At 46.0% G+C, this 57,671-nt stretch carries 55 protein-coding genes and 1 riboswitch (1 of these 56 running past the window's edge); of the genes, 10 read left to right on the plus strand and 45 right to left on the minus strand.

Translation table 11 applies throughout. The annotated features are described in order from the left end of the window. On the plus strand, positions 1–527 hold a 527-nt coding region (locus FEFB_RS08495; protein WP_047975379.1), incomplete at its 5' end, for an IS30 family transposase. On the opposite strand, the gene FEFB_RS05590 is transcribed toward FEFB_RS08495, so the two are convergent. The 8 genes from FEFB_RS05590 to FEFB_RS05625 all read right to left on the minus strand — a co-directional run bounded on the left by FEFB_RS05590 (position 457) and on the right by FEFB_RS05625 (position 7,095). Continuing rightward, positions 457–1,008 (minus strand): hypothetical protein, encoded by a 552-nt coding sequence (locus tag FEFB_RS05590; RefSeq protein WP_047975257.1) that lies wholly within the window; start codon positions 1,006–1,008, stop codon positions 457–459. The genes FEFB_RS08495 and FEFB_RS05590 overlap by 71 nt on opposite strands. Then, positions 1,008–1,724, minus strand: a complete 717-nt coding sequence (locus FEFB_RS05595; protein ID WP_053068956.1) for a helix-hairpin-helix domain-containing protein — start codon at positions 1,722–1,724, stop codon at positions 1,008–1,010. The genes FEFB_RS05590 and FEFB_RS05595 overlap by 1 nt, the downstream gene beginning before the upstream one ends. Positions 1,725–1,832: 108 nt before the next feature. Then, positions 1,833–2,309, minus strand: a complete 477-nt coding sequence (gene coaD, locus FEFB_RS05600) for a pantetheine-phosphate adenylyltransferase (RefSeq protein WP_047975258.1) — start codon at positions 2,307–2,309, stop codon at positions 1,833–1,835. An 8-nt stretch (positions 2,310–2,317) separates the two neighbouring features. After that, positions 2,318–2,884 carry a 16S rRNA (guanine(966)-N(2))-methyltransferase RsmD gene (rsmD, locus tag FEFB_RS05605; protein WP_047975259.1) on the minus strand — a complete coding sequence of 189 codons (567 nt, stop codon included), beginning with the start codon at positions 2,882–2,884 and terminating at the stop codon, positions 2,318–2,320. Next, positions 2,884–3,366 (minus strand): YlbG family protein, encoded by a 483-nt coding sequence (locus FEFB_RS09205; RefSeq protein WP_082131923.1) that lies wholly within the window; start codon positions 3,364–3,366, stop codon positions 2,884–2,886. Before FEFB_RS09205 ends, rsmD begins: the two co-directional genes overlap by 1 nt. 1 nt (position 3,367) lies before the next feature. Beyond that, entirely contained in the window at positions 3,368–4,552 is a 1,185-nt protein-coding gene (locus FEFB_RS05615; RefSeq protein WP_047975260.1) for an FtsW/RodA/SpoVE family cell cycle protein, read from the minus strand. Further along, positions 4,552–5,625: a glutamyl aminopeptidase gene (gene pepA, locus FEFB_RS05620; protein WP_047975261.1), complete on the minus strand. Its 1,074-nt coding sequence runs from the start codon at positions 5,623–5,625 to the stop codon at positions 4,552–4,554. Before pepA ends, FEFB_RS05615 begins: the two co-directional genes overlap by 1 nt. A 177-nt stretch (positions 5,626–5,802) precedes the next feature. Continuing rightward, positions 5,803–7,095: a collagen binding domain-containing protein gene (locus FEFB_RS05625; RefSeq protein ID WP_047975262.1), complete on the minus strand. Its 1,293-nt coding sequence runs from the start codon at positions 7,093–7,095 to the stop codon at positions 5,803–5,805. Between the two features lie 274 nt (positions 7,096–7,369). Here FEFB_RS05625 and FEFB_RS05630 point away from each other — a divergent pair, with 274 nt between their 5' ends. Both FEFB_RS05630 and FEFB_RS05635 read left to right on the plus strand, forming a co-directional pair. Beyond that, positions 7,370–7,891, plus strand: coding sequence for an HdeD family acid-resistance protein (locus FEFB_RS05630; protein ID WP_047975263.1), 522 nt, complete (start codon positions 7,370–7,372; stop codon positions 7,889–7,891). A 262-nt stretch (positions 7,892–8,153) separates the two neighbouring features. Beyond that, positions 8,154–9,461, plus strand: a complete 1,308-nt coding sequence (locus FEFB_RS05635) for an NCS2 family permease (RefSeq protein WP_047975264.1) — start codon at positions 8,154–8,156, stop codon at positions 9,459–9,461. A gap of 67 nt (positions 9,462–9,528) precedes the next feature. Here the strand turns inward: FEFB_RS05635 and recN are convergent, their stop codons facing one another. From recN to xseA, 5 genes are read right to left on the minus strand one after another with little or no spacing between them, the layout of a single operon-like run. Then, complete coding sequence (recN, locus tag FEFB_RS05640) at positions 9,529–11,211, minus strand: DNA repair protein RecN (RefSeq protein WP_047975265.1); 1,683 nt, start codon at positions 11,209–11,211, stop codon at positions 9,529–9,531. Between the two features lie 25 nt (positions 11,212–11,236). Continuing rightward, positions 11,237–12,067: a TlyA family RNA methyltransferase gene (locus tag FEFB_RS05645; RefSeq protein ID WP_047975266.1), complete on the minus strand. Its 831-nt coding sequence runs from the start codon at positions 12,065–12,067 to the stop codon at positions 11,237–11,239. Then, positions 12,068–12,946 (minus strand): polyprenyl synthetase family protein, encoded by an 879-nt coding sequence (locus FEFB_RS05650; RefSeq protein WP_047975267.1) that lies wholly within the window; start codon positions 12,944–12,946, stop codon positions 12,068–12,070. It abuts the gene before it with no gap. Next, a complete protein-coding gene (locus FEFB_RS05655; RefSeq protein WP_047975268.1) occupies positions 12,939–13,166 on the minus strand; it encodes an exodeoxyribonuclease VII small subunit in 228 nt (75 codons plus the stop codon). Before FEFB_RS05655 ends, FEFB_RS05650 begins: the two co-directional genes overlap by 8 nt. A 1-nt stretch (position 13,167) precedes the next feature. Continuing rightward, positions 13,168–14,436, minus strand: a complete 1,269-nt coding sequence (gene xseA, locus FEFB_RS05660) for an exodeoxyribonuclease VII large subunit (protein WP_047975269.1) — start codon at positions 14,434–14,436, stop codon at positions 13,168–13,170. 375 nt (positions 14,437–14,811) lie between these two features. Between xseA and FEFB_RS05665 the strand changes: the two genes are divergently transcribed. After that, positions 14,812–15,063: a hypothetical protein gene (locus FEFB_RS05665; RefSeq protein ID WP_047975270.1), complete on the plus strand. Its 252-nt coding sequence runs from the start codon at positions 14,812–14,814 to the stop codon at positions 15,061–15,063. 26 nt (positions 15,064–15,089) lie between these two features. Here the strand turns inward: FEFB_RS05665 and FEFB_RS05670 are convergent, their stop codons facing one another. The 15 genes from FEFB_RS05670 to efp all read right to left on the minus strand — a co-directional run bounded on the left by FEFB_RS05670 (position 15,090) and on the right by efp (position 26,178). After that, on the minus strand, positions 15,090–15,278 hold the full coding sequence (locus tag FEFB_RS05670; RefSeq protein WP_047975271.1) for a hypothetical protein: 189 nt from the start codon (positions 15,276–15,278) through the stop codon (positions 15,090–15,092). After that, positions 15,275–15,793 carry a hypothetical protein gene (locus FEFB_RS05675; RefSeq protein ID WP_047975272.1) on the minus strand — a complete coding sequence of 173 codons (519 nt, stop codon included), beginning with the start codon at positions 15,791–15,793 and terminating at the stop codon, positions 15,275–15,277. Before FEFB_RS05675 ends, FEFB_RS05670 begins: the two co-directional genes overlap by 4 nt. Positions 15,794–15,869: 76 nt before the next feature. Then, positions 15,870–17,213 (minus strand): NAD(P)/FAD-dependent oxidoreductase, encoded by a 1,344-nt coding sequence (locus tag FEFB_RS05680; protein WP_053068957.1) that lies wholly within the window; start codon positions 17,211–17,213, stop codon positions 15,870–15,872. Between the two features lie 27 nt (positions 17,214–17,240). Beyond that, on the minus strand, positions 17,241–17,846 hold the full coding sequence (locus FEFB_RS05685) for a YdhK family protein (protein WP_053068958.1): 606 nt from the start codon (positions 17,844–17,846) through the stop codon (positions 17,241–17,243). A gap of 123 nt (positions 17,847–17,969) precedes the next feature. Further along, positions 17,970–19,346, minus strand: a complete 1,377-nt coding sequence (gene glmU / locus FEFB_RS05690) for a bifunctional UDP-N-acetylglucosamine diphosphorylase/glucosamine-1-phosphate N-acetyltransferase GlmU (RefSeq protein ID WP_082131925.1) — start codon at positions 19,344–19,346, stop codon at positions 17,970–17,972. Between the two features lie 6 nt (positions 19,347–19,352). After that, the gene (gene purR, locus FEFB_RS05695) at positions 19,353–20,186 is read right to left on the minus strand and encodes a pur operon repressor (RefSeq protein ID WP_047975274.1); all 834 of its coding nucleotides are present in this window, start codon (positions 20,184–20,186) and stop codon (positions 19,353–19,355) included. Between the two features lie 155 nt (positions 20,187–20,341). Next, positions 20,342–21,127, minus strand: coding sequence for a metal ABC transporter permease (locus tag FEFB_RS05700; protein WP_047975275.1), 786 nt, complete (start codon positions 21,125–21,127; stop codon positions 20,342–20,344). Further along, entirely contained in the window at positions 21,120–21,842 is a 723-nt protein-coding gene (locus FEFB_RS05705; RefSeq protein WP_047975276.1) for a metal ABC transporter ATP-binding protein, read from the minus strand. Before FEFB_RS05705 ends, FEFB_RS05700 begins: the two co-directional genes overlap by 8 nt. 69 nt (positions 21,843–21,911) lie before the next feature. Beyond that, on the minus strand, positions 21,912–22,142 hold the full coding sequence (locus FEFB_RS05710) for a Veg family protein (RefSeq protein WP_047975277.1): 231 nt from the start codon (positions 22,140–22,142) through the stop codon (positions 21,912–21,914). 94 nt (positions 22,143–22,236) lie between these two features. After that, on the minus strand, positions 22,237–23,127 hold the full coding sequence (gene rsmA / locus FEFB_RS05715; protein ID WP_047975278.1) for a 16S rRNA (adenine(1518)-N(6)/adenine(1519)-N(6))-dimethyltransferase RsmA: 891 nt from the start codon (positions 23,125–23,127) through the stop codon (positions 22,237–22,239). Further along, positions 23,111–23,668, minus strand: coding sequence for a ribonuclease M5 (rnmV, locus tag FEFB_RS05720; protein ID WP_369795912.1), 558 nt, complete (start codon positions 23,666–23,668; stop codon positions 23,111–23,113). Before rnmV ends, rsmA begins: the two co-directional genes overlap by 17 nt. A gap of 19 nt (positions 23,669–23,687) precedes the next feature. After that, positions 23,688–24,482, minus strand: a complete 795-nt coding sequence (locus tag FEFB_RS05725) for a TatD family hydrolase (protein WP_047975280.1) — start codon at positions 24,480–24,482, stop codon at positions 23,688–23,690. A gap of 193 nt (positions 24,483–24,675) precedes the next feature. Then, complete coding sequence (nusB, locus tag FEFB_RS05730) at positions 24,676–25,089, minus strand: transcription antitermination factor NusB (protein ID WP_047975281.1); 414 nt, start codon at positions 25,087–25,089, stop codon at positions 24,676–24,678. Continuing rightward, on the minus strand, positions 25,089–25,538 hold the full coding sequence (locus FEFB_RS05735; protein WP_047975282.1) for an Asp23/Gls24 family envelope stress response protein: 450 nt from the start codon (positions 25,536–25,538) through the stop codon (positions 25,089–25,091). Before FEFB_RS05735 ends, nusB begins: the two co-directional genes overlap by 1 nt. A gap of 79 nt (positions 25,539–25,617) precedes the next feature. After that, positions 25,618–26,178: an elongation factor P gene (efp, locus tag FEFB_RS05740; RefSeq protein ID WP_047975283.1), complete on the minus strand. Its 561-nt coding sequence runs from the start codon at positions 26,176–26,178 to the stop codon at positions 25,618–25,620. Between the two features lie 355 nt (positions 26,179–26,533). Here efp and FEFB_RS05745 point away from each other — a divergent pair, with 355 nt between their 5' ends. From FEFB_RS05745 to FEFB_RS05760, 4 genes are all read left to right on the plus strand, one after another. After that, complete coding sequence (locus tag FEFB_RS05745) at positions 26,534–26,749, plus strand: RNA polymerase epsilon subunit (RefSeq protein WP_047975284.1); 216 nt, start codon at positions 26,534–26,536, stop codon at positions 26,747–26,749. Continuing rightward, the gene (gene rnjA, locus FEFB_RS05750; protein WP_047975285.1) at positions 26,749–28,431 is read left to right on the plus strand and encodes a ribonuclease J1; all 1,683 of its coding nucleotides are present in this window, start codon (positions 26,749–26,751) and stop codon (positions 28,429–28,431) included. Before FEFB_RS05745 ends, rnjA begins: the two co-directional genes overlap by 1 nt. A gap of 153 nt (positions 28,432–28,584) precedes the next feature. Continuing rightward, positions 28,585–30,102 carry a phosphoenolpyruvate carboxylase gene (gene ppcA / locus FEFB_RS05755; RefSeq protein ID WP_047975286.1) on the plus strand — a complete coding sequence of 506 codons (1,518 nt, stop codon included), beginning with the start codon at positions 28,585–28,587 and terminating at the stop codon, positions 30,100–30,102. A gap of 239 nt (positions 30,103–30,341) precedes the next feature. Next, positions 30,342–31,235, plus strand: coding sequence for a hypothetical protein (locus FEFB_RS05760; RefSeq protein ID WP_047975287.1), 894 nt, complete (start codon positions 30,342–30,344; stop codon positions 31,233–31,235). Positions 31,236–31,332: 97 nt separating this feature from the next. On the opposite strand, the gene metK is transcribed toward FEFB_RS05760, so the two are convergent. Then, the gene (gene metK / locus FEFB_RS05765; RefSeq protein WP_047975288.1) at positions 31,333–32,490 is read right to left on the minus strand and encodes a methionine adenosyltransferase; all 1,158 of its coding nucleotides are present in this window, start codon (positions 32,488–32,490) and stop codon (positions 31,333–31,335) included. A gap of 80 nt (positions 32,491–32,570) precedes the next feature. Then, positions 32,571–32,655: riboswitch (SAM riboswitch) on the minus strand. A 64-nt stretch (positions 32,656–32,719) separates the two neighbouring features. Here metK and FEFB_RS05770 point away from each other — a divergent pair. Beyond that, positions 32,720–33,598, plus strand: coding sequence for a hypothetical protein (locus FEFB_RS05770; RefSeq protein ID WP_047975289.1), 879 nt, complete (start codon positions 32,720–32,722; stop codon positions 33,596–33,598). Positions 33,599–33,647: 49 nt separating this feature from the next. On the opposite strand, the gene FEFB_RS05775 is transcribed toward FEFB_RS05770, so the two are convergent. The 3 genes from FEFB_RS05775 to pcrA all read right to left on the minus strand — a co-directional run bounded on the left by FEFB_RS05775 (position 33,648) and on the right by pcrA (position 39,249). After that, positions 33,648–34,793 carry a CamS family sex pheromone protein gene (locus FEFB_RS05775; protein WP_047975290.1) on the minus strand — a complete coding sequence of 382 codons (1,146 nt, stop codon included), beginning with the start codon at positions 34,791–34,793 and terminating at the stop codon, positions 33,648–33,650. A gap of 78 nt (positions 34,794–34,871) precedes the next feature. After that, positions 34,872–36,911: an NAD-dependent DNA ligase LigA gene (gene ligA / locus FEFB_RS05780; protein WP_047975291.1), complete on the minus strand. Its 2,040-nt coding sequence runs from the start codon at positions 36,909–36,911 to the stop codon at positions 34,872–34,874. 88 nt (positions 36,912–36,999) lie between these two features. Next, positions 37,000–39,249 carry a DNA helicase PcrA gene (gene pcrA / locus FEFB_RS05785; RefSeq protein ID WP_047975292.1) on the minus strand — a complete coding sequence of 750 codons (2,250 nt, stop codon included), beginning with the start codon at positions 39,247–39,249 and terminating at the stop codon, positions 37,000–37,002. Between the two features lie 200 nt (positions 39,250–39,449). Between pcrA and FEFB_RS05790 the strand changes: the two genes are divergently transcribed. Then, positions 39,450–40,628 carry an ATP-binding protein gene (locus FEFB_RS05790; protein WP_047975293.1) on the plus strand — a complete coding sequence of 393 codons (1,179 nt, stop codon included), beginning with the start codon at positions 39,450–39,452 and terminating at the stop codon, positions 40,626–40,628. A 93-nt stretch (positions 40,629–40,721) separates the two neighbouring features. On the opposite strand, the gene FEFB_RS05795 is transcribed toward FEFB_RS05790, so the two are convergent. From FEFB_RS05795 to FEFB_RS05855, 13 genes are all read right to left on the minus strand, one after another. After that, complete coding sequence (locus FEFB_RS05795; protein ID WP_047975294.1) at positions 40,722–41,378, minus strand: glycoside hydrolase family 73 protein; 657 nt, start codon at positions 41,376–41,378, stop codon at positions 40,722–40,724. Between the two features lie 161 nt (positions 41,379–41,539). Then, positions 41,540–42,475 carry a dihydroorotate oxidase gene (locus tag FEFB_RS05800; protein WP_047975295.1) on the minus strand — a complete coding sequence of 312 codons (936 nt, stop codon included), beginning with the start codon at positions 42,473–42,475 and terminating at the stop codon, positions 41,540–41,542. A 3-nt stretch (positions 42,476–42,478) separates the two neighbouring features. Next, complete coding sequence (gene carB, locus FEFB_RS05805) at positions 42,479–45,649, minus strand: carbamoyl-phosphate synthase large subunit (RefSeq protein WP_047975296.1); 3,171 nt, start codon at positions 45,647–45,649, stop codon at positions 42,479–42,481. A 1-nt stretch (position 45,650) separates the two neighbouring features. Beyond that, a complete protein-coding gene (locus FEFB_RS05810; protein WP_047975297.1) occupies positions 45,651–46,736 on the minus strand; it encodes a carbamoyl phosphate synthase small subunit in 1,086 nt (361 codons plus the stop codon). Between the two features lie 4 nt (positions 46,737–46,740). Continuing rightward, entirely contained in the window at positions 46,741–48,009 is a 1,269-nt protein-coding gene (locus FEFB_RS05815; protein WP_047975298.1) for a dihydroorotase, read from the minus strand. Next, the gene (locus FEFB_RS05820; protein ID WP_047975299.1) at positions 48,006–48,938 is read right to left on the minus strand and encodes an aspartate carbamoyltransferase catalytic subunit; all 933 of its coding nucleotides are present in this window, start codon (positions 48,936–48,938) and stop codon (positions 48,006–48,008) included. Before FEFB_RS05820 ends, FEFB_RS05815 begins: the two co-directional genes overlap by 4 nt. A gap of 442 nt (positions 48,939–49,380) precedes the next feature. Beyond that, entirely contained in the window at positions 49,381–49,680 is a 300-nt protein-coding gene (locus FEFB_RS05825; protein ID WP_047975300.1) for a DUF1292 domain-containing protein, read from the minus strand. A 49-nt stretch (positions 49,681–49,729) separates the two neighbouring features. Continuing rightward, positions 49,730–50,161 (minus strand): Holliday junction resolvase RuvX, encoded by a 432-nt coding sequence (gene ruvX, locus FEFB_RS05830; RefSeq protein WP_047975301.1) that lies wholly within the window; start codon positions 50,159–50,161, stop codon positions 49,730–49,732. After that, positions 50,161–50,412 carry an IreB family regulatory phosphoprotein gene (locus tag FEFB_RS05835; RefSeq protein WP_047975302.1) on the minus strand — a complete coding sequence of 84 codons (252 nt, stop codon included), beginning with the start codon at positions 50,410–50,412 and terminating at the stop codon, positions 50,161–50,163. Before FEFB_RS05835 ends, ruvX begins: the two co-directional genes overlap by 1 nt. Positions 50,413–50,547: 135 nt before the next feature. Then, positions 50,548–53,229, minus strand: a complete 2,682-nt coding sequence (gene alaS / locus FEFB_RS05840) for an alanine--tRNA ligase (protein ID WP_047975303.1) — start codon at positions 53,227–53,229, stop codon at positions 50,548–50,550. Positions 53,230–53,506: 277 nt separating this feature from the next. Continuing rightward, complete coding sequence (locus FEFB_RS05845; RefSeq protein WP_047975304.1) at positions 53,507–54,841, minus strand: aspartate aminotransferase family protein; 1,335 nt, start codon at positions 54,839–54,841, stop codon at positions 53,507–53,509. Positions 54,842–54,940: 99 nt separating this feature from the next. Further along, positions 54,941–56,368: an APC family permease gene (locus tag FEFB_RS05850; protein ID WP_047975305.1), complete on the minus strand. Its 1,428-nt coding sequence runs from the start codon at positions 56,366–56,368 to the stop codon at positions 54,941–54,943. A gap of 191 nt (positions 56,369–56,559) precedes the next feature. Next, positions 56,560–57,671 carry the 3' portion of an APC family permease gene (locus FEFB_RS05855; RefSeq protein WP_047975306.1) on the minus strand. Its footprint extends 499 nt past the window's final position, so the window shows 1,112 of its 1,611 coding nt (coding positions 500–1,611); the start codon falls outside the window, past its right edge; its stop codon occupies positions 56,560–56,562.

The raw sequence follows: 57,671 nt of genomic DNA on the forward strand, positions 1-57,671 counted from the left end.
CACGTGGAACTTTCAAAGTAGAACAAACCATTGAAAAACGTCCTGAAAAAGTGAATGAACGGAAAGAATTTGGGCACTGGGAAGTTGATACTGTTCTCTCTAGTCGAGGTCAAGATCGAACATGTGTGGTTACCTTTTTAGAGCGCCAAAGTCGTGTCTATTGGGCAATCAAGGTACACAATCGAACTAAGGAGGCCATGGCAACTGCCTTTCAACGTTTCATGAACTCGTTTGGCAGCACTGTAAAAAGTATCACTGTTGATCATGGAAAAGAGTTCTCAGGATATCGTGAGTTAAGAGATACGTACAAGATATCGGTATATTTCTGCCATGCGTACTCCCCATGGGAACGAGCCAGTAATGAACTATTCAACCGTAAATTACGATACTTCTTTCCGAAGAAGTCTAACTTTCGAGATGTTGATGAGCAGCGACTTTATGAGGCAATTGAGTTGATCAACAATCGACCCATGAAGTTACATAACTACCAGACGCCACTAGAAGTTTTTCGGAGTTGTTCGAATTAAACTTGTAATCTGCCAAATCAAATTGATAAAAGTTAGTTGCCGGCATAATTGACGTAAAATCACCCTGACCGCTAATCAAGGTCGGACCGGGTGACGAGCGAAACCGAGCCAAATCTTCCGGAGCCTTTGCCTGGTAATAGTAATAAACGCGGTCACCTGAACTTTTTAAGCGACCAATGCCAGCAACGAGGCCATCAGTGTTAATTGTCCGTTCGTCTGGATAGGCCAGCATTGTATAGATCTGTCCTTTTTTATCAGGCAGGTTGGCCTGACGGACTAGTGCTTTTTGACCCATCCAAAAATACAATAAAAAAGCCAGCGACAAGGCAAGTATGACAAACAAGTCCCTGCCACGAGTCGTTAAAAAGGCAAGCAAACTAAAAAATAGTGCCAAACAGATAGTCACCGAATTCGGCCGATAAACCGCCAATGATAAGGCGCCCACCAGCCAAGCTGCCTTCAATGTTGCTTGCAGACCCATTAAACCGTCACCTGATTTTTTAATTGTTCAAAACGTTTGGGACCAATCCCGCCGACTTCTTTCAAGTCCTCAACTGACTGAAATCGATGTTTTTCTTCCCGAAAAGCCACAATTTGCTCCGCTTTTTTGGGACCAATGCCATCCAGTGCCTCCAACTCCTTGGCGCTAGCCGTGTTTAAATTAACGAGCGCTCCCCCGCCACTTCGTCCAGATCCTGAAGTTGCGCCTGCTCGAGCACCACCAACATTACCAGCACCACTAGGAACGCCAACCGTTTGGTTAGGCCCCTCTTCGCCAACTTTTTCAATATAAAGTGCCTGACCATCCACTAATAATTGAGCTAGATTAATACGGTTGCGGTCGGCTTGATCTGTTAGGCCACCAGCCTGTTGGATAGCGTCTTGGAGGCGACTACCTATAGGCAAGTCGACCACTCCTTGGTGGTTAACCGCCCCCTTGAGATCAATCACCACTCGACCGCTAGCGCCCGGCTTTCTCTTTACACCCTTATCCGCTACCTTTTCCTGCTTTTCATTTAAGGCAGAGGATAGCCTCGGCACGGGGACATCTTTTTTCGCTCCCTGCTCAGTACCCAAGGGGTTTAATCGCCAAAACACAATGATTGCCGCCAGCAAACCTAGGCCGGCCACAACCCAATAACGCCAGTATTCAATCAAATGTTCCTTCATCCAAGTCAATAATTTTTTGTACGTCATCTGCTCAACCTCCTGGTAAATCAGACGAAGTGCAAACAAAAAGCCAACACACTTTTTGGTACAAATATCCTAATTTTTGGATACGTACCAACGAGCTGTCGGCTATTTTTATTGAAAATGTTTTTGTAAGGCGGTTACAACCACCGCTGGGACGAAAGCGTCGAGCTTGTCGGCACCAAATTTAGCAATTTCTTTGACCATCGATGATGAAACATTCTGATTTTCCGGCTTGGCCAAAAGCAAGACCGTTTCAACATCAGCCAAGACAGAATTGACTTCCGCAATATCGCGTTCGTACTCGAAATCCTTGGCATTCCGTAGACCACGGACCAAGTATTTCGCACCAATTTCGTTCATATAGTCAACGGTCAAGCCACCGACTTGTCCAACCTGAACATTTGGTAAATCAGCTACGGCTTCTTCCACCAACTCCAATCGTTCGGCCGGTGTGAACAATCCTTTTTTATTCGTATTAATTCCCACAGCCACGACAACTTCATCAAAAATTTCAGAAGCGCGTTGAATAATATCCAAGTGGCCATTGGTCAACGGGTCAAAAGACCCTGGAAAGACTGCTTTTTTCATTTTCCCACTCACTTTTCCTGTTGAGGTTCGTACCTATAAAGGGTCACTCGCGTAATACCGTAGTCCTTTTGCTTCAATAAATTTAGGTTAGGACCTGGTTCCGGTAAATCAGCGACCTGGTCGGATTCAATCATGATAATGGCGTCCGTTGCCAGCAGTCCGCCCTCTTCCATTGCCGTTAAATCAGCCTTTAGCTTTTCCTTGGCATACGGTGGATCAAGCAAAATCAAATCAAAGGACTTCCCCTGACTAGCTAAACGAGTTAGCGCAGCACTAGCTGGGACCTTCAAGACCATAAAGGCATCTTCAGCATGGGTCTTTTCGATATTTTTCTCGATGACTGCAATGGCAGCTCTCTGTCGGTCGACTAAGACCGCCTGATCCATCCCCCGCGAAACTGCCTCAATTCCAAGGCCACCAGTTCCGGCGTACAGGTCGAGAACCTGGCCACCATTGATATAGGGCATCAACATTGAAAAAATAGCTTCCTTAATTTTATCTGTTGTCGGCCGCGTTTCTCGTCCCTTGACGGCATCCAAGCGAAGACCACCAAATCTTCCTGCAATCACACGCATTAGGACTTTCCTCCCTTTTCAGCCGGCACGTGGACCTTATCATCAGTTTGCAAGTCTTGTTGTCCATCATCCTGACGATTATTCTTTTTCGTCGGCTGATTTTGACCCTGATTAGTTGGTTCCGCTAATTTTGCTTCAGATTGTCCTTTTGATTGGCCAGTTTGCTCCGCTGATTTTTCGTCAGATTGGTCCTTTTCAGCATCTTCTTGTGCCTGATCGTAGGCCTCAAAAAAGACATCATCATGAACATCATCCAAATCAGGGTCAATGTCAGGCCGTGGCGATATTTTCACAGTCTTCACAAACCGGTACTGGTTCAGCTTATTAACTGTTTTTTCAACATCATCTTCATTCAGATAAAGTTCGACATAGCCCATTCTCTTAGAAATATAGCTAATATCACCGAATTTCTTTAATTGTTCAACATGCTTCAAACCGCGTAAGAAAACATACACGGCTCGGCGTTTTTTTATAGTAAACATCTTAGCGTTTTAATTCCCTTCGTGCCGCATAATCTTGCGGATTTGGTTGGATCAATTCCTTGTCTTTGGCTGAAACGTTCAAGGCAAGGCCAATGGCTGCCGAGAAAAAGACAAATGATGAACCACCACCTGAGATAAAGGGGAAAACAACCCCAGTAATTGGCAGCAAGCCCAAGACACCTCCCAAATTAACAAAGGACTGCATCAATAAAAGACTAGCCAGCCCATACAAAAAGAGGCGGTTGTACTGTCCCTTTTGCTTGATTCCTAAGTAGACCAAGCGACCAATTAACATCAACACCATCAGCAAAACAAGGCAGATGGCCAAGGCGCCTAATTCTTCCGCTGCAACAGCCATAATAAAATCAGTGTTTGATTCTGGCAGGTAAGGTTTCAGCAACGAATTTCCCAGTCCAACGCCAAACAAACCACCATGGGAAATGGCGTAGTAAGAGTACAATAGCTGCCGACTTTGGTCAACATTATGCCAAGGATTGACAAAGTTCGTCAATCGTCTGATAGCGTAAGAAGACGAGTTTCCTAAATGGAAAAAGCCAATAATATCTGGCAAAAAAACCAAAACGATAAAGAACAAAAGCAACCAAAAGGCGCAAGCTCGAGATGACATTCCCGCCGCCATCATCATCATTAACAGAACGGCCAAGGTAATAAACAAGTTTCCCAAATCGGGCATCAAGAGGTTCATCGACAACATCACAGCAGGTAAAAAGAGTTTTTGCAACATACCCGGCGCCGTCCATTGACGAATTTGGCGCCTGAGGCCTGCTCGAGGTAACCAGGGCTTTTTATCGAACCAGTGGGCAAAATACAAAATCAACACGATTTTTGATAGTTCAACCGGTTGTAAAGTCACCGGCCCCAGGTTAATCCACCCGTGAGCCCCGTTAATGGCCGGCGCTAAGCGAGCGACAATCAGTAAACCGGTGGTCCCAACCATTAAAAAATTGAGCACACTTTGTGATCGCAAAATGGAGCGATTCAATCGAAAGGCAACAAAGGCAACCGTCCAACCAACCATCACGAAAATAGCCTGCTTTGAAAAGGACATAATGGGTGATAAATAAGCATTTTGGGTCGCCGAAAAGACCATCACAATCCCGATGGCCGATAGCACGGCATAAGGCACCGCAATCCAGTAATCCAAACGTTCCAGCTTCTTAAACATTACCGCTCCAAAATATCTTGATAAACGCTTTCATCCAAAGACTTTGCAATCGCTACTACAAGGGCCTGTGCCGCTTCAAAATCAGGAATTGACCAAACCGTTTCATGGGTATGAATGTAGCGGGATGCCACACCCAAGGCGACAGCAGGAAGGCCAAATCCTTGGCCTTGAACGCCACCAGCATCAGTGCCACCCTTTGAAACAAAGTATTGATAAGGAATGTGATTATCCTCTGCTGTCTGCAAAATAAATTCCTTCAAGCGTGGTGACGTCACAACCGTTGGATCAAAGACGCGAATCAACGTTCCCTGGTCCATGACTCCCTGACGACCAACTGTGCCATCAACATCATTTGCTGCCGAAGAATCAACCGCAAAGAAGACATCTGGCTTCAATTGGTTAACAGCTGGCTTAGATCCCCGGAGACCGACTTCTTCTTGAACGTTTGCCCCAGCAATCAAAGTGTTTGGTGTTTCTACTCCTTGCAATTCTTCTAGAGCAGACAAAATCGTCACCACCCCAAAGCGGTTGTCGTAGGCCTTGGAAACAGCTCGATTAGGGTTAGCAAGATGGGCTGTCTTGGTTGCTGGCACAATAAAGTCCCCTGGACGAACACCAAAAGTCTGAGCCTGGTCAGCCGATTCAAAGCCAGCGTCAAAAAGAATATCATCAATGGTCAACTGGCTTTGACCACCGGTCTTACCACGCAACAGGTGTGGTGAAACAGAAGATGATACAACCGGATATTGTCCATCTTTTGTAAAGAGTGTAAAGCGGTGAGCAGAAACGGTCATAGGATTCCAACCTCCCAAGGCAACCACTTGTAAGGCCCCCGTTGGCAAAATACCAGAAACCATGAAGCCAACTTCATCCATGTGAGCTGCAAACATCAGACGGGGACCATTTGACTGCTGATTTTTCACACCAAAAACACCACCAAGGTTGTTTTGGTAAACTTCGTCAACTAAGGGCGTTAAGTCCTGTTTGAATGCTTGACGCACCTGATTTTCCTGCCCAGATGTCCCCTGCAATTCCGTATATTTGACGAGTTGTTTCCAAGTATGTTGATCCATAACGCCCTCCTCAAGGTTTTTAATATAAAAGTTACTTTATTATAGCCTAGTTGAGGGGTACTGGCAAAGTCTTCAGGCTCGTTGAAAAAGCTGACATCTACTCGGCAGATCACTTTTTCAAGGACAATCAAAAATCCCCGATAAGAGCCTTATCGAGGATTAATACAATTAACAAAATTATGAACGCTTCTTATTCTTCAAAATCAGCGTAAAACCGGCCAAAAGAACAGAAATGGCAGTCAAAATGAGAACTTGCCAGCGACTGGATTCAAAGCGAGCAGCCTTTGGCAATGCAACCTCGGCAACCGGTTGCGCCGCAATTTCAGCTGGTGCAAAAGCAGGTACAGTTGTATTTGCTTTCGATTCGCTTGGTTGAGCAGTTGCTACCGGTTGCGCCATGTTGACTACTGGAGTAGGAGCCACTGTTTCAGTGCCTGGCGTTGTATTTGGCGTACTTGGCTTTGACGGCGTGCTTGGTGTTGCACTTGGTCCAACAGAAGCATTACCACCACCATCAATCTTTTCAACCATCATGGTCTTAGATTGTGTTGATAAATTATCACCAGTCAAATTAACGGCATTGCCATACGAACTGACCTGAGATCCAGATTTCACACGGCTCTCGTACGTCAATACATAGGTTTGATTGATATCTCCAAAATCAATGTGGAACTTAGAATCAGAATCTATCGTTAACTTAGACAAGTCAACAGGCACCGCCTCGCCATCAGATGAGTCAATCGTCGAACCAAAGCTATCCGGAACAAAGGTTGAGTTGCCATCCAACTGATCAACAACCACCGCGTTTTGAATGTTTTGCTTGCGATAGTTAATTCGGACTTTCCAATGTAGCAATGTTGGATCTTTCAAATCAAACCAACCAAATTTTGATAGAACTTCAGTTTTATCAGGCGCATTTCCCTGATTAATATAAACATCGGTGCTAGCTCCGGGAATGATACTGTGGTCCAATTGCCAGTTAATCATATTTTTCGTATTAAAGGAAATCTTAGACAAATCCCAGTTAGAGTTAATTTCGAAATAGCCAGATAAGGCGCGGTTAACATCAGTGGCAGCACTATCACTGGTAAAATGGACCGTAATTTCTCGGGTATTTTTATCCAGATGAGCATTAGCAATCACATCACCATTTTGCTCATGAATTTGAAAATCAAGCGAATTTGGTACCTGAAAAACATCAGGAACCACTACCGCAATTGGTTGAGCGACGGCAATGCCAGCCCCCTTAGGAATTGCAAAATTCCATCGAACCGTCAAATCATCATAAGGGTTAAAATTATCTGTTTGATGATTACTGGTTTTATAAACAGAAGCACTGGTAATGTAGGCCGAAGAAACATCCCCAGCGGAAACTTTCGACATTACTGTCCCAGCTCCAATTCCTAGCATTAAAAAGAAACTGGCAAAAAAGACTAGCAACGGGCGATTTTTAAAATCATTCGTTTTCATAGCTCTCCTCATTTCAGTTATCTCACGACTTATTTGTCATATAAGCAACAACAACCAACAATATTGTAACGCTATAACCTTAAAATATGATACTTTTAATCCAAATAAGTTTGTTTTCGGAATTAAATATTGACTTTACTATTTTATGCTAAATACCTATTGTCATCATTTTTATCCTAGAACCAGCTTTTTTACTAACAAACTTTTTTTTTGATTTCAAATACTACACAATACGTTATAATAGTCATATAAGAAACAAAAAAAGGAGAAAATTATGTCGAGTCATTCATTGCGCTATTTTATGGGGATTGATGGTCTTCTAGCCATCGTCTTTGGTCTTTTAGTTGTGATTCTACCCATCGACACGGCAGCCATTGCCGCGGCTATCATTGGTGTCATGATGGTTGCTTCTGGTTTATTTAAGATTGTTCATGCCATCAAAAACACCGCACTAACTGGTTGGAACAGGACAGGTGCTAGCCTGCTGGGCTTTATTTATATTTTGGCTGGTTTAATCATCTTTATTAATATGCACATTGCCTCAGTTTCGCTCTTTATGGTTGTTGGTCTAATGGTGGGAATTGTCTGGTTGTTTGAGGGAGTTATCCAACTTTCGGTCGTTAGCCGTCTCACTGATCACCAAGCTTGGCTAACCTTTTCAGCCGTCCTGCATATTGTTGCCGGCATTTTGTTGATGGCTAGTCCCCTCTTTGGTGGGGCCTTACTTTGGATGTGGTTAGGAGTTAGTCTTATCGCTCTTGGTGTCTACCGCCTCTTAATGTTTTTCCGTTTTTAAATCTTTTACTGCATCACGAGGTGCAATGAAAAATCAGCTTTGATTCCGCTTTAAAAAAGAAAGTGTCATATATAAGCGATGTGCTACATTTTCTGAGATTTAAATGATTATCATTAAAATTTAAAATTATAAAAAGTGAACAATTTGTTTTACTTTTATTTAATGTTCGTCTTTATTAAGCCATTTTGTGCATTTCACTCAGACAAAGCAAACATTTCTTGCTAAAATATTCAGGTAGGAAAAATATTATAAGGAGTCACTTATGTCCTTTCTCTCATCATATTTCCAGTTTGAAAAACTGGGCACTTCTTTTAGAAAAGAAGTGGTTGCTGGCTTGACTACTTTCGTAGCCATGTCATACATCTTGTTCTTGAACCCGACCGTCCTTGGTGATGCCGGCATGGACAAGGGGGCTGTCTTTACAGCCACTGCCTTAGCCTCTGGAATTGCTACAATCTTCATGGGTCTGGTTGCTCGTTACCCAATCGCGATTGCCCCAGGTTTGGGTGTCAACGCCTTCTTCGCCTATTCCGTTGTTATCGGTATGGGCGTCAAGTGGCAAACTGCAATGGCTGGTATCTTGGTTGCCGCCGTTATCTTTTTGCTCTTAACAATGTTTAAGATTCGTGAAAAAATCATCGATGCGATTCCTTCTGATTTGAAGATTGCTATCGCTGCTGGAATCGGCCTTTTCATCGCCTTTATTGGTTTGCACAACGCCGGTTTGGTTGTCGCAAACAAAGATACAATGGTTGCCATGGGCTCATTGACAAACGCCAACACGCTCTTAGCTATTTTCGGTATCGTCTTGACTTTGGTTTTGTTGGCCGTGAACACACCAGCTGCCATCTTCGTTGGGATGATTGGCACAACAATCGTTGGCTTTATCTTCGGCTTGATTAAGATGCCAAGCTCACTCATCGGTTCCGTTCCTTCTTTGAAGCCAACCTTTGGAGAATCAATCAACTATCTTGGTCATATTGATACCTTCCAAATGTGGGTTGTTGTTTTGACCTTCTTGATTGTCACTTTCTTCGATACGGCTGGTACTTTGATTGGTTTGGCCGAACAAGCTGGCTTCATGGAAAACAACAAGATGCCTCGTGCCGGTAAGGCCTTGATGGCCGATGCCGTTGGAATGACTGCCGGAGCCGTTTTGGGAACTTCACCAACTTCAGCTTACGTTGAATCATCATCAGGAATCGCCGTTGGTGGCCGTTCTGGTTTGACTTCTGTTGTGACTGGTTTGCTCTTCTTCGCTGCCTTGATCTTCTCACCATTGTTGTCAGTGGTCACGGATGCCGTGACCGCTCCTGCCTTGGTAATCGTTGGAATCATGATGGCCAAGAACTTGCAAAAGATTCAGTGGGACGATTTGGCTGTTGCCGCACCTGCCTTCTTGGTTGTTGTTGGTATGCCATTAACTTATTCAATTTCTGACGGTATCGCCCTTGGCTTTATCGTTTACCCAATCACGATGATTGCTACAAAGCGTGCAAAGGAAGTGAACTGGTTGATGTACCTCTTAGCCGTTATCTTCATCTTGTTCTTGTACTCAACCCATAGCTAAATCAGCTTGATGATTACTACACAAAAAGCGTTGGAAATTAATTCCAACGCTTTTTTAGTGTTTATTTTTATCCCTGTGCCTTTGCCCGCAAATCCTTGGCGTTTGCCAAAGCGGCATCAGTTACCTGATTGCCGGACAGCATCACCGCAATCGCTTCATCACGCTGGTTTTCTGGCAGGTCCTTAACCTGCGTCACCGTTCGATCATTTTGATTAAACTTCTCAATCAAGAAATGGTGAGTGGCCGCAGCGGCCACTTGAGGCAAATGGGTAATGGCCATGACCTGCGTCTTCTCAGCAATTGTTTGCATCTTCTTGGCAATAGCGGAACCAACCCGACCGGAAACACCGGTATCGATTTCGTCAAAGACAACCGTTGGTAGACCATGTTGGGCAATAAAAATTGTTTTCAAGGCCAACATCAATCGGGAGGCCTCCCCACCAGATGCGGCCTTTTCTAGGGGCTTAGTGCCCTCACCCTGGTTGGTTTGAACAAAGAAGGCAACCTTATCCGCCCCGCTAGGCAAAAAGCCCGTCACGGGCGTAAATTGAACTTCAAAGTAGGCCTGTTCCATCAACAAGTCCGCCAATTCGCGGTTAACCGCCTTCTCCAACTTCTTAGCCACTGTTTGCCGACTTTGTGTCAGCGCTTGGGCAGCAGTCACAATCTTCCCCTTAATGGTTTCTTTTTCTTTCGTCAGTGATTCCAAATCGAAAGAACCGCCGTCCAAGTCGGCCAACTCACGGTCAACCTTTTGCTGGAAGGCTAAAATTTCATCAACGGAGTCACCGTACTTCCGCTTCAGGTTATGGATTACCTGCAAGCGGTCGTCGATTTCAACTAAGGCCCCCTCATCAAAGGTCAAATCAGAAACCGCTTCATCCAAATCACGACCCGCGTCCTGGGCGGCGTAGTAAGCCTCCGACAACGATCGAGCCAAGTTTTCAAAGTCTGAGTCATAAGCAGCAGCCTGAGTCATCGCCTGATGAGCGGCAGCCAAAAGATCAATCGCACCACCATCCAGACCTGGATTCAAGGCCTGCTGCGCCTGGTCCAAAGCATCCGCAATCTTTTTGTGGTTCGCTAGCTTGCTCCGATCAGCCAAAAGCTGGTCTTCTTCTCCTGGTTGCAGGCTGGCCTCCTTCAGCTCCTCTTGCTGGAAGGAAAGCAAGTCCAACCGCTGGTTAATATCCTGTCGCCGATTTTTCAATTGATCAATTTGGCGGGTAATATCACGGTAGCGGTAAAAAAGCTGCTGATACTCGTCCTTAGCCTGACTTAAATCAGCCTCAGCAAACTGGTCCAACAGGTCTAAATGATGGTCCTGATTTAACAGCAAGGAGGTATCATGCTGGCCCTGAATTTCAACCAGCTGCGACCCGAATTCAGACAGCACCTTAAGGGGGACAATCACCCCATTGATGCGGACGATTGACCGACCTTTATGATTAAACTCGCGGTAAATAACCACCTGATCGTCACTAAGCTCAATTCCGGCAGCACTCAATTGTTCCCGCAAGCCGGCAGCTCGGTCGCCCACAAGGGAAAAAACAGCCTGCAAGACAGCCTTGTCAGCCCCCTTACGAATCATTTCCGTACTGGCCCGTCCACCGGTGACCATGGCCAAAGCATCAATAATGATTGATTTTCCGGCACCAGTCTCACCCGTTAAAACAGTTAATTGGTCGTCAAATGACAAGTCCACTTGGTCAATAATCGCAAAATTTTGTATGGTTAATTGTTCAAGCATCCTGCATCCTTTCTACCAGTCAGTTTTAGTTGCCAGCCTGGTCTAACTGACCGTGTGCCGCATCAACCACTTCGTCAATTGCGACACTTGGATCAATTTGGGCCTCATCAGACCGCTTAAGCCAGGCCAAAAATTCAATATTTCCCTGGCCACCCTTAATTGGTGAGTAGGTTAAGCCAGCCACGGTAAAGCCATTTTCCACCATCATTGGCAAAGTTGCAGCCAAGACCTGGCGGTGAATAGCCGGGTCTTTGATGATGCCGTGCTTACCAACAGCTTCCCGCCCCGCCTCAAATTGAGGCTTGATCAATGCTGCCACTTCACCATCCTGGGCAATAATGTCCTTTAAGGTTGGTAAAATCAACGATAGCGAAATAAAGGAAACGTCAATGGTTGCTCGCGTGGGCTGGCCTTCCATAAAGTCGGCTAACTTGGCATAACGGAAATTAGTGTTTTCCATCACCGTCACGCGGTCATCAATCCGCAGTTTCCAGGCTAACTGGTTGGTCCCCACATCCAAGGCATAGACATGGGCAGCACCATTTTGTAATGACACGTCGGTAAAGCCACCCGTGGAAGAACCAATATCCAAGACAATCTGGTCGGCCAGGGCCAAACCAAAAGTCTCGATGGCCTTTACCAGTTTATAGCCACCACGCGAAACAAAGGGCAATGGTTCGCCCTTAAAGTGTAATTCAGTTGTGACCGGAATTTTTTCACCCGCCTTGTCCAGGCGTTGCTCATTTTCGCCAAGAATTTGCCCGGCCATAATGGCTCGCTTTGCCTGTTCTCGAGAGGTAAAGAGTCCCTGTTGGACGAGTAAGACGTCCACACGTTCTTTTGCTACTGCCACGATTTACGCTCCAATTTTAGCCAAAAGGCTCGTTAATAATTCTGAATCAAAGTTTTCATTTTCCTGGGTCAAATCATCAAGGGCCTGATTTGCCCGCTTTGTCAGCTGCACGACCAAGTCATGTGCCTGGTCGAGCCCAACCAAGTGAACCAATGAGACAACGCCTTCTTCTTGATCTTGGTCATAGTCGTCCAAGTCATCTTGGATTTGGAAGAGTAGGCCAAAAGCACCAGCAAAATCAGCCAAACGGTCTAAATCTTTATCTGCAAGGTTGGCGTAATGGCCACCAATCAAAGCGGCCGCTTGCAACAAATCAGCCGTCTTCTTTTGATAAACCTGGTCCAAAACGGCAGCCAAGGCTACCTGGTCCTCATTGATGTCATGATTTTGCATGTCTAAGACCTGACCTAAAACCATGCCATTGGCACCCGCCTTTTCGGCCAGCGTCGCGACCATAGCGACCTTTTGCTCGGCATTAACATCCGTCAATGCAGCCAAGAGAGAAAAGGCACCCGCCTGCAACGCATCCCCAACCAAAACGGCACTCGCTTGTCCATAAAGCGCATGAACGGAAAGCTGTCCCCGACGGTAAGCATCGTTATCCATTTCTGGCAAGTCATCGTGGACCAAAGAATAGGCATGGACCCACTCGAGGGCCGTCGCTGCTTGAATAGCATCAGCCGTGATTTCTTGACCAAAGGAGTCGATAACGGCCAAGGCTAACAGTGGCCGCAGACGCTTGCCGGGCGTTAAGAGTGCATAGGTCAGCATCTGTCCCCAGTCACTAGAGGACTGATTAGGGACTTGCTGAGCCACCTCAGCTTTTAAAGCCGCGTTAACTTGTGGCTGATATTTTTCTGAAAAATCGTTAAATTTAGTCATTGTTGGTTAATTCCAAATCCGTCAAATTGCCATCGTCATCCATGACCTTAGCCAAGGTTTTTTCAGCATCCTGCAACGTCTTCTGCAGGTCCTTAGCCAATGCGACCCCCGTCTGAAAGTCCGTTAAGGCCGTTTCCAAGGGACGGTCGCCCTTTTCCAAAGCCGACACGATGACTTCGAGTTGTTTTAACTTGTCTTCAAATGATACTTTTTCAGCCATTTTATTCTCCTGTAATTTGAGCGGGCACTTCGCCGTCCGCAAAGGTTAAGTGGACCTGGTCCCCAACTTGTAAATCAGCTTTTTGCTTGATGACCTGATTTCTTGGTCCCTTCACAATCGTGTAGCCAGCCGATAAGATTTTCAGCGGTGACACTAAATCCAGCTTCGTACTGGCCAAAGCGAGGGCTTCTTGGTACGGTCGTAGCAGCAGCTGCTGTTCCTTGACTAGACTATTTTGGGCCTGTTGAAAGCGGTATTGTTTTTGCTCGAGCTGACGGCTAAAACCGCGGCCAAGCCGACTTGCCAATTGGTCAACTTGCTGCTGGTAGGCAGCGTATAGGCGGTCTGGCTGTTGCATAATTGGTCGATTGATAATTTGATCTAAGACCTGCTGGCGTTGGGCAACGGTTTGTCGACCAGCAACTACCAAGCGTGTCTTCAATTCGAACAATCGGTCAAGGATGTTTTGCCGAGTAACTGGCGTCGCGAGTTCAGCGGCAGCCGTTGGTGTCGCTGCTCGGCGGTCAGCCACCAAGTCGACCAAGGTATTGTCCGTTTCATGACCAACGGAAGCAATTACTGGCGTCTTTAAAGCTGCCACCTTGCGCACGAGGGCTTCATCGTTAAAGGCCCAGAGGTCCTCAATCGACCCACCACCTCGGCCAATAATGACTGTATCAAAGTCAAGGTTATCAATTCGGTTCAGCTGTTTTAGTAACGACGGTACTGCGCCCTCACCCTGAACAACGGCCGGTAACAAGATTACCTGAGCATCTGGCAAGCGCCGCTCAACCGTTTTGGCAACGTCTTCCACGACAGCCCCCGTTGGTGAAGTAATCACGGCAATCTTTTTGGGAAGGAGTGGCAGAGCCTTCTTTTCTTGGGCAAAGAGTCCCTCTTGGCTCAGCTTTTCCTTTAACTGATTTAAGGCTAAGAAGAGGTCCCCGATACCATCGGGTGTCATTTGGTCTAAAATAATCGAGTACGAACCAGAGGGTTCATAAACCTGCACGCGACCAATGGCGAGGACTTTCATTCCTTCCTTGGGTTCAAATTTCAGCCGTGATGCATAGGAAAACATCGTGGCGCGAATGACTGATTTACCATCTGGATCCTTCAAAGAAAAATATAAGTGACGGCCCTTTCGATTACCTAAGTTCGAAATTTCCCCCGTTAGATAGACCTTTGCCAAGTATGGATCGCGGTCAAATTTTGCTTTCAAATAGCCGGTTAACGCACCGACTGTCAGGTACTGTGACGAATCTGCCATTAAGGCCTCCTAGAACGCATTCTTAGTACATATTATACCAGAGAAATCAGCCAATAAAAAAACAGCTAACCGAAGTTAGCTGCTTAGTTTGGCATGCCAGATACGCTCTGACGGGCGACTTGAACAAAGTTCAAGTAAGTCTACGTCACCTCAGTCAAAGACTGATAGTCATGGTGAGGTAATGGAATTCCACAATACCATTACCACCTACGCCAAATCCGTGGCTGGTAATTTAATACAGTAGGCCGCGTGTGCGTTCTAAAAACGCATTCGACTCATCGCATACCTTTATTATGCCAGATTTTCCTGTAAAAAGCAAGCATGCCTCACGAAACCAACCTTTACAGCCAAAGTGGCAGACCGTATAATAGGCACATGATTATCATTGAACAGATTAAAACAAAAGAACTGGTCCAAATGGGCCCAGCAAAAGACCGTGACTGGGAGGACCTGGCCCTACCCGACATGGGGCAAAGTCCAAAAGAACTAGTCAAGGCTGTCATTGAGGCTTATGACCTCGGCGAGCTCATCGCTCAAGCCCATACCGCCACCCCAAAGGTCTTAAAGGCTACCGTAGAAAAGGATCATACTTCCTACCACTTGTCAGCTAAAATCAGGTTTGACTAAAAAGCAGCCGAGTATGGCTGCTTTTTTTACTGACGATTTTTACCCTTTTCCAGATGCGTAAAGAGTGCCTGTAAGGCTTGCATTTCCACAATCAATATCACAATCAATACTATCTGCATTGGTAAAGACGTCCAATGCAGTACTTGAAATGTCAACACAATTATCACCCAAATTAAACCATTAATGGCCGCTTTAGCTGGTTTTGGTAAGGTCATTTTTTCTTCCCTTCAGCTGATTCTTCATCAGCTTTTTGGTCAGCCTCCGCAGCTTCCTGTTCGGCTTGCTGCTGATTTTCCAAGATAACCTGCAGCTGGTCATCGAACCAAGCGGCAGCCTTAGCAAAGGCCCCATCACTGTCATCTAGCAGCGCTGCTAACGAAGACAATTTGGCAATCTTTAAACGAGACTTGGAGACATTTGGGTTATCAACAATTGTATAAACCTGCAGGTCATAATCTTGGTCGGCATAAACCAACTTTTTCTCCTGATTGGCATAGCGCAACGGTAAGTTAATCACGTTAACTTCCAAAGAGAAAGTTGTGCCCCCTTCTTCGATGCCACCGTCAATATCCGCCTTGGTCAATGCTAGGTTTTCCTTGTGGGCTAAAGGCAAAAAGGCAGAAAAAAGGGCATCAAGATCAATGCTCTGGCCATCCTTGACCGCTAAGGTTTCTTGAGCATAATTTTGCTCTTCAATTTGATCGATAATGGCTTGGCCATTGATTGACATAGTCTGTCACTCCCCTTGTTTCTAATAAAAAAAGTATAGCATAATCCGCTATACTCATTAAACACTTTTATCAAAATCAGACGAGTGGCAACCGTCGCTGCAAAGTGTACTCGATTGATGGGAAAACATAGACTAAGTCGTTCAATTGTTCCTTGGTCATCTTCATTTGGATGTAAGGCACAATTGTATTAATGGTATTGTCAGCGTTATTCGACTTTTCCGCTGCACCAACCAAAGCCTTGCTATTCTTATCAAAAATCAGTGAGAGCTTAGCCCCCTGCTCATTTTCAACCTGACGATACCAGTCACCATCATAAGAGGCTTCCGTGACCTCATAACGGTCAGGTTCTGCCAAGGCCTGGTCAAGGTGTACCCCAACCTGGGCAATCCGTGGCGAAGTAAAAACAACTTCCGAAATAGCTGGATAGACGATTGGTCCATCATTATCACCTTTAAAACGGGCTGTCAAATAACGCGATTCAAAGGCTGCGGTTGGCGTCAACTTTGGCACCTGTTTGTCAATGGCGTCACCGGCTGCATAAATGTTTTCAACGGACGTCTGCAAGTATTCATTAACCACAATCCCACGCTGGTTGGCTTCGACCCCGATGGCCTCCAGGTTCAACTGATTATGGTTTGGGACACGGCCAGTCGCATCCAAAACATAATCTGTCGTCAAGTGGAATTCATGGTCGCCGGTCAAGGCAATCTGACCAGCCGCAGTCTTTTCAGCACTCTTGATGTTCATATCGGGAATAAAACGAACACCACGGGCCTTCAAATCAGCCTGGACCTCTGCCACATACTTAGCTGGGAACTGACGCAACAGGCGGTTTGACCGGGTAACCACATCAACTTGGGCCCCAACGGCATTGGCAATCGTTGCAAATTCAATAGCCACGAAGCCACCACCCAAAATCGTTACATGCTTGGGCATGTGTGGCAATGAAAGAAAGTCAGTCGAATTCTCAAAAAGTTCGTGACCTGGAACGTCCAAAACATGGGGACGTAAGCCGGTCGCAATTACAATCTTATCGGCTGTGTAGGTTTTGCCATCAACGGCAACCGTATGGGTATCGACGAACTCAGCATGGCCAGTGATTGTTGTGATGCCAACATTATCCAAGCGTTCCTTACCGTGGGCATCCTGTGGCACAATCAATTCGTGCTTGTGGGCCATCAAATCTTCCCAGTTAACAGTTGGGACACCATCAATGCCACGTCCCTGAAGATCTTTGACTCGGTTAATCAATTCCAAAGGCTTATCCAAGATAATCTTGGCATTGCAACCTTTATTCGAACAAACACCACCGTATTGGCTTTCTTCAATCACGGCCACCTTAACGCCAGACTTAGCCAGCGGGACCGCCCCGTTCCAACTTGCCTGGCCGCTACCAATGTATAGTACTGAAAAATCCATCGCGTTCCATCCTTTCATTTCTCTCCATTATCGAGACTTGATTTCACTTTCAACCAAGTACTTGTGATTCATGACCATCTTACCACCATTGGTTGGCTGATAGCTAACCGCATAAGCAGGACCATTAACCACCTTCGTAATGATTGCGTTTGCGCCTTTCATGCCGGCCATATGAGTACTTGTTAGCGTAACTGTATCACCTTCGTTGTGATCCATCATGTCAGAAAAATCTTCTTTGGTTAACCACTTGTGACCACTGACTTTTTTACCGCCATTAGTTGGCCGGTAATCGACCTCATATAGTTTGACGTCGTAAGCGGCCGCAACCGTTCCCTTGGCGCCCTTCATTCCGGTCATATGATCAGCCTCTAAGGTAATCTTTGAGCCAACCGGATACTTTGGTTGAGTAGCATTTGGTAAATCAGTTGGCAAGCTTTCATCCATATCCATGCCAGACATCGAAGACGACATGGCCATCGATGATGAGGACGAAGACATCTGCATTTGACTACTGGACATGGTCATCTTCTTGGAATGGTGTTTATCCTGATCCTTTAATCCCAAAACCAGTACCACACCCAAGATGAATACTAGTAAAAGGGCCAGTAACCAACCGATTGTTTTCTTCTTCATTTTCTTCTCCTTCTCTTATTTTTATATTGGTATAGTTTAAATAACCATATTTTTATTATAAACAAAGTCGATTAGATAGGCAAGCCATCTCTTTTTGGTCAAAATAAAAAAGAATAGGTTTCCCTATCCTTTTTTATGGGGCATTCTGTCCCAAAAATCATCTTTATTTGTTTGACGGCTACGAGCAATGCCCATTTGATGAAAGTCAACATCATCCGTAATCGTTGACCCCGCTGCCGTGATGCTTTCATCGGCCAAAGTTACGGGGGCGACAATCTTCGTATTCGAACCGATAAAGACCCGGTCACCAACCGTCGTATCAAACTTGTTCACGCCATCATAGTTGACGAAGATCGTTCCAGCCCCAACGTTCACATCCGCTCCTAATGTGGCATTACCAACATAAGAAAGGTGACCAACCTTAGAGCCAAGGCCAACCGTTGCCTTTTTGACTTCCACAAAGTTTCCCAAATGTGCTCGATCTTTGATTTCAGCCAGTGGCCGCAGATGGGCATAGGGACCAATTGTTGTTTGGTTCTCAACCAGCGCTTCTTCAAGGTGTGAAGAAGTGATCACGTTTTCATCCCCAATGGTTGAATCCTCAATTCGAGTACCGGCCGTCAAAACGTTGTCTTGACCAATCACCGTCTTTCCCTTCAACGTCACGTTTCCTTCAATCACCGTATCTTTGCCAATTTGAACACCAGCATCGATATAGGTATTATCAGGATCGATTAATTCAACACCATTTTGCATGTGCCCACGGTTAATCCGCGTCCGCATAATCTTGTTGGCCGCAGCCAGAGCAACACGATCGTTAACCCCCATTGACTCGGAAAAGTCCATCGTTTGGTAGGCACCAATCTGTTGCCCCATCTCCCGCAAAATATCGAGCGTATCAGGCAGGTAATATTCAGCTTGCACGTTATCATTACCGACCTGTGAAAGAGCCTCAAACAAAAACTGGTTATCAAAAATATACACACCAGTATTGATTTCTTGGATCCGGCGTTCCGTAACGGACGCATCCTTTTCCTCAACAATCTTCAAGACCATTTCGTCCTCACCACGGACAATTCGGCCATAACCCGTTGGGTTTTCGGCAAAGGCCGTCAAAACCGTGACAGCATTCTTTGTTCGAGCATGCTCATCCAAGAGCGCCTGAAGTGTTTCCGTTGTAAAGAGGGGCGTATCCCCTGATAAAATCAGCGTCGCACCCTCACTATCAGCTAATGCCTGCTTGGTCTGCAAGACAGCGTGACCTGTTCCTAATTGTTGTTCCTGAACAACGAAGTCGGACTTCCCAGCTAAGTGGTCTTGAACCTGCTTAGCTCCAACACCGGTAACCGTTAAAATTTTATTTGGCTTTAATGGTGCCACGGCGGCAACCACCCAATCAACCATTGCCCGACCGGCAACTTGGTGTAAGACCTTTGGTAGGTCTGATTTCATCCGCGAACCGTTCCCGGCCGCCAAAATGACAACGTTTGTGGCTTGCATCGTTTCTTATTCCTTACCTTGATAAATTTCTTCAAAATAGTTTCCTGGTTGCACATTAATAGACTGGCCAGAGTCCAAGTTTGTTTCAACGTGCAACAAGGAAGTATAGTCCTCTAACAAACGGACATTTGACCGACCTTCAGCAAAGACGGCAGTCCCAACAACAGTACCACCGAATTCACGAACCAGCGTTTGCATTCCCTGGATGGTTCCGCCAGCCTTCATAAAGTCATCGACAATCAAGACGCGGGCGCCGGCCTTCAAAGACCGCTTTGACAAGGCCATCTTTTCAACGCGCTTTGATGATCCAGTTAAGTAATTAACCGAAATCATTGAACCTTCCGTCACCTTTGCGTCATCACGAACGATCACAAAAGGCACATTTAATTGATCAGCAACTGCTTGGGCCAAGGGAATCCCCTTGGTTGCAGCGGTCATCACGGCATCGATTTCTTCTCCAACGTACTGAGTCGTAATCAACCGTCCGGTTTGGCGTAGGACATTTGGCTGTCCTAACAAATCAGATAAGTAAACATAGCCGCCAGGCAAAACGCGGGATTCATCGTTCACAATTTGGCAAATGCCATCCACAAAGTCTTTAGCCTCACCAGCCGCCATCAATGGCGTGTAATAAACCCCACCGGCTGCACCTGGATAGGTTTTCACCTCACCCGTACCACGGGCTTTATAGGTCCGACGAATAATTGACAAATCTTCGGAAATTGACGATTTTGCCGCTTCATAACGATCAGCAAAAAAGTTCAGTGAAATCAGTTGGCGCGGGTGGTCCAATAGATAGTGCGACATATCGACCAAACGGTCAGCTCGACGTGTTTTCATAGGTATTTTTGTGGGCAAAAATACTGCCCTTTCCTCCTCAAAGTAATAATTTCCATCCCGATTATTATAGCATAAAACCGGAGTTAAAAACGAACATTCGTTTTTAACTCCGGCGTTTTTTAATATTTGTTACAAAATGGCTGACCTAATGCACTTTATTCCTTAGCTAACCATATTGACAGCAGATAAATCAGCACTTCAATCCCAGCAATAAAGGCAGAGGTTGGCAGATTTGTGACATAAGCCAAAACCAGTCCTGTCCAAGTTCCGAACAAAGCGAAGAAGACCGATAGAGTCATCAAACGGCCCACAGAACCCTGATAATAGCGGGCAGATGCTGCCGGCAAAGTGACCAAGACAAAGATTAACAAGGAGCCAACTAGTTGTGATGAAATGGCCACAGACAATGCCATCACCACCAAGAAAAGGATTTTCAACCAGGTCTTTTTCCCTCGTGAAAGTAATAGTCCCGCCTCATCAAAAGCCAGTAAGCGTAATGGCTTGTAAAACAAGAAAATCACGATGAAGACACCCAGGGCCATCCCCGCCAAGATTAACAAATCAGTATGTGAAATACCAAGAACGGAACCGAATAAAATGCCGGTTGCTGCCGAATTGGCAGTGTGCCCCAGCGCCAAGAAAAGAATTCCTAAGGCAATGGCAAAGGCTGATACGGCAGAAGTCACGTTATCCTGGCGAACCTTGGCATTCTCCAATCCCCCGATTGATAGCGCAGCAAGGATTGTAAAAATAACCATCCCCAAAAGTGGTGGCCAGCCAATAAAGAAACCAAAGGCCGCCCCAGCAAAAGCAATTTCACTTAAAGAATGGCTCAAGAAGTTATACGACCGAGCCACCACGAAAGTTCCCACTATTCCAGCAACAATTGAAATCACTGTGCCGGCAATAAAAGCATTTTGCATAAAAACTTGATCAAACATGATTTACCTCCTGGCGGTGTTGTGAAGCAGCCGCGTCTGGCAAATCAGCTGCCTGGCCGCCCTGAATCTGCCCATCATGTAGCCAAAGGTAACCATCAGCATACTCTTTAACCCAAGAAGTATCATGCGAAATCCACAAAACACCAATTTGCCGACTTTGTTGTAGAGCGCGGACGCTCTTAACGAGTGCCAAAGCGTGATTAGCATCCAAAGCAGCCGTTGGTTCATCTAAAATCAGCAAATCTGGTTCTTGGACTAGCGCCTGGGCAATATAAGCCCGTTGCTTCTGCCCACCAGAGGCATCCGATAGCCGTAAATCGGCTAAATCAGCTAAGTCAACTTGCTTCAAGGCCTGGTCGATAGCTGATTTTTCATGGGTATTCAGCCAGGGACGCAAGCCCGACTTCAACCCTAAAGCAATAAAGGACCGAATCGTCAGCGGGTAATCGTCTCCCAGGTCACGAAACTGTGGTACGTAGGCTAAGCTCTTACTGTTGACCTCAATCGTCCCCTTCTGTTTCTTGTTTTCATGGCCAGGATGTTTTTGACCAATGACCTCTTGGATTAAGGCCTTAATTAAAGTTGTCTTGCCGGTCCCATTTTCACCAACAATGACAGTAAAACGGTGTTCCTCAATTTTAAAGGAAACGTCCCTTAAAATCACGCGATCACCAAAGGCAGCGGTAAAGTTTTTAACAACAATCTGCACACTCATGGCATTCTCCTCTTTCATTTTAAAACCAGGCCAACAAAAAAAGCCCTGACGGGCTTTTTATGTATTTCCTTAATCGGCAAACGTGATGTCCACGTTATTCGTTAAGACGTCTGTGTAACTGTATGAAGCACGCTCAAAATCAGCTTCTTCATCCAATTCAACCACAAACAGCGATGGGAAAGTAGAACGCAAGATTCCGGAACGCTCCGTAAACTTCTTACGACCTGCCTGAGAAACTACAGTGACTGTTTCGCCTATGTGCGCGTCCAAGCGCGACTTAATATCTTCCAAAGTTGACATTTTCGACCGCCTTTCTCATTAAACAAGAACTATTATAACACATTAGTAACAAAAGTTCAATATTAGCAAAAAATGCGGTTTTCAGCGTTAACAGTTAACCTGCGTAGAATCCCTGTTCCATCAGGGCTAAATACAAGTCCGTTAATTGATTGAGGGTTAGTTTTTCAGCTCGAACCCCCGGTTGAATATTCGATTGGTCTAGAGCTTTTGTTAACCGCTCCTTAATTTCTTCCTCTTTGCCGAAACGTTGCAAGAGGTTATTCCAAAGTGACTTCCGTCGATGGGCAAAGGTTGTCTTAACCAGTGAGAACAGCTGATCAGGGTGATCAACCGGTTGGTCAGGCTCTCTTGGTGTGAGTGAAACCACAGCCGAATCCACATTTGGTGCCGGATTAAAGGCAGTTCGTGGCACTTTCAACGCAGTCTGAACATTAGCGTAGTAAGACAGGGTAATGGACAAAACACCATATTCCTTCGTCCCTGGTTCAGCCGTTAGCCGGTCAGCCACTTCCTTTTGCATCATCACCACTAGGCGGGACCAGTTAATCTGTGCCTGCAATAAGCCTAAAAGAATTGGTGTCGTGATGTAGTATGGCAAATTAGCGACAACCTTGACCGAACGCTCCGACCCAAAATGTTCAGCTAACGTTTGCTTTAGGTTAACCTCTAAGACATCATCGGTTTGAACCGTAACATTATCATACGGCGCCAAGGTTTCACTTAAGACTTTCACCATGTCCCGATCAATTTCAAAGGCTAAGACTTTGTCGGCAGCCAAGGCCAAATATTCGGTTAAACCACCAATGCCAGGACCAATCTCGACCACGGCATCTTCCTTACTCAACTCTGCCGCATCCACAATCCCAGTCAGAATGTTTTGGTCAGTGAGAAAATTTTGGCCAAACTTTTTTTTGGCCCGCAGGCCATACTGATTTAAAATTGCTTGAGTCCGCATTGGATTGGCAATTTTAATTAACTTTTCCATTAATGTTTCCTTTCAAGGCCGCCACAACCTGCTCTTGCATGATGCCGTAGGCTAAAAGACGGTGATACAGTTGTTTCCCATTGGCATAACCAATTTGCAGGCTCTGACCGAGCAAAATCCGTTTCTCCTTGGCGGTTGGTCCACCAACTAGGCCCAAATCGACCAGAAAGTCCCGATCGATATCAGAAGCCGGTCGAGACTGGCCAACTTGCTGATCAGCCTCCACAAGACAGGTAGCCAAAACATCCAGGGGTGCATGTTCCACTCCCAAGGATTTGTGCGGATTGTCCTTTTGCGCCCGGCCCTGGTCCTGGCTAATTGTCGCCTGGGCCACTGCTGGAACTGCTTCTGTGATTAGCCGCCGGAGCCGGTTCCCGTTAAAATCAGGATCCGTTAAAACGATGGCCCCGCGCTCTGCGGCTGCTTTTTGAATGCGCAAAATCACTTCTTCGCCCAGGGCTGACCCCCTGGTTTCAATCGTGTCACAGTCAACCGCTTGGCTCAGACGTTTTGTATCCGACCAACCTTCCACGACAACCATCGCCTTAACTCTTGGTCGGTCAGTCATGATTCAAAAAAGCCCGTTCAGCGTTTTGCTTGGTTTGTGTTGCGAGATCATCGGCTGACATTGAAAGCGTCTTGGCCAAATCATCAATAACAAACTTCGTCCAACCAGGTTCGTTGCGCTTACCACGATTTGGACTTGGCGCCAAGTATGGGGCATCCGTTTCTACCAAAATTTGGTCCAATGGCACAACCTTGGCTGCTTCTCGAACTTCTTCTGCTTTTTTGAAGGTCACGACGCCAGAGAAGGAAATATAATAACCTAAATCAGCGAAGGCCTTCGCCTGTTCTGGGGTTCCTGAGAAAGAATGAATCACCGCCTTGGTGACACTCTGTTCCTTCAAAACCCGATAAACATCATCAAAGGCTTCGCGGTTATGAATCACAACCGGCAAATTCTTTTCCTTGGCCAAACTGATTTGCGCCAAAAAGGCCTGCATTTGAACATTTTTATCGGTGTCATAGTGATAATCCAAGCCAGTTTCACCAACGGCAACCACCTTATCATGGTCCAATTGCTTGGTAAGCGTTGTCAGAGCCGCTTCATCAAAATCAGGTGTATCTTCTGGCTGGTAGCCTAAGATGGCGTAAACCCCGTCATTTTCTTGGGCAATTTCTAAGGCTCGCTGGTTGCCAACGGCATTATAGCCGACAATATTCATTTCAACTACTTGAAATTCATGTGCTCTTGCTAAGTATGCCGGCACGTCAAAGTAAAGTTCATTGTCATTCAAATGTGTATGACTGTCGTATGATGGTGCTGGTTGTTCATTTGGATGGTAAATCGCCATGATGGCCTCCTTTTTTACTTCCTCTATTCTAGCACAGGACGGCATTTTCTTTTGAATTCGTGAGAAAGTAGACAAACATTATTGCAAAAGAACGATACCCGTGCGTCAATCATAACGGTGTACCTGTTGATAAAAAAAGACTACTCAGCAACTTATCCCCAAAAGTGGGTTTTTAAGCTGAGCAGTCTTCTCTTTATTGAGCATCGACTGGTGCGTAGTTCTTCAAGACACCGTTAACAAATTGCGCATCTTGTTGACTAGCAAATTCTTTGGCAAGTTCTACCGCTTCATCCACTACAACCTTGTAGGGTGCGGGTTCTGGCATCTGCAATTCATAAACTGCAATGCGCAAAATCACGAGGTTAACTCGTGCGATTCGGTCAACCTTCCAGCCTAAGGCCAAGTGCTTTGCGATATCAGCATCCAATTGCGCTTTTCGTGCTAAAACACCGTTAACCAGTTGGGGCAAAAAGGCATGGTAGTCTTGATCACCGACAACTAGGTCATAGACCAAATCCATTTCAGCTTCATCTGGCGTCTTGTTGGCGCAAGCAAAGAGAATCTGGACGGCCGCTTGCCGTTCTTCATGTCGTGATAATTGAGTCATTAGCTGGGCTCCTTTGCCAGGTCATGATCAAACAAATGGTCAGGGTCCAGGGTATCGTTTGTATCATCAGGGACCAAACCGGCAATGTTGACGTTCACTTCCGTAACCGTCAAACCAGTCAAATCAGCCAAGTTTTTCTTGATTGATTGTTGGATAGCAAAAGCCACCTTTGCTACGACAACACCGTAATGCAAAACAACAGAGACGTCAAAATTCAAGCCATCTTCGTCGTTTTCCAATAAAACACCCTTCGTTTTGGCGATATTGGTCAAAGATTTTGGAAAATGGTCGTAAACGTTTGTTTGCATGGCTGCTACACCATCAACCTCTAGGGTTGCTGCCTGGGCGATCAATTCTAAGGCATGCCGGGCAACCATTGTTTGCCCGTCTTCCATTTTGTCAGCGGACAGTAAAAAGTTCTTATTCGCTAAGCTGGCTTGCTTGACCATTGTTTCCTCCAATCAACCGATAAAATCGGTACCAATAAATACAAAAGACTGCTTCATCAAGAAAGCAGCCTAAGCAACCTTAGGCCCGACCCTTGTAGGACCCATCTTCAGTATTAACAATGATGGTTTCACCTTCGTTAACAAAATCTGGCACTGTAATTGTAGCACCAGTTTCAACAGTAGCAGGCTTACCTGAACCAGTAGCCGTTGCCCCCTTGATACCAGGTTGCGTCTCCGTTACCTTCAAAGTAACAGTTGATGGCAATTCTGCTCCCAAGACTTCTGAACCATACATCGTAATCTTAACTTCCATTCCTTCAAGCATGAACTTCAAGGCTTCTTGCAAGTTATCATCTGAGATGTTGATTTGTTCGTAAGTTTCAGTGTCCATGAAGACACGACCATCGTTTTCGGCGTACAAGTATGACATTGGGCGCGTTGTAATTTCGGCCTGTTCAAACTTATCACCAGGACGGAAGGTTACTTCGTTAACCGCACCCGTCCGCAAATTCTTCAACTTAGAGCGCACAAAGGCAGCTCCCTTTCCAGGCTTCACGTGTTGGAATTCCAATACACGCCAGATTGAGTTTGAGTATTCAATCGTCAAACCTGTCTTCAAATCATTCATGCCAATTGCCATGAGTCTATCCCTCGTTCGTTAAGTAATTGTATTTTATTATAACAAATTTTTGGCCAATACGCACTGTTCTTTCAAAATGATGATTTTATACTAACTCGCTTTATTAGCAAAAGGGTGAACTAACGGTAGTTTTCATTATATATGAACACTTTTTGGAGCACTGATTTGGTATTTACTGAGCTTTAAATACAAAAAACTATCATACTTATTTACAAAATGATTCGTACCAGCAACTAATTTTTTAACAAAGGTTATGCCTTCTTAAGAAACCCCCCAATCCCCTGCCAGCTGTGGTAAAATAGAATTTAAGGTTTTCGTTCGTGATCAATTAAAAATTAAACTTGGAGGAACAAACATGGTTTACAAAGTTTACTATCAAAGTCATTTCGACCGCAATCCAAAGCGGGAAAACACTCAGGCCTTTTACATCGAGGCCGAATCAAAGCCAGCCGCATTAGCAGCTGCGCAAGCAAATACAGAATTTAACATCGAAGATGTTGAAGAATTATCCGATGCAGCACTGGTGTACGAACAGGCTAATCCGGAATTTAAGTTAACAACCTTCGCCTAATGTCAGCAGTTGATATTAAGGAAAACGAAGTTGGCGTTTACGCCCTTGGTGGACTTGGCGAAATTGGAAAAAACACGTATGGAATCCAATACCAAGATGAAATTATCGTCGTGGATGCCGGAATTAAGTTTCCAGAGGATTCCCTTTTAGGAATTGACTATGTCATTCCAGACTATTCGTACTTAGTCGAAAACATTGACAAAGTAAAAGCTCTGGTGATCACCCACGGACACGAAGACCACATCGGGGCGATTGCTTACTTTTTACAAGCTGTCAATGTACCAGTTTATGCCGGACCATTGGCAATGGCCTTAATTCGGAACAAGTTGGAGGAAAAGCAGCTGTTAAACCGCGCTGAACTTCACGAAATTACGGATGGGTCAGTCATTGAATTCGACCAAATGTCAGTTGAATTCATTCGTACCACTCACTCAATCCCAGACGTTTTTGCCGTTTCAGTCAAAACGCCCGTTGGAACGATTGTGGAAACCGGTGACTTCAAATTTGATTTGACACCAACCACCAAGCAAAAGCCAAACCTTTGGTCAATGGCTCGAACGGGTGAAGAAGGCGTCTTATTGTTGATGTCGGATTCAACCAACGCTGAGCGTCCCGAGTGGACAAAATCAGAAGCCTGGGTCGAAAAGACTGTTCAAAAGCTTTTTGAACAATTAAAGCATGGCCGAATTATCTTTGCTACTTTCGCTTCGAACATGAATCGAATCAAAATGGCCACGGATGCTGCCATTGCCCACGGCCGTAAGATTGCCGTCTTCGGTCGGTCAATGGAATCAGCCATGACGAACGGACGGGCCCTTGGATACTTAAACATCCCAGATGACGCCCTGATTGAGCAGTCACAGATTAAAAATATCCCAGATGACGAACTTTTGATTCTCTCAACCGGATCACAGGGAGAGTCAATGGCCGCTTTGGCGCGGATTGCTAATGGCACTCACAAGCAGGTTCGCTTGAAGCCAAACGATAATGTTATCTTCTCTTCTTCCCCAATTCCTGGGAACACAGCCTCTGTTAACGCTGTGATTAACAAATTAGAAGAAGGTGGCGCGAACGTCATTCATGGTAAGTTAAACAATATTCACACTTCTGGTCACGGTGGCCAAGAAGAACAAAAGTTGATGTTGTCATTAATGAAGCCTGAATACTTTATGCCTGTCCACGGTGAATACCGGATGCTCAAAGTTCATGCTGGCCTAGCCGAAGAACTTGATATTCCAAAAGACCATACCTTTATCCTGGAAAACGGTGATGTTCTCGCTCTTGATGGTGTTAACCCACCACGAATTGCTGGACACTTCCCTGCCGAAGATACTTATATCGATGGTTCAGGAATTGGCGATATCGGTTCGATTGTATTGCACGACCGCCTGAAGCTATCACAAGATGGTTTGGTTATCGTCACCGCTACGATCGACTTAAAGAAAAAGGAAATCCTTTCTGGACCTGATATCTTGTCCCGTGGTTTTGTTTACATGCGTGAATCTGGTGACCTCATTAATGATGGTCGTCATGTCATTTTCAATACGATTCGTAAGGCAATGTCTGCAAAGAATGCCAGTGAATCTGATATTCGTCAGGCCATCATTGATGATTTGGCTAAGTATTTGCATAAAGAAACGGCTCGTAAGCCAATGATTTTGCCAATGCTGATTATGATTTAAGAAAATAGAAAACGTCTAAATGATTTTATCGTTTAGACGTTTTTTCATACTAAAATCTGCTATTATTAAAGGGTATCGTTAACATTTTATTTATGCTTTTACTTGTTTAACGATTGATTATCCGTTTCTATCCAATATAAGGAGCTTTAAGAGATGACAGAACGCAAGATTCCGGCGATTATGGGCACACAACACCCTGATAACGCCAACGCCCCCTTCTGGGACACCGCGCAACAACCTTTCATCAGTGCTTATCGTGAAACTGATGAAGCCTTTCAAAACTACCAGGCCCTCGATGTTGATGAATACATGTGGGACTGGGAAGGAAAGCACGCCGATGCGGCCGTCATTGACCGCCTTTTTTCAACCCACTATGAATACTTTAAGGAACACCAACTTGGTCGTGACAAGTTTTTGACCTTCCGTTTCCCAAACATCTGGGAAGAAAAGGGCTACAACTTAATGCAAGCCATGACCGCCTTTTTGAGTTCAGAAGACTTTGCCAACGATCTTGGCTTTGACCAACGGCCTTTATTTGAAGCCATTTTGCCAATGGCCCAGCGTGCCGATCAAATCATTGAAATGCAGCTTTTGTTTGAAAAGCTCGCCCAGTTCAAGGATGCGACCTTCACACCAACGGAAGATAACAAGGCCTACATCGAGATGATTCCACTCTTTGAAGACTTTGAAACACAATACCATGCACCAGAAATTTTGAAGGAATACTTGAACCTTCACGAGGAACACTTTGGTTTCCGACCAAAGTACTTGCGTGTCTTCTTGGCTGGGTCTGATTCTGCCCTCTCAGCCGGCTTTATGTCCTCCATTATTGGAAACAAGTTAGCCTTAGCTCGCTTGCACCAATTTGCCGAGGAAGAAGGCATCACCATCTACCCAATTTCTGGAACTGGGTCTGCCATCTTCCGTGGTGGCCTCTCACCTCGTCGTGTTAAGCGCTATGTCCGTGAGTTCCCTGGTGTGCGCACGGCAACGGTCCAGTCAGCATTCCGTTATGACTTTTCGATTGACGAAGCAAAGGCTGGTATCAAGTACTTGAAGGAAGAATTGCCAAAGGCCAAACCATTGGTGATTAGCGATGAAGACGAAACCATTCTTTCCGATATCGCCCAAAAATCAGCAACCTTCTACCAGGAAACACTTGAGCAATTGGTTCCTGATGTTCAACCAATCTTCAAGGCCTTCCCAAAACGTCGTGATCGCCGTCAGCACGTTGGTGTCTTAGGTTACTCCCGTTCAGTTGATAACATCGAATTGCCTCGGGCTATCAACTTTACTGGTGCCTTCTACTCAATTGGTGTGCCACCTGAATTTATTGGCTTTGGTCGTGCATACGCGAGCCTCAACGAGGAGCAGTTGGCTGTCTTGAACCGCTATTACCCAAGCATGCGCGCTGATTTTGCGGAATTAGACCACTATGTCAACTGGGATGCCCTCCAGGTTTTGAAGACGCAAAGTCCGGCCTGGCAAGAAGTCGAAGAAGATATCGTCATCCTAAAGGATGCCTTTGACCTCCACATTGGCCCAGAAACAATGGCTGAACAACAACACGCTGAAATCGCTCTCCAAGTCGTTGAATTCAAGGAAGGCGCTTCCGTTGCCATCACTGCTTTAATCAACCGCATGGCCCAATTGCGTCATTTCTTGGGTTAATCCAGGCACTTAAAAATTAATCAACAAAAAGACGAACCTAAGTTCGTCTTTTTTATTTGCTCATTATTTTGTCGTACCAGAAATCGTGGTGCCAAACAAATGTCAAGAAAAGATCGTCACTATCCCTAATTTTCTGCTATAATCGACGTATTCTGATAAATTTGAAATGATACCCGTCGTTTGGGTATCCGGCATGCACTGGCATGCCTTTTTTAACGACATAGCAAAGACTTAAGATTATGACATCAGCACACTTTATCATCGATACAACCCTGATTCGCCAAAAAGATCTGGGTTCCTTGGATCAAATTCAAGGGCAATTAACAGCCGCCCAGGCGGTGACAAGCTTTCAAAAGGCATCAACGCAAAACCCAGTCTATAGCCTCGCCCGTAAAGTCGCTAAGACCTTACAAACAGAAGAAGTCCTGCCAATCGTCGTCATTGGTAATCCAGCTTCCTTGAATGCAACTTTGGCCGCAATTCTAGACTTTGACGAAAGCCTGCGCTGGCCACTCTTACTCATCAATTGGGGCGATAAAAACCACTCAACAAATCATCTTGTGAACCAAATTTTAACTTCCTTAAACAACCAAGCCATCCAGCAGGCTCCTCTTGGACTGGTAACGGGTTCTGTTCCAAAGCAGGGCAAGCAATACTTCTTGGATAGCTTCCAGGTCGGTCCTGATTTTTCAGCTATTTTACCTAAATTCAATCAAAAATTTGCTTGGAAGCATGCCTTTCATCAAATGTTTTCTTTTTGGGGCCAGGCCTCACGCAATCAAAATAAAATCAGCTTCTCCTGGACCCTTCGTTTTGGCCATACCTACCAAAACCATTCCAAGACGCTCGGTTTACAAATTATTCTGGGCCAAGATGGTGTCGCGGCCGAAATCCGTCTCGTGAACCAACTTCCCTGGCCACAAATCATGCTGACCTATCTGCGTGGTAAAAAAGGCGTGGAAAACCCTAGTCGAAAGGGATTTACCACTATCCCACTCACGATTCCTGCCGATTTTCATATCCAAGATATTCAGTCGGTCAAAATCGATGGCCGCCTCCTTCAATCCGGTGCCTATTCTTTCACCATGACGATTGCAGGGACCTACCCCATCATGACAGTCACCGAAAACTAATCAATACAAATGAAAAAGACCTGGATCCATCCTTCGACGGCATTCAGGTCTTTTTTAGTTTAGATGATAGCTCTGATTTTTCCTAAAGAAAATTGGCTTACAATTCCGCCTTGATTTTCTCAACCTGGTCCAACTTTTCCCATGGCAAGTCCAATTCAGGACGACCAAAGTGGCCGTAAGCAGCTGTTTGCTTGTAGATTGGGCGACGAAGGTCTAGGCTGTTAATGATTGACAAAGGACGGAAATCAAAGATCTTCTCAACAATCGCTTCAATCTTGTCTTCTGCTACCTTGGCAGTCCCAAATGTTTCGATATTCAGCGAAACCGGCTTTGCGACCCCGATGGCATAGGCAACTTGGAGTTCCACCTTATCAGCCAAGCCAGCCGCCACCAAATTCTTCGCCACGTAGCGAGCATAGTAAGCAGCAGAACGATCAACCTTGGTTGCATCCTTACCTGAGAAAGCACCTCCACCGTGGTGGGCTGCCCCACCATAAGTATCAACGATGATCTTACGACCAGTCAAACCAGAATCGGCTTGAGGCCCACCCAAGACAAAGCGGCCAGATGGGTTGATGTAATACTTCGTTTGGTCATCGACTAAATCAGCAGGCAAAACAGGATCAATCACGAACTTTTTAATATCAGCACGCAATTGTTCCAATGTTACTTCTGAATCGTGCTGAGTTGACAAAACAACGGCGGCAATACGCTTTACCTGACCATCATCCGTCAATTCCAGCGTTACTTCCCCCTTGGCATCTGGACGGAGATATGACAATTTTTGGTCATTTCGTACTTGACGAATCTTGCGCATTAACTGGTGGGACAAGTCTAAGGCCAGTGGCAAGTAATCAGCCGTTTCGTTGGTTGCATAACCAAAGACCATTCCTTGGTCACCAGCACCTAACTGGTCAGGATCATCTTCAGCAGCATCAACGGCTTGCGCGATATCGGGTGATTGTTCCACAATTTTGTTGGAAACATTGATGGAATCAGCTGAGAAGCCAAATTCAGGCTTGTCATAGCCGATTGCCTTAATCGTATCAACAGCAATTTGACGGACGTTCACATAGGCAGTCGTTGACAATTCACCAAAGATGGAAACATCCCCCGTTGATGTCGTCACTTCGATGGCGGCCCGAGCCTTTGGGTCTTCTGTCAACACGGCATCCAAGATGGCATCGGCGATTTGGTCTGCCACCTTATCAGGGTGGCCGTTGGCTACTGATTCAGCAGTAAAAAATTTTGTCATTTTCTTTTTCTCCTTTAAATTAACTAACAATTAAGAGACAAAAGAAAAGCGCCGTGGACAACCCAAAGCGCTTTGCAAGTTGCCTATCTTACAGAATTACCACCGTGCGAATGCCGGTTGGTGCAGGTTCACCGTGCTGTATCACTTCCCTGCTCTTGATAGTTATGTAATTTATAATTTATATTCTACATGATAGAATAAGAAATAGCAATTGACTTTCGAGGTTCTGATGACAAAAGAAAATGAAACAACCAATCCTGATCAACAAACCAGTACGCCACTCGATGGCGCAACTGACGAACCAATCCAGGAAAAAACAGCCGACTTCTTCTCTCGGTCACAACGACGACAAGAGCAACAGCACCAGCAGCAACAAGACAGCCAGGCTCAAGTCGCTGCTCTGCCAACACCCCATCGCTATACGGTTCCAGCGATTGCAGTTGGTCTGAACGTTATCTGGTGGCAGCAACCTCTCATCTACCACCATGTTTGGCAAAACGCCGGTAACTGGCAGATTTGGTCTTTAGTCGCCTATTCAATCTTTTCTGCGATTGCCTTGGGTTTCCTCGTTAAAACCCGCTTTGCCAGGGCCGACTGGCGTGTTTGGGCTTCCTTAGCTGCTTCTCTAATCGTGATTTTTAACTCACAACTACGGTCACGTTTTGAAGTCTTAGCTCTCCTCTTGCTCTTCATCTGTTTTTTGCTGATTTTACCCTTCCAGGCCTTTCAGTTGAAGAACCCGCTTGGCTTAGCCGGCTTAAGTATCTTGCTGACCTTTTCGGTACCAATTTGCATCAACTACCTGGCTAACAACTATGTCGAACCTGATTTTTTGAAGCAATCATGGCTGTTAGTCTTTGCCACCGCCTTTTACTTCACACCCCTCTTCCTGCCAACAGCTAAGGGTCGAAAATTAGGACTCATAACCGGGCCACTTTTTATCCTGGCTACTCTCATCTTAGAAGGCTTCTCACCGATTGCCTTTCTCACCATCGCTGTCGCCTTGGCCGCCTACTGTTTAACCTTTATCCGGCCATTAACCTATCAAATTCAGCCCTTAGTAGTCATTTTCGGGCTGGTTGTCACCGTGATGGTCTACTATCATTGAGAAACAAAAAACGCTTAGAATCGCTTCTAAGCGTTTTTAATTTGTAATCTTATTGATCCAATTTTGTAATCGTATAGGACTTGTCGTCGGCCTTACGAACAAGCAAAGCTTGAATCTCGTTGGCCGTTTGAATTTTGATTTGTACAGGAGCTGATGACGGTAAGAACTTCATAGCAGATGTGGCCACATAGTTGGAGAAGGCTTCAATCTCGGTTGGTGAATAGAATTGCGTTGTCACCGTAACATTCATGGAAGACAACTTATTATTCGTAAACTTAGCAGAAGCTGTTGCCCCAGCAATGTTTGGGAAGAAATTTAAAATATCCGTCTTGAAGTTATTGAATCCGGTATTTTCATCAGACCCAAGGCTCGAAGTATCATCGGATTCCTTTGGCAGAACAATCGACTTTTCGTTGATATCTGACCAATCACCGATATCAGTACCTGATTTTGAGGTCGCTTCAGCATAGAAAGAACCAGGAGCCAATGAATCCTGAGAAGCAGTATCATACATAGCCAACACGATTGGAATGTTCTTGCCAACACCTTGTTGCTCACGAATCGTCTTGATTAACTTCGGAGCAATCTTTCGGCCGTAGGCAATCCGGTCCTTATCCGAAATCGTCTGGTAATAGGTCGCACCATACTGTTCCTTTTGGTAGGCATCCTGACTATTCATCGCCACACCAACAACCATCCCAGCTAATTGTAGGTTATTGCCACTCTTAGTCATGAAATCTTGTTCCGTTAACGTCTGAACGTAAATCGGATTTCTTGAACTATCCGTCTTACCATTGTCTTTTGGATTCAAACCAGTCGAATTGCTGTCCGTCTGACGGGCCAAGAGACCATTAACCGTATCAGAATCAAGGTACTGGCCTTCCTGGAAGATATAGCGACCAGTCTTAAAGTGTGACTTCGACAAATTTAACAGCGAAGTTTCGAAATCTTGAACATCCAAAGAATTGTTCAAGGACGTTGCGGTAATGCCTCGAGCGGCTGAAGTCAAATAATGACCATCCTTAATGACCGTTTGGTAATCTCCCGCAGAACTTTGCGTTAATTGAACACCCTTTGTTTTGGAAACACTTGGTGTAACCGAAGCGATATTAATAAAGTAAAAAAAGGCTCCTAAAATAATCAGAAGCACGAGGCCGATTAGGATATAGCCCCGCTTTGAAATCCGTTTTAACATTGTTTTTCCTCTTTGACAGCTTGGCTAAATACGCCAAGTACAACCACCGGCAAGTTTTTCTTGCCGCAACCAACTGCTTTAGCCGGCCTCATTTTGCTGGGCTGACAAGAATTCTTGCTCATTCCAGACAGTGATTCCGAGATCATTTGCTTTTGTCAGTTTTGAGCCTGCATCGGTGCCGGCAATCACTAAATCAGTCTTCTTTGAAACTGATCCCGTAACGCTGGCACCATGGGCTTCTAACCAGGCAGCAATTTCACTCCGTGAACTCTGCTCTAGTTTACCAGTCAAAACGATCTTTTTACCATAGAAAAATGAATTTTCATCAATTGGACCCGTTTCGAACAAGTATTCTAGATTCACGCCAGCATTAGCCAATTCGGCCAAAAGAGCTTGGGACTGGGGTTCATCGAAATATTTCACAACAGAATCCGCAATCGCTTGGCCAATGCCATCGATGGCCACAATTTGATCGGCACTGGCCTGCCCTAGGCTTGGTAAGTCTTGGAAATTCGCCATGATGGTCTTCGCCGCTTTCGCCCCAACCAAACGGATGCCCAAACCGAAGAGCAAGCGGTCGGCAGAATTTGCTTTGGAAGACCGGATGGCTGCTACCAAGTTATTGGCTGATTTTTCCTGGAACTTATCCAAGGATAGCAATTGTTCAACCGTGAGAGAATAAATGGAAGCCACATCGGTCACCAATTTCTTATCCAAAAGTTGGCTAACAATCTGTGGGCCAAGGCCATCAATATTCATCGCATTCCGAGAAGCAAAGTGGGTCAGCCCTTCCTGCAACTGTGCCGGACAGGCTGGGTTAATGCAACGCAACACCACTTCACCCTCAACATGGACCAAATCAGCACCACAGGAAGGACAAGTCGTTGGAATTTGATACTTTTTAGCATCGGCTGGGCGTTTATCCAGGATTACTTGCCCAATTTCCGGGATAATATCACCGGCTTTGTGCAAGGTCACCGTATCCCCGACGCGGACATCCTTTTCCTCGAGGTAGTCCGGATTATGCAAGGAAGCCCGCTGCACCGTTGTCCCAGCCAAGAAAACCGGATCCATGGCTGCCGTTGGTGTCACTGCACCCGTTCGACCGACTGTCCACTCGATATCACGGACAATTGTTTGCTCCTCTTCCGGTGGAAACTTATAGGCGATGGACCACCGTGGCACCTTAACCGTGTTACCCAAGTCAATTTCTGAATCGATATCATCAACTTTGACAACAACGCCATCAATCCCGTAAGGCAAACCGTCACGTTTTTCAGTATATTCGGCAATGTAGGGTGCAATATCTTTCATTTGGCCAATCACGCGGTTGTCCTTGTTGGTTGGCAAACCAAGTTCGGCAAAGCGGCGCAAAACTTCTGATTGCTTGGTCACACCTAAAGTATCAGCCTCAGCCGTATAGTAAATAAAGGCAGACAGCTTGCGCTTCTTGGTTTCTCGTGCATCTAGTTGGCGCAGCGAACCCGCCGCTGCATTCCGTGGGTTAGCAAAGGGTTCTTGGCCCTGATTTTCCCGCTCTTCATTCAAATGCGCAAAGGAGGCCTTGGGCATATAAATTTCACCACGAACCTCGATTGTTAGGGGCTCTTTTAACGTTTGGGGAACATCGGCGATGGTTTTGACGTTAGCCGTCACATCTTCACCAATCAAACCGTTACCTCGAGTGGAAGCTTGAATTAAGCGACCATTTTCATACTTTAAAGAAACGGCCAAACCATCAATCTTCAATTCCAAGTTGTAAGATGGTTGTTGGCCCAACGCCTTGACGGTACGATTTTCCCACTCTTGGAGTTCTTCCAAGGAAAAGACATCCCCCAAAGAAAGCATTGGCACCGGATGTTGGACCTTTTCCAAACCAGACTTGGTCTGAGCACCACCAACATTTTGCGTTGGCGAATCTGGTGTCACAAATTGTGGAAAGGCCTGTTCCAAGGCCACTAACCTGGCATACTTTTCGTCATAAACGTGGTCTTCCACCTTAGGCGCATCTTGCTCATAATAGGCAATCCCGTAATCGGTCAGTTCATCTTGCAGCTGACTGATTTCGACTTGTGCATCCTTTGTCGACATATTTGTTGGTTGTGGATTACTTGCCATAAAAAATCCTTTCTACACGGCCGTTTAGCCAGCGACCGCCATAGCTGTGATTGCACCAAGGGGGAAGCCTCCGTGCCTTCCTGCCCGCTTAATCAATCCGTGTGATTGGTGCAAAGGCAGCCAAGAGTTGCTTAATGCCATCTTCTGGGAAAGCGACTTTGAGTTCTTGGTCAGCCTGATCACCGGTGACCGAAACAACCGTTCCAATACCCCACTTCTTGTGAGAAACCTTATCACCAGCTTGCCATGTCACGCCTTCAGCACCAGTGGTTCCGGCTGATTTCTTTTGAACCGGACTAGCTTTAGCGGCCCCTTGATAAGTGGTGCTCGTTGCTCGAAGTAACTTCGAAGACAAACCAGCAGAAACGCCAGATCCACCTGCTGGATAAGCCTGCTCAAGCAATTCAGGCGAAATCTCATCAATAAAGCGGGAAGGTTGGTTCGCTTGTGTCCGACCGTATAATAAGCGGGAGAAAGCGTTGGTCAAATAGAGTTTCTGCTCAGCTCGCGTAATCCCGACATAGGCCAGGCGCCGTTCTTCCTCTAGTTGATCCTCGTCTTGTGCGGCCCGTCCCAATGGGAACAAGCCCTCTTCAAGGCCAATCAAGAAGACCGTTGGGAATTCCAGTCCCTTGGCGGCATGCAGGGTCATTAACGTGACCACCCCGCTATCTTCCTCGACGTTGTCCAGGTCAGCCATTAAGGCCGTTGACCCTAAGAAATCAGTCAACGGGTTGACCGCATCTTCCGCCTGGGCATCGTACTTGTCGTCAAATTCCTTCGTTACAGACAAAAATTCATCTAGGTTTTCTAATCGTGATTGCGACTCGGGGTCTGATTTTGCCTGTAATTCCTGACGATAGCCGGACTGTTCCAAAATCAAATCCGTTAGCTCAGAAACGGTTAAGAACTCAGCCTGTTGGCGGAAGTTATGCACCATTTCAGCAAAGGAAAGCAACTTTGTCACTGCGGCTGGACGGATGTCTTGGGCCATTTCGACTTGGTCAATAGCCGCCAACATTGGCAAGTTGACTTGGTTGGCAAAAGTAAAAAGCCGGTCAACCGTTGACTGGCCGATGGCACGTTTGGGAACGTTGATAATCCGCTCTAGGGCCGCGTTATCAGATGGGTTAGCAACCAACGAGAGATAGGCCATAATGTCCAAAATTTCCTTACGGTCGTAGAACTTATGCCCACCGACAATCGTGTAAGGAATATTGGCCTTGACCAAGGACTCTTCCATAGCACGGGACTGGGCATTGGTCCGGTAAAGAATGGCAAAGTCGGACAAGGACTTATGGTCCTCACGTTGACCCTTTTGAATTTGGCCTAACACATAATAGGCCTCGTCTTGAGCCGACTGGGCCCGGTAATAGGTAATCTTGTCCCCAACGCCGTTTTCGGTCCAAAGCTTCTTTGGCACTCGCTCATTATTGTGATTAATCACACCATTGGCAGCATCCAAAATCGATTGGGTTGACCGATAATTTTGTTCCAAGAAGACTGATTTTGCCTCGGGCCAATCCTTTTCAAAGTTCAAAATATTTTGCATATTGGCACCACGCCAACCATAGATTGACTGGTCGGCATCTCCAACAACGGCCAAATTTTTTGAACCCTGCGCCAACATGTTGACAATCTTATACTGGGCGTCGTTGGTGTCCTGGTACTCATCGACGTGGAGGTACCGGAACTGGTCCTGGTAGCGTTGCAAAACATCAGGAGCCTTTTCAAAGAGTTCAATCGTCAACATAATTAAGTCATCAAAGTCGACCGACTGCGCCTGACGCAAAGCCTTCTGGTAAGAAGAATAAACTTCTGCTACCCGCTCTTCATAAAAATTAGCGGCCTGCTCTTGGTAATCCTTGGCCGTTAATAAATCGTTTTTGGCATTGGAAATAGTTCCCAAAATGGTCCGCGGATCATACTGATTTGAATCCAGGTTCAAATCGTTAATCACCCGCTTCACCAGCGTCTTCTGGGCAGAACTATCCAAAATCGTAAAGTTCTTTCCCAAGCCGATACGTTCACCGTCTCGACGTAAAATCCGGACAGCCAGGGCGTGGAATGTTGAAACCCAAACGGATTGGGCCAACTGTTCATCCACTAATTTACCAATTCGTTCCCGCATTTCACGGGCAGCCTTATTCGTAAAGGTGATGGCCAAAATCCGCCAGGGTGCCACATCTAAGTCTTCAATCAAATGCGCAACGCGATGCGTCAAAACTCTGGTCTTCCCAGATCCGGCACCAGCCATAATTAAAAGCGGTCCCTCTGTCGTTCTGACCGCCTCTGCTTGCTTGCTATTCATACCCTTGGTTAGTTCTTCAACAGTCATTTTGCCATCCTAAATCGTTTTTGTTCACTGCTTTTATTTTATCATAATTCAAGAAAAATCAGGCCAAGACAAAAAACAGTCCTGGTTTCGCTTGCTCGCCTGAAAAATACCCAGTAACCACGCGTTAGCCACCAGTAATTAACCATTTACAGCCTGTCTGATTTTTTGGTAAGGTAACTATAATTAAAGGTGGAAAAATCATGCAAACTAGCGAACACTTACTCACTTTAGGCCAGACTGGCTGGTTCAAAGCTAAGTACCAACCAGCGGCCACGACGCTTTTCGCCCCACACCTGCTTTTGGTTGGGCAAACTGGGTCCGGCAAATCAACAACCCTCAAACAAATTAGCCGGCAACTACAGGAAAATCGACTTGGACAAATTATTTTCGACCCAACCGGTGAATTTAGCCAGGCAAACGACCAGCAGGCGTCTTATGTTGTTGGCAAAAACGTCTACTTTGATCTCAGCCAGCTAGCAGCAGAAGACTTGCTAACTGCCCTTGATTTGGCTTGGCCAACCAAGTGGCAACTTCTACTGGGGCAAGCTCAAGCAGCCCTGCGCATCAACTACTACCTTAGCCAGCAACAAAAGGACATTTTAAATACTCAGTCCTTAACCACCGATACCTTTTATGAGCAAAAAAGGCAGCTATATAAAAGCCAATGGACCTTTTCATTAAGCCTCCTCGCGCCCCAATTGCGGTTGCTGGCTCGTCAAGGATTTGCAGATCATGAAGAAAGCCTTGACGACACCGATCCTGATTTGATGACGGCCATCGACCAACTAGCCGACCGACTGGCAGATCCGCGCCTAAAGGCAATTGCTCCAAACACCCAGGTGAAAACGACCAAGTACGACTTGCTTTACCTACTCAAATTAGCAACGGCCAAGGCCGACTTCGGTGCTAAAATCAGTATCAATCTCGCCCAACTGAAAGACCTCGGTGCCCTCCAAGCCACCATCATGTCCACCGTTTGGCGCCAACTTCTCAGTTTCCAGGCTCAGAGCACGCACAAAACGACGGTTTACCTCTTAATCGACGAGGGTCACCGTTTCCTCATGAAAAACAACCAAGCTGACCAAGACAAGGGCAGTGGCTTAGCACAAATTCTTCGTGAAGGGCGCAAGGAGGGCCTCCTGGTGGCCTTTGTTTCTCAGTCGCCACTCGACTTGCCGACCGCTCTACTAGGGCAATTTTCAGCCACAATCGCCCATCGACTCACAAACCAAAACGAATGGCAGGCCCTGCCCCTCTTAGCCAACTCGGCTAAAACTGGCAAGAAGTTAGGTCAGCTACAAACCGGCCAAGCAATTGTCAAAATTGGCCAGAAACCGAGTCGAACTGTCACGATTTTCGCATCGAAGACCAACCAATAAGCCAAACAAAAAGAGAACTATACTCGCGTCCATGGCGTATACGGTCCTCTTTTTAATTGAAACGATTCTAATACATTTACCCAATCAAGCCATTTAGGAAGTAGCATCCCCCATCGTCACCGCCAAATCAAAGCGCTTTAAATTCCAGGTTTCAATGACTGCCACTAATTTGGCCGCATAAGTCGGATCGGTCGCATACCCATCTTGCACAAGGGCCTGCGCTGCTGCTTGGTAATTTTTGGCTGCCAGCACATGCTCATATTGGTTAGGATTCCAGTGGGTCCCCTTTGAAATCAGCTGAGCATGCGCCTCCATTGATTCTTGCCAGGTATTGTAGGAAGCAAACTTTTGATCGACTGTCATCCAATGACCGTCCTCATACTCTTTGGTAGGAACGACTACACCAGCCTGGCTAGCCGATGCTTTAATGCCATACAAGTTGTTATAGTCCTTTGACAAACTAGACTGGTTCCAATCAGATTCCAAAATCGCCTGTGCCAGTGAAATGGAAGCAAAAATTCGATACTTATATTGCATCTTTTGTGCAAATGGCGCCCAAATTTGGAGCTGTTTTTGCTTGGCTTCGTCTTGATAGATAATTTGATCCTTTTTGGTTGTCATCGATTGGTTCATCGCCACGGTCAAAGCAATCAAAGTTAGAAAAACGAGCAAGAGCATAAAGTAAATTCGCCGCTTTTTTTTCGCCTTTGGCAGGAAAAACCATTTTTTCTTTTTCCGCTTTTTAGCCACCAGGGCACCTCCATTTTATTAGAATCATTGTTGTCTGAAATTGAATATAGCCAGTATACGCCTTTCTAATTTATTTGCCAAAAAAAGAAAAAACCAACATCACTGTTGGTTTAATCATTTTACCAGTCAAAACGCTGACTGATTTTTTAGCCAAAACCGTCTTACAGTTCCTTTAACTTCCCGCGGAAGTCGGCCAAGCTTTGGTAACCCTTTTCAGCCATAATGGCTTTTAATTCTTCGGCTAGACGGTCATAGATGCCCAAACCTTCCTTCATCACCTGAGTACCGACGGATACCAAATCAGCCCCACAGAGAGTATGTGCAAAAACATCTGCCCCGGAAGTCACACCACCAGTTCCCAAGACCTTAATGCTGTCATTCAAGCGTTGACGGAGGGCCCGAACATTGGCCAAAGCAGTTGGCAAGACCATTGTTCCCCCAAGGCCACCAAAGCCGCCCTTGGCCTTGGTAACAACCTGTTCCTGATCAACATCAACCCAAAGGCCGTTACCAATCGAATTAATCGTGTTCACGTGAGTCAATGGGTACTTGTTCAAGACTGCAGCAATCTTATCGAAGTGCACTAAATCAAAGTATGGTGGCAACTTCACGCCCAAAGGCTTCGTGTAAAAGCTGAAGACTTCACTTAAAACCCGGTCGGTTGCCTCGAAGTCGTAGGCCAATTGAGGTTCCCCAACAATGTTTGGGCAAGACAAGTTCAATTCAGTTGGTCCCTGGTAATCGGAAGCCTGCAAGTCCTTTAACAAAGTAATCGCATCGGCCGCTGACAAAGCAGCAACTGACAAAATGGTTGGCTTTGTCTGCTCTTGCAAAACGTAATCAAGATAAAAATCATAACCCAAGTTTGGCAACCCCATCGAGTTAATCGAACCATTTTCGAGGTCATAGTAGCGTGGGTTTGGGTTTCCTTCACGAGCTTGAAGCGTTGCTGATTTTGTCACCATCGCGCCCAAGTTACTCGTGTTTGCCAAGTCATTCAGTTCTTCTTTGGTCTGACAGTGGACCCCAGAGGCGTTGAGCAATGGGCTCGTTAAAGTTTGACCAAAGAGGTCAGCGCTTAAATCAATTTCCGTCATGAATCATTCTCCCAATGCTTTTACAAAGTGTGTTTCTTCTGGTAATTCCAAAACCGTCAAGTAAGCAGCGACGGTATCCAAGGCCGTAAACAAGGCCACCTCGTTAACAATTGCTGCCGCTCGAACAGAGCTCTCCCCCGCCAAAGCCTGATCAGCCTGGTCGAGTGTATTGACCATGATTTGGAATTCTTGCTTAGCCATCGCCATCGGCAAATCAGCTGGCGCTGCTTTTGCTGCAACACCGTTTTCCTGCAAGAAGGCCACATTGCTGTCAGTAGCAGCCAATTCAAAGCCAAGGGCTGCAAAACGCTTAGCCAAGGCCACCCCCTCTTGCTGGTCTGCTTCGGCCAAATCCCAAAGAATCCGACCCTTGTGCAAAATTGGCAAGCCAGCACCAACCATCGCCTTAGCGAGTGCTTGATCATAGTTGTCAGCGGTTCCCATGACTTCACCAGTTGACTTCATTTCTGGTCCAACCGTTGAATTCAAGCCAGCTAATTTGGCAAACGAGAAGACCGGTGCCTTCACGTGAACTTCTGCTGGTTCAGGAACCAAACCAGATTGGTAACCCAAGTCCTTCAAAGACTTGCCCAACATGATTTGTGTAGCGACCTGAGCCATTGGAATCTCTGTGACCTTTGACAAGAATGGCAACGTCCGCGAAGCCCGTGGGTTGACTTCAATCACATAGGCAATTTCATCATGAATCACATACTGGATATTCATCAAACCAATTACGTTCAATTCCTTGGCCAACTTTTGAGCAGATTCAACGATTTGAGCCTTCACGTTTTCAGACATCTGCTGCGTTGGATAAACCGCAAAGGAATCACCTGAGTGAATCCCAGAACGTTCAATGTGCTCCATCACTCCTGGAATCAACACATCTGTGCCGTCTGAAATCAGGTCAACTTCAGCTTCTTGACCAGTAAGGTAATCATCAATCAAAACTGGGTGATCGTTTGAAACCTTTACCGCCTGTTCCATATAGGTCTTCAGGTCGTCATCAGAATCGATGATGGCCATTGACCGACCACCAATCACATAAGATGGTCGAATCAAAACGGGGTAACCAAGGTCATTGGCTGCCTTCAAGGCACCCTCTTTGGTCGTAGCCGTTTCACCTTTTGGCTTTGGCAAGCCAAGCTTGTCAATCACCTTGGCAAATTCGTCTCGGTCTTCTCCGCGGTCCAAATCAGCCACCGTTGTTCCCAAGACCTTAACACCAGCCTGTTCCAAACCAGCAGCCAAGTTAATGGCCGTTTGGCCACCGAACTGCACAACGACACCTAAAGGTTGCTCGAGGTCAATCACGTTCAAGACATCTTCTAGGGTTAATGGTTCAAAATAAAGCTTGTCGGAAATGGCAAAATCAGTGGAAACTGTTTCGGGGTTTGAGTTTTGAATAATGGCTTCATAACCCGCCTGTTGGATGGCCTTCACGGCGTGAACAGTCGCGTAGTCAAATTCAACTCCCTGTCCAATCCGGATTGGGCCAGAGCCAAGAACCAAAACAGAAGGTCGGTCCGTGACAATTGACTCATTTTCGTCTTCGTACGTGCCATAGTAGTAAGGTGTCTTCGACTCAAATTCACCGGCAACCGTATCAACCATCTTGAAGGTTGGTAACAAGCCCTGTGCCTTGCGCCAAGCACGGAAATCAGCTTCCGTCTTGCCAGTCAACTTTGCTAACCAAGCATCAGAGAAGCCGTATTCCTTGGCTGTTTTAATTTCCTCGAAGTTGTCGGGTCCAGCTTGAACCGTTCTTTCGATTTCAATAATGTGCAGAATCTTGTCCAAGAAGAACAAGTCCATCTGAGTAATATCATGAATTTCTTCAATCGTCACCCCGCGGTGAATCAATTCAGCGATGGCGAAGAGTCGGTCATCCTTAGCTGGCATCAATTGTGCCTTCAAGTCTTCTGTTGAAACGCCTTCAAAGTAACCAGCACTCAGGTCCTTTTCATCGATTTCAAGTGATCGAACAGCCTTCAACAATGATTCTTCAAGTGTCCGACCGATGGCCATGACTTCACCAGTCGCTTTCATTTGTGTCCCCAACGTGCGTTTAGCATGTTCAAACTTATCAAATGGGAAACGTGGAATCTTGGTTACAACATAGTCAAGGGCTGGTTCAAAGGCGGCCCAAGTCGTCTGTGTCACGGGATTCTTAATTTCGTTCAAGTGCAAACCAACGGCAATCTTGGCCGCCATCTTAGCAATTGGATAACCAGTTGCCTTTGAGGCCAAGGCTGATGAACGAGAAACACGGGGGTTCACTTCGATAATGTAATACTGGAAGGACTCTGGGTCCAAAGCCATTTGGATGTTGACACCACCCTCAATTTTCAAGGCCCGGATAATCTTCAAAGCGGAATCCCGCATCATTTGATAGTCCCGGTCTGAAAGAGTCTGCGTTGGCGAAACAACAATGGAATCACCTGTGTGCACCCCAACTGGATCGATGTTTTCCATCCCAGCCACAATCAAGGCGTTATCGGCAGCGTCACGCATAACTTCAAACTCGATTTCCTTGTAGCCGGCAATCGACTTTTCAATCAACACCTGAGTCACTGGTGACAGTTCCAAACCGTGAGCCGTAATTTCCTCTAATTCAACCAAATTATTGGCAAAACCACCACCAGTTCCACCAAGCGTATAGGCGGGACGGACAACAACTGGATAGCCAATTTTCTCGGCAAAATCAGCTGCTTCTTCGACTGTTGTGGCAATTTGCGATTCCGGTACTGGTTCGTTCAATTCTTCCATCAAATCCTTGAACAATTCGCGGTCTTCAGCCTGTTCGATGGCTGGCAACTTCGTCCCAAGCAATTCAATGTTTAGTTCCTGCAAAATACCGGAATCGGCTAAATCTTTGGCCATGTTTAGGCCAGTTTGGCCTCCTAAGGTTGGCAAAATGGCATCCGGCTTTTCTCGGTACAAGACCTCCTTGACGAAGTCCAAAGTAATTGGTTCCAAGTACACCTTATCGGCAATTTCTTGGTCCGTCATGATCGTAGCGGGGTTGGAGTTAATCAACACCACCTGGTAGCCCTCTTCTTTTAGTGAGAGGCAGGCCTGTGAACCAGAATAGTCAAATTCGGCCGCTTGACCGATAATAATTGGTCCCGAACCAATTACCAAAATTTTATGAATGTCATTTCGCTTGGGCATCTTAGGCTCCCTTCTTTTCCGTCAACTTGTTAATGAAGTTGTCAAAGATATATTCGGCGTCGTGTGGTCCTGGCGAAGCATCCGGATGGAATTGGACTGAAAATGCTTCCTTATCCTTCAACCGAACGCCTTCAACAGTTTCAGCATTAATTTCTTCGTGGGTTACTTCCAAATTCGTACCGGCCAATGAAGCCCGGTCAACGGCATAACCATGATTTTGTGAGGTGAAGTACTTCCGCTTGTGGTCCACATCCGTCACGGCGTGGTTAAAGCCACGGTAGCCAAACTTCATCTTGTAAGTCTTGGCACCGTTGGCAATGGCAAAGAGCTGGTGTCCCAAGCAAATCCCCATGATTGGATACTTATTTTGCAATTCGAGGATGGTCTTCGTTGCATAACCGTACTGAGTTGGATCACCAGGGCCGTTTGATAGCAAGACACCGTCGGGGTTGCTGGCTTCAATTACAGAAGCTGGCGTCGTGCCAGGGAAAACCGTTACCGTTGCGCCACGCTTTTGCAAGGCCTTCACGATTGAGCCCTTTAAACCAAAGTCCAACAAAGCAATCTTTGGTCCGCCCGCTTCACCAACGAAGGTTTCGATTTCTTCTTCCTTCTTGGCCCGGGCCAACAACAATGATGGGTAGTCCTGAGCAAAGAGGGCATCAATCTTTTCGTGATTTAATTCAGAGACCAAAACGGCAGGCATTGAACCATGGTCGCGAATTTCCTTGGCTAATTTCCGTGTGTCAACACCAGTCAATCCTGGCAAGTCTTCTTCCTTGGCAAAATCAGCAAGGGTCATCACAGAACGGAAGTTGGTAGGGCGGCGGGCCAGGTCCTTGACGATAATGGCATCAACGGCGGGTTCACTACCAGCCCCTTCGTTATCGTCTAAGTTAATGCCGTAATTACCAATCAAAGGATAAGTGAAGACCATTGTTTGGCCAAAATATGAGGGATCGGTCATCGTTTCTTGGTAACCAGTCATCCCGGTTGAAAAGACAACTTCCGTTAACAAATCTTTTTCGGAGCCGAAACGCTCACCGGCGTAAACTGATCCATTTTTCAATACTAAGTATCCTTGCATTGCCTTACTCCTTCTTTGCTTGATAGACCAAGTGGCCGTCGACCAAGGTCTTTAAGACCTTGCCGTAAACCTCTTGACCGGTAAAGGGGGTATTCTTCCCCTTTGATTCAAATTCTTCTGGGTTAATCTTGTACGGATGGATGAAATCCACCAGAGCGATGTCGGCGGCATCCCCAACTCGTAGTTCACCTGCAGATGCGAGATTAAAGACCTGCTTTGGTCGGCGAACCATCCAATCAAGGACAGTATCTAAGTCGACTAAGCCGCTTTTAACAAAGTGGGTATAAACCAGTGGCAAGGCCGTTTCCAGTCCCACAATGCCAAATGAGCAATCGTGCATGGAACCTGATTTTTCCTCTTCGCTGTGTGGCGCATGGTCGGTGGCAATCATATCAATCGTCCCATCCAAAAGCCCAGCGATTAGGGCTAATCGATCTTCCTTTGACCGCAATGGTGGGTTCATTTTGAACATTGGGTCATCGGTTTCAATCATGCTGTCATCCAAGAACAAGTGGTGTGGTGAAACTTCCGCTGTCACTGACAGGCCCATTTGCTTGGCCAAGCGAACCTGGGCAACAGATTCCTTGGTTGAGATATGGGCGATGTGGTACTTGACGCCGGTTGCCTGCGCCATCACCAGGTCGCGAGCTAACTGGGTTGATTCGGACAACCCTGTCATCCCGGGCAAGCCTAAGCGTTCAGCCTCCAATCCGGCATTCATTACCCCACCTTGGATTAAGGAATCATCTTCCAAGTGAGCTGAAATCACGCGGTCAGCCTGCTTAGCCGCCTTCATGGCTTCCAACATCGTTTGCGCATCTTGGACACCGTGGCCATCGTTTGAGAAGGCCATGGCACCAGCATCAGCCATTGCCTGTAAATCAGCTGCGCCCACGCCAACCAGGTCGGCAGATAGCGCACCAAATTGGGCAATCTTCACCAGACTATTTTCCTGATTTAACAAAACCTGTTGACGAACCTTCTCGGCAGTATCAACAACTGGTTTGACGTTTGGCATAGTCATCACCGTTGTGAAGCCCCCGTGAGCGGCTGCGTGAGAGCCTGTCTCGATGGTTTCCTTATAAGTTAAGCCTGGCTCACGGAAATGTACGTGGACATCAATCAAACCGGGAATGGCTGCGGCACCATGAGCATTAATTTCTTCGTCGGCTGGGACTTCAATTCCCCGGGCAATCTTTTCAATCTTGCCATCCACAATTAAGATGTCCTGGCAGCGCTTGTTAATTACTGCATGCTTGATTAATACTCTCATTTGTCAGCCTCCATTAAGCCGCGTGCCTGTAGGACCTTGGTAATCATCGCCATCCGGGCAAAAACCCCGTTACCCATCTGGGTGAAAATCCGTGATTTGTCGCCATCCACCAATTCGCTTGCAATTTCGACATTGCGGTTAACTGGGGCTGGATGCATGATAATGCTGTGTTCTGGTAACAACTTGGCTCTCTCTTGTGTTAAGCCAAACTGTTGATAATAATCAACGGCCGTAAAGGCGTCGCGGTTCGCTTCGTCGAAGCGCTCCAATTGCACCCGGAGCGTCATGACAACATCTAATTCCGGTAAAATTTCTTCCAGCGTGCCAAACGTTCCCAAATCATCAAAGTCATGACTGTACCAGGAATCAGGTCCGCCAAAGTAAAGCGTTGCGCCCAATGACTTTAAAATTTTAGCATCTGATTTTGCCACTCGTGAGTGAGCCAAATCACCAATAATACCAACCTTGAGGCCGTCAATTCGGCCAAATTCATTTTCAATCGTTAATAAATCTAAAAGAGTTTGTGATGGGTGAACACCAGCGCCGTCACCTGCGTTGAACAGACCCATCGTGACATAGGGGGTTTCAACTAGTTCTTGGTACCAACCAGTTTGGCCGTGGCGAATAACGGCAAAGTCAACACCGATTGCTTCTAGCGTTCGCAGCGTGTCCGACAGCGTTTCGCCTTTTTGAACGGAAGAAGTCGCCGGATTAACCTCAATTAAGTCAATCCCTAATTTCTTCTCCGCCATCTGAAAGGATGACTTGGTTCTTGTTGAATTCTCAAAGAAGAGGTTCACACCGTATACCGGACGTTTCAAAGCTGGTGCTTGTTTCCCGGCTTGATAGTCTTGGGCTAAGTCCAAAACTTCTTGTAATTGCGTTGTTGATAAATCTGCTAGGTCTAGGCAGTTGTTCCAATTCGTCATCTCAATGCCCCTTGATTTTCCCGCTGCAATTTTCCAATAAAAAACGCCCTAATCCTAAGATCAGAGCGTCAGTGGCGGTTGACTGGAATCGTTTAGCTTGCACTTTGTCCATTCTTGTCAGCCTTTTGTCAAGGTTAGCCAGGGTCTCGCCCAGGGGTCTGGAATTTCTTCCAACCATTACCTTGCTACTTGTCCACCTTAGCGACTCTCCGGTCGGCTTTAAAGGATTGCAACTTTTGTTTGCTTGTTAGTATTCTAGCACCTGTAAATGCCTTTGGCAAGCTTTTCTGACATAAAAAAGTGTGATGGCCAACTATTGTCTCTTGTCAAGAAAGCTAACAGTGACCACTGCTGATTTTTGCTCCAAACAATCCTCTTTCATCACCAATTTGAGTCAAAAAAAGTCACCACAATACAATAGTGTGGTGACTAACCATCATGCTTAGTTAAAGTTTGAATCATCATCCAAGAAAGTGTTCAACACTTCTTCGACCATGTTCCATTCTGCATCATCTTCAATCGGCAACAAATCTTCTTCCGTTGCTTCGCCATCTTCGGCTGGATTGAAAATGTATGCTTGCACATCAACCTCTTCATCTTCTTCGGCACCATCTGGGACGAGCAAGATATATGAACGGTCAAATTCCTCTGAATGGAAAGTAAACAAAACTTCGTATAAAGTTTCGTCGCCATTGTCGTCAATCAGGGTAATCTTGTCAATTTCTGGGTTTTGCTTAGCCATAAAAAAATCCTTTGTTATTGTTACGATTGCGCTAAAGTAAAAAACAGATTTACTTAGTCAACTTACCGTTAGCGTCCAAATAATTTTGCAAAATGAATTCTGCGGCAATCTTGTCGATAACCTTCTTACGCTTCTTCCGAGAAACATCCGCCTCTTCGATTAGCATCCGTTCCGCCTGAACCGTTGTTAGCCGTTCATCTTGAAAATCAGTAGGCAAGCTAAAACGGTCTTCAACCATTTTAGCGTACGCTCGCGCCGCTTCGGCACGAGGACCCTCGGTATTGTTCATGTTCTTAGGCAGACCTAAAACGACGCCTTTTGCGCCTGTTTCTTGGATAATTTCACCCAAGCGGTCTAAGCCAAAGACTTTTTCGTCCTCGTTGATGCGGATGATTTCCACCCCTTGTGCCGTCCACCCCATTGGGTCGGAAACGGCTACACCAACTGTTTTTGAGCCTACATCAAGTCCTAGTATCCGCATTACTTATTTAAATAGGCGTGTACGAGCTCCTCGATGATTTCATCGCGCTCGTGACGCTTAATTAAATTACGCGCGTCATGGAGTCGGGGAATATAAGCTGGGTCGCCAGACATTAAATACCCAACGATCTGATTGATTGGTTTGTAACCCTTTTCTTCCAAAGCGGCATAAACCAATACCATCGTTTCATGGATATCCTTTGGTGCCTGGTTACCGAAGTCAAAAATCGCAGTCTTATCGTTCACACTCATCGTACACACTCCTTTCTTCACAATTTTCACTTTTACTTGTCTTTAGTTTAACACGTTTCCAAGCAAAAAGCCGACTAAATTCCAAGCTGACCAATTTGCCAGTTGTCCTCCGTCGACCTTCTATCAAAGAATGTATTAAGCTTGACCAATGATTTTTTCGGCTTGGTCGAGGGCTTCAGCAATCTTGCTTTGGTCCTTTCCACCGGCTTGGGCCAAATCAGGCCGGCCACCGCCACCACCACCGACAGTTGGAGCAATGGCCTTGACCAGATCCCCTGCCTTAATGCCAGTCGCGTTGGCCGTCTTATCAGCACCAACCAACAAATTAACCTTGTCACCAATGGCAGCAGCCAAAACCAAGATATTTGACGCACCCTTGTCGCGCCAAACATCTGCCATTTGGCGCAAGCCACCGGCGTTATCGACCTTGACCTGAGCAATCACGGCCGTTAATTGACCAATTTGCTTTGGACTATTGAAGAGTTCGCCAGCCTGCAAGGCAGCTAATTGTGCCTGCATCGCCTCGATCTGCTGATTAGCGGTCTTCAAATCAGCTTGAACCTCTTCAATCTTGTCCTTCACGGCCAAAAGGTTTGGTACTTTCAAGCTCTTGGCAATGGCAGCAAGTGTCTGTTCCTCTGCTTCAAAGCGAGTTAAGGCCGGAATTGAAGTCAACGCTTCAATTCGACGAACACCCGCCCCGATACCGGATTCAGAAACAATCGTAAAGAGTCCCAACTCAGCCGTTGACTGGGCGTGAGTTCCGCCATCAAATTCCTGGTTATAGTCACCAATGGAAACCACTCGAACCGTATCACCGTACTTGTCATCAAAGACCGCCACGGCGCCAACCTTCTTGGCATCCTCAAGAGACATTTCTTCCCAAGTAACCGGCAAGTTTTTGGCAATTTGCTCGTTAACCTGGTCTTGAATCTGATTTAATGTTGCTTGGTCAACCGGACCTTCGTGATTAAAGTCAAAGCGCAAGTACTCAGGTTCCACCAAAGAACCAGCCTGGTGGACATCCCCACCAATCACATTCCGCAATGCCTGATCCAACATGTGAGTAGCCGTGTGATTCAACGACACAGCACGGTTGCGGTCCAAATCGATGGCCAAGTCAACCACCTGGTCGACCTTCACATCGGCCATAATTTGCGCCGTATGGATGTGTTGGCCATTTGGTCCATTTTGAACGTCGGTCACTTGGGCTAAGATATTATCATTTTCATCCTTAACCGTTCCAAAATCAGCAACTTGGCCACCCATTTCAGCATAGAATGGTGTCTTATCAAAGACCAACCAAGCTGTTTGGCCAGCATGAGCTTCTGTTGCTACTTGGGCCACGCCGTTTTCATCGTGAACCAAAACAGCAACAACCTTGGCACCAAGAACCGCCTTATCAGTCCAACCAACATAAATTGATTGGACCTTCAAGTCTGTTAAGGCAGCGTTTTGAACGCCCATGGCATTGTCGGTTGAACGAGCGGCGCGCGCACGATCACGCTGCTCTTGCAAAGCCTCTTGATAGCCGGCCAGATCAACTGACAGACCGGCATCTTCAGCCTGTTCTTCCGTTAATTCAACTGGGAAACCGTAGGTATCAGACAACTTAAAGGCATCTGCACCAGAAATTTCCTTTTGACCATTCTTCTTGGCTTCAGCAATCACTTCGTCCAAGAGTGACAAACCAGCCTTCAAAGTCTTGTTAAATCGCTTTTCTTCAGCCAAAATTGTCTTCTCAATCTCAGTCTGGTTGGCCTTCAACTCTGGATAGTAAGAATCCAATGTACTAATCACGGCTGGTACCAACTTCGTCAGGAATTCACCCTGAATGCCCAACTTTTGGCCGTGCAAAACAGCTCGACGAAGCAAGCGGCGGATAACGTAGCCACGACCTTCGTTACTTGGCTTAGCACCGTCAGCGATGGCAAATGAAATTGCTCGAATATGGTCAGCAATTACCTTAAAGGAAACGTTTTCGGCCGTATCCTTGGTTTCGTCGTACTTGGCACCATTAGCTAATTTTTCAGTTTCGTGAATAATTGGCAAGAACAAGTCCGTATCAAAGTTTGTCCGACCATTTTGGAAAACAGAAACCAATCGTTCAAGTCCCATTCCCGTATCAATGTTCTTATGTGGCAATTCTGGGTACGTACTGTTGTCCGTTAATCCAGGCAAGTGGTTAAACTGTGAGAAGACGATATTCCAGATTTCCAAGTAGCGTTCGTTTTCGCCTCCTGGATACATTTCGGGATCATCTGCTGGCAAATCAGCAAAGGCTTCACCACGATCATAGAAAATTTCAGAATCGGGACCTGAAGGGCCTTCACCGATATCCCAAAAGTTATCTTCGACTTCGTAGACGTGACCTGCTGGCAAATCAGTCTTTTCTTCCCAGATTTTGCGTGACTCTTGGTCCTTTGGATAAACCGTGACGTACAGCTTTTCCTTGTCCAAACCATACCATTCTGGTGAAGTTAAGAGTTCCCAAGCCCAAGGAATCACTTCTTCCTTGAAATAGTCTCCAATTGAGAAATTCCCCATCATTTCAAAAAGCGTATGGTGGCGGGCAGTCTTACCAACGTTTTCAATATCATTTGTTCGAATGGCCTTTTGCGCATTGGTCAATCGAGGCTTTGGTGGCACAACAGAGCCATCAAAGTACTTCTTTAAAGTGGCCACCCCAGAGTTAATCCACAATAGTGATGGATCGTTTTCTGGAACCAATGACTTGGCCGGTACCACCAAGTGGTCCTTACTGGCAAAAAAATCTAAGAACATTTGCCGAATTTCAGCTGATGATAATTCTTTCATGAGTTCTCCTTTGGTTTTCGGTTAAATAAAAAAAGACCAAAACAAAGAGCGGACGCGTGACCGTGGTACCACCGCTGTTTGTAATGATCTTTCCAATCTTTACCTTTAAGTCCTGATAACGCTAGGATGCGGCCGATTTCGGCATTTATCCTGGGAGCACGAACTTATGTTCCTAGTGTTTTCCATCAACCAACACCTTGCTAAAAGGAAGCTATAAGACCGCATATCCAGTTACTATAGATAATTATAGCACAATTTTTTCTTGGCGAAAGTCTCTTTACCAGCCAATTGCACGGTCTTTTGGCAATGGCTTCAAAGTTCCATTGTCAGCTTCCGTAAAGACCTGGTCAAACATTGCAAAGACCTGGTCAAGCTGTTCCTCTGTAATTACCAAAGGTGGCTGGAAACGCAAAATAAAGCCCCGAAGCGTGATCATAACGGCCCCTAAATCAAAGAGCCTGAAAATGATTTGGCTCGCCAATTGGGCGTCAGGCTGGCCATCCTTGTCAACGATATCAATGCCACCATCAAGACCGTAGATTCGTACATCGCCGAGGCAGGTATAATGTTGTTTAGCCTGATCAAAGTATTCTTGCACTCGATTGCCCAGCCGCTTTGATCGACCAACTAAGTCTTCTTCCTCTAAGACGTCCAAACCAGCCAAGGCAGCTGCGGCTGCCACCGGATTTCCCCCAGTCGTAAAGAGGTGGCCCGGTGCAGGCAAGGCATCCATGATTTCAGCCTTCCCAACGACGGCTGACAATGGCAAACCAGAGGCAATCGATTTTCCAATGGCTAGCAAATCAGGTACAATCCCGAAATGATCAATCGACCACATCGTGCCGGACCGGCCTAAGCCCTGGTTGACTTCATCAACTGCAAAAATAATGCCGTTTTCTCTGGTAAATTGATAAACCAAATCCATGTATTCTTGCGGCGCCTTGATGATGCCGCCGTCCCCCTGGATTGGTTCAATTAAGACCAGCGCCGTTTCATCCGCCGGCACATAACTCTCAAAAAGTTGCTTAAATTCAGCAAATTTACGCAAGGAGAAGCCATGCTCATTTTCTCCTGGCAATCGGTCATGGCTGTCCGGGAATGGTGCCTTATAAAAGCCAGGCATCAACGGACCAATTTTGCGGACCTGATTTAATGAAATCGCTGAAGCAATCGAGGCTGCATAGGTCGACCCGTGCATCGCACCGGTAAAGGTCACCACATTTGGCCGCCCTGTATAAGCTCTAGCAAACTTAATCATCGCCTCGTTGGCATCTGAACCCGAATTTCCTAAAGCAACTTTCTTGGTAAAGTCGCCTGGCGTTAATTGAGACAGCCGGTCCAAAAGCTTCGCCGTGGTCGTATTCGCGAAATAAGCTGGCGTATACAAAATCAGCTGTTCAGCCTGATCCTTAATAGCCTGAACCACTTTTGGATGGCAATGCCCAAAGTTAATGGCAGAAGCCGAGGCCAACAAATCAATATAGGTCTTCCCATCAGCATCTGTCACCGTCGCCCCAGAGCCCGATTGCACCACTAAATCAAAATACTTAATCCGGGCTGCTTCATTTCGGTTTTGATCCTCTTCGGCTAAAATATCTAAGTTTCTACTCATACCCAACCTCGTTTTCTCATTTGTTTTTAATCATTATACAATAAAAGCCCGGAAATTTCCGGGCTTTCAATAAAAAATATTGAGTAAAGTTGTGCTGATTTACTTGTGCAAACGTGAATGGCGTGAACCATAGAACATATAAACCAACAGGCCTAAGATAAACCAGAAGCCAGCATAAACACGAGCCTGGATATCCAATGACCAGAAGATATAGAAAGCACCCAAGGCACCCAAAGCAGGCAGAACTGGGTAAAGTGGCATCTTGAAGCCAGGTACTGGCAAGTCCTTTCCTTCACGTGGACGCAAGGCGTAAACCCCAACTGAAACCATGATAAAGGCAATCAACGTTCCGGCTGAGATCAAACCGGCCAATTCGTTGAATGAGAAGACAGAACCAACCAAAACGGCAATGACAGTCAAGACCAGCAAAGCGTTGTTTGGCAAACCTTTGCCGTTAACGTCACCCAAGAACTTTGGCAACAAACCATCACGGCCAAAGGCATAGAGCAAACGAGAACCAGCCAACATCATTCCGATAATGGCCGTAAACATACCAGCCAAGGCAACAACAGACAAAATGTTTGACACAAGTGGGTGTCCAGCCTTTTCCAAGGCCCAAGCAGCTGGCGCAGCATTGTTAGCATACTGGGTATAGTGGAACATTCCAACCATGACCAAGGCAACCGTCACGAACAAGACAGTGGCGATAATCAAAGAACCAATGATACCGCGAGGCATCGTCTTCTGTGGGTTCTTTGCTTCAGCAGAGTTGGCAGCAATCGAGTCAAAGCCAATATAGGCCAAGAAGATTTGTGAAGCTCCCGCTGAAATTCCTTGCCAACCACCAAAAGTTGTTCCCGGCCTATGAGCTGGAATAAAGTTAGCATAGTTTGAAGGGTGGATAGCAGTTGCACCAACAACGATAAAGAGTAAGATGACCAAGACCTTCAAGACAACCAAAGTATTTTCAACCTTAGCAGTCGTGTTCGTTCCCTTCCAAAGCAAAGTGGCCACAATCAAAACGGCCAAGAGTGAGAAAAGGTCAATCACTCCACCGTTTCCGGCAGCAAAAGAGCCATTCAAGGCCTTTGGCAATGACAAGCCAAAATTAGCTAGGAATTGGTGGAAGTTGGCTGACCAACCAGAAGCAACGAAAGCAACGGCGATAAAGTATTCAGCCAACAAGGCCCAACCGGCAATCCAACCGAAAACTTCACCAAAGACAACGTTGGCCCAAGAATAAACGGAACCGGCAAATGGCAAAGCAGAAGCAAACTCCGCATAAGCAAAGGCTGTCAAACCAGAAACGACCGCAGCAACCACGAAGGACAAGGTAACGGCTGCCCCCGCGTGGTTCGCTGCCACGATTCCTGGCAAGGTAAAGATGGCAGTTGAAACAATTGTTCCGACTCCCAAAGCCAACATTTCCTTCACACCCAGTGTCTTTTTCAGATGGGCATCACTTTGTTCGAACGCTGATGGATCAGCTCTCCTAAACCAAGAGCCCATCCCGCTTTTATCTGCCATAAGCATCTCCTACTTTCTTAATTTATAAACTATCAAAAATATTAGCATTTTCTAATTTAAATGTCAAATACTTTATTAATACTAGCTTTGTTGACTTTATGGCCTCTCATTTATCCCCTTGTAATCTAAAGAATTCCTTGCTGAATTAAAAAAAGAACCGGATTAACCGATTCTTTTTGTTTAAATCAATATTAAAGTTCAGGTTCTTCAACTTCAACCGTATCATTAATCTTCTTGGCGCGACGGAAATGCTTGGTAACCAAGCGTGATCCCGTTCCCCAGAAGTAGAAGGCCAAAGCAACGACAATAATCATCACGAAGTCCAATGGGTACTTCACAAGGCCGATTCCATTAAATTCGTGTGAACCAATATATGATTCAATTGACAAGGCAACCAAGTACCAAAGCAACCAGGAAGATCCCTTGATTTGCTGCTTAGCGCGGTCCATTGACCAGCCCTGCTTCCACTCGTAGAAGAAGTAAAATGGCAGCCCCAAGACAATAATCAAGATAACTTCAATTGTAGTTGGCCACATTGCCCAATAAGTCGCTAATGAAGCCAATACAAAGGCCAAAGGAGCCATGTATTTCATGCTCTTCGACTTAAATGGTCGATTGAAATCAGGCGCCATCTTCCGCAATGACATAACCGTAACTGGTCCCGTCAAATAAGCAATCAAGGTAGCAGTTGAAATCACAGCCGCCAAGGTTCCCCATGACCGGAAAACCGTGACCATAATCATTGACAAGATAGCATCCGTGACCATGGCCATTCGTGGAATACCGTACTTTTCGTTAATCTTACCCAAGTATTGTGGGATATGCTTATCGGAGGCCATCGCAGCCAAGACACGACCAGTTGAGGCCGCAAAGGAAACACCAGTTCCAAATGGTGAAACAAAGGCATCCGTATACAGCAAGATTGACAACCAGTTCAAGCCAAGTAAGATGGCCAAATCAGCAAATGGTGACTGGAAATCGATTCCGTGCCAACCAAATTTAGCAATCTCAGATGGTTCAATAGCCGTAATAAAGGTTGATTGAATCAAAATGTACAAGACCGCCGCGATTCCTAAAGAAATCACAATTCCGCGAGAAATATCTTTTGTTGGGTCCTTAACTTCTGAACCGAAGTTAATAATTGTTTGAAAGGCATTAAAAGAGAAGATAATACCAGAAACAGTTGTTGCCGCAAAGATTGGTGCTGTTCCATATGGCATGAACTGGTGAACAGTTGAGCCGTAGTTTCCTGGGTGGAAACTTGAAATGGTCAACATGGCAATCGTCAACAATGGTACCCCAA

This window comes from Fructobacillus sp. EFB-N1, assembly GCF_001038455.1.
In the GTDB taxonomy this organism is placed as follows: domain Bacteria; phylum Bacillota; class Bacilli; order Lactobacillales; family Lactobacillaceae; genus Fructobacillus; species Fructobacillus cardui.

Excerpts from the sequence above, each read along its gene's own strand:
- FEFB_RS05590 (WP_047975257.1), bottom strand. The coding sequence starts at position 1,008 with ATGGGTCTGCAAGCAACATTGAAGGCAGCTTGGCTGGTGGGCGCCTTA.
- FEFB_RS05595 (WP_053068956.1), bottom strand. The coding sequence starts at position 1,724 with ATGACGTACAAAAAATTATTGACTTGGATGAAGGAACATTTGATTGAA.
- coaD (WP_047975258.1), bottom strand. The coding sequence starts at position 2,309 with ATGAAAAAAGCAGTCTTTCCAGGGTCTTTTGACCCGTTGACCAATGGC.
- rsmD (WP_047975259.1), bottom strand. The coding sequence starts at position 2,884 with ATGCGTGTGATTGCAGGAAGATTTGGTGGTCTTCGCTTGGATGCCGTC.
- FEFB_RS09205 (WP_082131923.1), bottom strand. The coding sequence starts at position 3,366 with ATGTTTACTATAAAAAAACGCCGAGCCGTGTATGTTTTCTTACGCGGT.
- FEFB_RS05615 (WP_047975260.1), bottom strand. The coding sequence starts at position 4,552 with ATGTTTAAGAAGCTGGAACGTTTGGATTACTGGATTGCGGTGCCTTAT.
- pepA (WP_047975261.1), bottom strand. The coding sequence starts at position 5,625 with ATGGATCAACATACTTGGAAACAACTCGTCAAATATACGGAATTGCAG.
- FEFB_RS05625 (WP_047975262.1), bottom strand. The coding sequence starts at position 7,095 with ATGAAAACGAATGATTTTAAAAATCGCCCGTTGCTAGTCTTTTTTGCC.
- FEFB_RS05630 (WP_047975263.1), top strand. The coding sequence starts at position 7,370 with ATGTCGAGTCATTCATTGCGCTATTTTATGGGGATTGATGGTCTTCTA.
- FEFB_RS05635 (WP_047975264.1), top strand. The coding sequence starts at position 8,154 with ATGTCCTTTCTCTCATCATATTTCCAGTTTGAAAAACTGGGCACTTCT.
- recN (WP_047975265.1), bottom strand. The coding sequence starts at position 11,211 with ATGCTTGAACAATTAACCATACAAAATTTTGCGATTATTGACCAAGTG.
- FEFB_RS05650 (WP_047975267.1), bottom strand. The coding sequence starts at position 12,946 with ATGACTAAATTTAACGATTTTTCAGAAAAATATCAGCCACAAGTTAAC.
- FEFB_RS05655 (WP_047975268.1), bottom strand. The coding sequence starts at position 13,166 with ATGGCTGAAAAAGTATCATTTGAAGACAAGTTAAAACAACTCGAAGTC.
- xseA (WP_047975269.1), bottom strand. The coding sequence starts at position 14,436 with ATGGCAGATTCGTCACAGTACCTGACAGTCGGTGCGTTAACCGGCTAT.
- FEFB_RS05665 (WP_047975270.1), top strand. The coding sequence starts at position 14,812 with ATGATTATCATTGAACAGATTAAAACAAAAGAACTGGTCCAAATGGGC.
- FEFB_RS05670 (WP_047975271.1), bottom strand. The coding sequence starts at position 15,278 with ATGACCTTACCAAAACCAGCTAAAGCGGCCATTAATGGTTTAATTTGG.
- FEFB_RS05675 (WP_047975272.1), bottom strand. The coding sequence starts at position 15,793 with ATGTCAATCAATGGCCAAGCCATTATCGATCAAATTGAAGAGCAAAAT.
- FEFB_RS05680 (WP_053068957.1), bottom strand. The coding sequence starts at position 17,213 with ATGGATTTTTCAGTACTATACATTGGTAGCGGCCAGGCAAGTTGGAAC.
- FEFB_RS05685 (WP_053068958.1), bottom strand. The coding sequence starts at position 17,846 with ATGAAGAAGAAAACAATCGGTTGGTTACTGGCCCTTTTACTAGTATTC.
- glmU (WP_082131925.1), bottom strand. The coding sequence starts at position 19,346 with ATGCAAGCCACAAACGTTGTCATTTTGGCGGCCGGGAACGGTTCGCGG.
- purR (WP_047975274.1), bottom strand. The coding sequence starts at position 20,186 with ATGAAAACACGTCGAGCTGACCGTTTGGTCGATATGTCGCACTATCTA.
- FEFB_RS05700 (WP_047975275.1), bottom strand. The coding sequence starts at position 21,127 with ATGTTTGATCAAGTTTTTATGCAAAATGCTTTTATTGCCGGCACAGTG.
- FEFB_RS05705 (WP_047975276.1), bottom strand. The coding sequence starts at position 21,842 with ATGAGTGTGCAGATTGTTGTTAAAAACTTTACCGCTGCCTTTGGTGAT.
- FEFB_RS05710 (WP_047975277.1), bottom strand. The coding sequence starts at position 22,142 with ATGTCAACTTTGGAAGATATTAAGTCGCGCTTGGACGCGCACATAGGC.
- rsmA (WP_047975278.1), bottom strand. The coding sequence starts at position 23,127 with ATGGAAAAGTTAATTAAAATTGCCAATCCAATGCGGACTCAAGCAATT.
- rnmV (WP_369795912.1), bottom strand. The coding sequence starts at position 23,668 with ATGGTTGTCGTGGAAGGTTGGTCGGATACAAAACGTCTGAGCCAAGCG.
- FEFB_RS05725 (WP_047975280.1), bottom strand. The coding sequence starts at position 24,482 with ATGGCGATTTACCATCCAAATGAACAACCAGCACCATCATACGACAGT.
- nusB (WP_047975281.1), bottom strand. The coding sequence starts at position 25,089 with ATGACTCAATTATCACGACATGAAGAACGGCAAGCGGCCGTCCAGATT.
- FEFB_RS05735 (WP_047975282.1), bottom strand. The coding sequence starts at position 25,538 with ATGGTCAAGCAAGCCAGCTTAGCGAATAAGAACTTTTTACTGTCCGCT.
- efp (WP_047975283.1), bottom strand. The coding sequence starts at position 26,178 with ATGGCAATTGGCATGAATGATTTGAAGACAGGTTTGACGATTGAATAC.
- FEFB_RS05745 (WP_047975284.1), top strand. The coding sequence starts at position 26,534 with ATGGTTTACAAAGTTTACTATCAAAGTCATTTCGACCGCAATCCAAAG.
- rnjA (WP_047975285.1), top strand. The coding sequence starts at position 26,749 with ATGTCAGCAGTTGATATTAAGGAAAACGAAGTTGGCGTTTACGCCCTT.
- ppcA (WP_047975286.1), top strand. The coding sequence starts at position 28,585 with ATGACAGAACGCAAGATTCCGGCGATTATGGGCACACAACACCCTGAT.
- FEFB_RS05760 (WP_047975287.1), top strand. The coding sequence starts at position 30,342 with ATGACATCAGCACACTTTATCATCGATACAACCCTGATTCGCCAAAAA.
- metK (WP_047975288.1), bottom strand. The coding sequence starts at position 32,490 with ATGACAAAATTTTTTACTGCTGAATCAGTAGCCAACGGCCACCCTGAT.
- FEFB_RS05770 (WP_047975289.1), top strand. The coding sequence starts at position 32,720 with ATGACAAAAGAAAATGAAACAACCAATCCTGATCAACAAACCAGTACG.
- FEFB_RS05775 (WP_047975290.1), bottom strand. The coding sequence starts at position 34,793 with ATGTTAAAACGGATTTCAAAGCGGGGCTATATCCTAATCGGCCTCGTG.
- ligA (WP_047975291.1), bottom strand. The coding sequence starts at position 36,911 with ATGGCAAGTAATCCACAACCAACAAATATGTCGACAAAGGATGCACAA.
- pcrA (WP_047975292.1), bottom strand. The coding sequence starts at position 39,249 with ATGACTGTTGAAGAACTAACCAAGGGTATGAATAGCAAGCAAGCAGAG.
- FEFB_RS05790 (WP_047975293.1), top strand. The coding sequence starts at position 39,450 with ATGCAAACTAGCGAACACTTACTCACTTTAGGCCAGACTGGCTGGTTC.
- FEFB_RS05800 (WP_047975295.1), bottom strand. The coding sequence starts at position 42,475 with ATGACGGAAATTGATTTAAGCGCTGACCTCTTTGGTCAAACTTTAACG.
- carB (WP_047975296.1), bottom strand. The coding sequence starts at position 45,649 with ATGCCCAAGCGAAATGACATTCATAAAATTTTGGTAATTGGTTCGGGA.
- FEFB_RS05810 (WP_047975297.1), bottom strand. The coding sequence starts at position 46,736 with ATGCAAGGATACTTAGTATTGAAAAATGGATCAGTTTACGCCGGTGAG.
- FEFB_RS05815 (WP_047975298.1), bottom strand. The coding sequence starts at position 48,009 with ATGAGAGTATTAATCAAGCATGCAGTAATTAACAAGCGCTGCCAGGAC.
- FEFB_RS05820 (WP_047975299.1), bottom strand. The coding sequence starts at position 48,938 with ATGACGAATTGGAACAACTGCCTAGACCTAGCAGATTTATCAACAACG.
- FEFB_RS05825 (WP_047975300.1), bottom strand. The coding sequence starts at position 49,680 with ATGGCTAAGCAAAACCCAGAAATTGACAAGATTACCCTGATTGACGAC.
- ruvX (WP_047975301.1), bottom strand. The coding sequence starts at position 50,161 with ATGCGGATACTAGGACTTGATGTAGGCTCAAAAACAGTTGGTGTAGCC.
- FEFB_RS05835 (WP_047975302.1), bottom strand. The coding sequence starts at position 50,412 with ATGAGTGTGAACGATAAGACTGCGATTTTTGACTTCGGTAACCAGGCA.
- alaS (WP_047975303.1), bottom strand. The coding sequence starts at position 53,229 with ATGAAAGAATTATCATCAGCTGAAATTCGGCAAATGTTCTTAGATTTT.
- FEFB_RS05845 (WP_047975304.1), bottom strand. The coding sequence starts at position 54,841 with ATGAGTAGAAACTTAGATATTTTAGCCGAAGAGGATCAAAACCGAAAT.
- FEFB_RS05850 (WP_047975305.1), bottom strand. The coding sequence starts at position 56,368 with ATGGCAGATAAAAGCGGGATGGGCTCTTGGTTTAGGAGAGCTGATCCA.